55 protein-coding genes, 1 other RNA gene and 2 pseudogenes are annotated in these 56,768 nt (G+C 68.9%); 31 read left to right on the top strand and 27 right to left on the bottom strand.

Going from position 1 to position 56,768, the window contains the following annotated elements; translation table 11 throughout:
- Nucleotides 1-980: 980 nt before the first annotated feature.
- Both QH470_RS14320 and QH470_RS14325 read right to left on the bottom strand, forming a co-directional pair.
- Nucleotides 981-2,222 carry an acyl-CoA dehydrogenase family protein gene (locus tag QH470_RS14320; protein WP_280272840.1) on the bottom strand — a complete coding sequence of 414 codons (1,242 nt, stop codon included), beginning with the start codon at nt 2,220-2,222 and terminating at the stop codon, nt 981-983.
- 27 nt (nt 2,223-2,249) lie between these two features.
- On the bottom strand, nt 2,250-3,641 hold the full coding sequence (locus QH470_RS14325) for an acyl-CoA dehydrogenase family protein (protein ID WP_400179533.1): 1,392 nt from the start codon (nt 3,639-3,641) through the stop codon (nt 2,250-2,252).
- A gap of 145 nt (nt 3,642-3,786) precedes the next feature.
- Between QH470_RS14325 and QH470_RS14330 the strand changes: the two genes are divergently transcribed.
- On the top strand, nt 3,787-4,377 hold the full coding sequence (locus tag QH470_RS14330) for a class I SAM-dependent methyltransferase (protein WP_280272842.1): 591 nt from the start codon (nt 3,787-3,789) through the stop codon (nt 4,375-4,377).
- Nucleotides 4,378-4,404: 27 nt separating this feature from the next.
- Here the strand turns inward: QH470_RS14330 and hisN are convergent, their stop codons facing one another.
- The 3 genes from hisN to QH470_RS14345 form a co-directional block, all read right to left on the bottom strand.
- On the bottom strand, nt 4,405-5,190 hold the full coding sequence (gene hisN, locus QH470_RS14335; protein ID WP_280272843.1) for a histidinol-phosphatase: 786 nt from the start codon (nt 5,188-5,190) through the stop codon (nt 4,405-4,407).
- 54 nt (nt 5,191-5,244) lie between these two features.
- A complete protein-coding gene (locus tag QH470_RS14340) occupies nt 5,245-6,051 on the bottom strand; it encodes an SDR family oxidoreductase (RefSeq protein ID WP_280272844.1) in 807 nt (268 codons plus the stop codon).
- A gap of 344 nt (nt 6,052-6,395) precedes the next feature.
- Nucleotides 6,396-6,983 carry an NADPH-dependent FMN reductase gene (locus tag QH470_RS14345; protein ID WP_280272845.1) on the bottom strand — a complete coding sequence of 196 codons (588 nt, stop codon included), beginning with the start codon at nt 6,981-6,983 and terminating at the stop codon, nt 6,396-6,398.
- A gap of 332 nt (nt 6,984-7,315) precedes the next feature.
- Here QH470_RS14345 and QH470_RS14350 point away from each other — a divergent pair, with 332 nt between their 5' ends.
- The 14 genes from QH470_RS14350 to QH470_RS14410 all read left to right on the top strand — a co-directional run bounded on the left by QH470_RS14350 (nt 7,316) and on the right by QH470_RS14410 (nt 19,216).
- Nucleotides 7,316-8,173 carry a helix-turn-helix domain-containing protein gene (locus QH470_RS14350; protein ID WP_280272846.1) on the top strand — a complete coding sequence of 286 codons (858 nt, stop codon included), beginning with the start codon at nt 7,316-7,318 and terminating at the stop codon, nt 8,171-8,173.
- Nucleotides 8,174-8,288: 115 nt separating this feature from the next.
- Complete coding sequence (gene prfB / locus QH470_RS14355; protein WP_280272847.1) at nt 8,289-9,407, top strand: peptide chain release factor 2; 1,119 nt, start codon at nt 8,289-8,291, stop codon at nt 9,405-9,407.
- 144 nt (nt 9,408-9,551) lie between these two features.
- A complete protein-coding gene (locus QH470_RS14360) occupies nt 9,552-10,403 on the top strand; it encodes a mechanosensitive ion channel family protein (protein WP_280272848.1) in 852 nt (283 codons plus the stop codon).
- Nucleotides 10,390-10,548 carry an Rv3103c transmembrane domain-containing protein gene (locus QH470_RS38440; protein WP_483243868.1) on the top strand — a complete coding sequence of 53 codons (159 nt, stop codon included), beginning with the start codon at nt 10,390-10,392 and terminating at the stop codon, nt 10,546-10,548. The genes QH470_RS14360 and QH470_RS38440 overlap by 14 nt, the downstream gene beginning before the upstream one ends.
- A gap of 153 nt (nt 10,549-10,701) precedes the next feature.
- Nucleotides 10,702-11,391, top strand: a complete 690-nt coding sequence (gene ftsE / locus QH470_RS14365; protein WP_280272849.1) for a cell division ATP-binding protein FtsE — start codon at nt 10,702-10,704, stop codon at nt 11,389-11,391.
- Nucleotides 11,391-12,296, top strand: a complete 906-nt coding sequence (gene ftsX, locus QH470_RS14370; protein WP_280272850.1) for a permease-like cell division protein FtsX — start codon at nt 11,391-11,393, stop codon at nt 12,294-12,296. The genes ftsE and ftsX overlap by 1 nt, the downstream gene beginning before the upstream one ends.
- A gap of 76 nt (nt 12,297-12,372) precedes the next feature.
- Nucleotides 12,373-14,511, top strand: coding sequence for a DNA helicase RecQ (gene recQ, locus QH470_RS14375; protein ID WP_425302666.1), 2,139 nt, complete (start codon nt 12,373-12,375; stop codon nt 14,509-14,511).
- A gap of 67 nt (nt 14,512-14,578) precedes the next feature.
- On the top strand, nt 14,579-14,833 hold the full coding sequence (locus QH470_RS14380; RefSeq protein WP_280272851.1) for a WLR motif membrane protein: 255 nt from the start codon (nt 14,579-14,581) through the stop codon (nt 14,831-14,833).
- 91 nt (nt 14,834-14,924) lie between these two features.
- Nucleotides 14,925-15,170 carry a WLR motif membrane protein gene (locus QH470_RS14385; protein WP_280272852.1) on the top strand — a complete coding sequence of 82 codons (246 nt, stop codon included), beginning with the start codon at nt 14,925-14,927 and terminating at the stop codon, nt 15,168-15,170.
- Between the two features lie 304 nt (nt 15,171-15,474).
- Complete coding sequence (locus QH470_RS14390; protein WP_280272853.1) at nt 15,475-16,122, top strand: slipin family protein; 648 nt, start codon at nt 15,475-15,477, stop codon at nt 16,120-16,122.
- An 84-nt stretch (nt 16,123-16,206) separates the two neighbouring features.
- Complete coding sequence (gene smpB, locus QH470_RS14395) at nt 16,207-16,680, top strand: SsrA-binding protein SmpB (protein ID WP_187687280.1); 474 nt, start codon at nt 16,207-16,209, stop codon at nt 16,678-16,680.
- A gap of 111 nt (nt 16,681-16,791) precedes the next feature.
- Nucleotides 16,792-17,162: a transfer-messenger RNA gene (gene ssrA, locus QH470_RS14400) on the top strand.
- 243 nt (nt 17,163-17,405) lie between these two features.
- Entirely contained in the window at nt 17,406-18,371 is a 966-nt protein-coding gene (locus tag QH470_RS14405) for a helix-turn-helix transcriptional regulator (RefSeq protein ID WP_280272854.1), read from the top strand.
- Nucleotides 18,372-18,382: 11 nt separating this feature from the next.
- Nucleotides 18,383-19,216 carry a 2OG-Fe(II) oxygenase gene (locus tag QH470_RS14410; RefSeq protein WP_280272855.1) on the top strand — a complete coding sequence of 278 codons (834 nt, stop codon included), beginning with the start codon at nt 18,383-18,385 and terminating at the stop codon, nt 19,214-19,216.
- Here QH470_RS14410 and QH470_RS14415 read toward each other — a convergent pair.
- Both QH470_RS14415 and QH470_RS14420 read right to left on the bottom strand, forming a co-directional pair.
- Entirely contained in the window at nt 19,204-19,899 is a 696-nt protein-coding gene (locus QH470_RS14415; RefSeq protein ID WP_280272856.1) for a DUF899 domain-containing protein, read from the bottom strand. The two genes, QH470_RS14410 and QH470_RS14415, sit on opposite strands and share 13 nt — an antisense overlap.
- Before the next feature lie 101 nt (nt 19,900-20,000).
- Nucleotides 20,001-21,194, bottom strand: coding sequence for a DUF1444 domain-containing protein (locus QH470_RS14420; protein WP_280272857.1), 1,194 nt, complete (start codon nt 21,192-21,194; stop codon nt 20,001-20,003).
- A gap of 243 nt (nt 21,195-21,437) precedes the next feature.
- Between QH470_RS14420 and QH470_RS14425 the strand changes: the two genes are divergently transcribed.
- Together QH470_RS14425 and QH470_RS14430 are read left to right on the top strand one after the other, a co-directional pair.
- A complete protein-coding gene (locus QH470_RS14425; RefSeq protein WP_280272858.1) occupies nt 21,438-22,049 on the top strand; it encodes a TetR/AcrR family transcriptional regulator in 612 nt (203 codons plus the stop codon).
- A gap of 14 nt (nt 22,050-22,063) precedes the next feature.
- Nucleotides 22,064-23,662, top strand: a complete 1,599-nt coding sequence (locus QH470_RS14430) for an MDR family MFS transporter (protein WP_280272859.1) — start codon at nt 22,064-22,066, stop codon at nt 23,660-23,662.
- Nucleotides 23,663-23,673: 11 nt separating this feature from the next.
- Here QH470_RS14430 and QH470_RS14435 read toward each other — a convergent pair whose 3' ends face one another.
- The gene (locus QH470_RS14435) at nt 23,674-24,252 is read right to left on the bottom strand and encodes a TetR/AcrR family transcriptional regulator (RefSeq protein ID WP_280272860.1); all 579 of its coding nucleotides are present in this window, start codon (nt 24,250-24,252) and stop codon (nt 23,674-23,676) included.
- Between the two features lie 78 nt (nt 24,253-24,330).
- Here QH470_RS14435 and QH470_RS14440 point away from each other — a divergent pair, with 78 nt between their 5' ends.
- The gene (locus QH470_RS14440) at nt 24,331-24,789 is read left to right on the top strand and encodes a cupin domain-containing protein (RefSeq protein ID WP_280272861.1); all 459 of its coding nucleotides are present in this window, start codon (nt 24,331-24,333) and stop codon (nt 24,787-24,789) included.
- 54 nt (nt 24,790-24,843) lie between these two features.
- On the opposite strand, the gene QH470_RS14445 is transcribed toward QH470_RS14440, so the two are convergent.
- Both QH470_RS14445 and QH470_RS14450 read right to left on the bottom strand, forming a co-directional pair.
- Nucleotides 24,844-25,605, bottom strand: coding sequence for a 3-hydroxyacyl-CoA dehydrogenase (locus QH470_RS14445; protein WP_280272862.1), 762 nt, complete (start codon nt 25,603-25,605; stop codon nt 24,844-24,846).
- 273 nt (nt 25,606-25,878) lie between these two features.
- Nucleotides 25,879-26,310 (bottom strand): type II toxin-antitoxin system Rv0910 family toxin, encoded by a 432-nt coding sequence (locus QH470_RS14450; RefSeq protein WP_280272863.1) that lies wholly within the window; start codon nt 26,308-26,310, stop codon nt 25,879-25,881.
- A gap of 136 nt (nt 26,311-26,446) precedes the next feature.
- Between QH470_RS14450 and QH470_RS14455 the strand changes: the two are divergent.
- Nucleotides 26,447-27,454: pseudogene (locus QH470_RS14455) on the top strand (serine/threonine-protein kinase); the annotation flags it as partial.
- Nucleotides 27,455-27,652: 198 nt separating this feature from the next.
- On the opposite strand, the gene carB reads toward QH470_RS14455, so the two are convergent.
- Genes carB through pyrR form a run of 6 tightly spaced genes read right to left on the bottom strand, consistent with a single transcriptional unit; the run spans nt 27,653 to nt 35,478 of the window.
- Nucleotides 27,653-30,961, bottom strand: coding sequence for a carbamoyl-phosphate synthase large subunit (gene carB / locus QH470_RS14460; RefSeq protein ID WP_280272864.1), 3,309 nt, complete (start codon nt 30,959-30,961; stop codon nt 27,653-27,655).
- On the bottom strand, nt 30,961-32,058 hold the full coding sequence (gene carA, locus QH470_RS14465) for a glutamine-hydrolyzing carbamoyl-phosphate synthase small subunit (protein ID WP_280272905.1): 1,098 nt from the start codon (nt 32,056-32,058) through the stop codon (nt 30,961-30,963). The genes carB and carA overlap by 1 nt, the downstream gene beginning before the upstream one ends.
- Nucleotides 32,059-32,069: 11 nt before the next feature.
- On the bottom strand, nt 32,070-32,579 hold the full coding sequence (locus tag QH470_RS14470; RefSeq protein ID WP_280272865.1) for a PH-like domain-containing protein: 510 nt from the start codon (nt 32,577-32,579) through the stop codon (nt 32,070-32,072).
- The gene (locus tag QH470_RS14475) at nt 32,580-33,884 is read right to left on the bottom strand and encodes a dihydroorotase (protein WP_280272866.1); all 1,305 of its coding nucleotides are present in this window, start codon (nt 33,882-33,884) and stop codon (nt 32,580-32,582) included.
- On the bottom strand, nt 33,881-34,846 hold the full coding sequence (locus QH470_RS14480; RefSeq protein WP_280272867.1) for an aspartate carbamoyltransferase catalytic subunit: 966 nt from the start codon (nt 34,844-34,846) through the stop codon (nt 33,881-33,883). Before QH470_RS14480 ends, QH470_RS14475 begins: the two co-directional genes overlap by 4 nt.
- Nucleotides 34,843-35,478 carry a bifunctional pyr operon transcriptional regulator/uracil phosphoribosyltransferase PyrR gene (gene pyrR / locus QH470_RS14485; protein WP_280272868.1) on the bottom strand — a complete coding sequence of 212 codons (636 nt, stop codon included), beginning with the start codon at nt 35,476-35,478 and terminating at the stop codon, nt 34,843-34,845. Before pyrR ends, QH470_RS14480 begins: the two co-directional genes overlap by 4 nt.
- 243 nt (nt 35,479-35,721) lie before the next feature.
- On the opposite strand from pyrR, the gene QH470_RS14490 reads away from it, so the two are divergent.
- On the top strand, nt 35,722-36,597 hold the full coding sequence (locus QH470_RS14490; RefSeq protein WP_280272869.1) for an alpha/beta fold hydrolase: 876 nt from the start codon (nt 35,722-35,724) through the stop codon (nt 36,595-36,597).
- A gap of 31 nt (nt 36,598-36,628) precedes the next feature.
- Here QH470_RS14490 and QH470_RS14495 read toward each other — a convergent pair whose 3' ends face one another.
- On the bottom strand, nt 36,629-37,840 hold the full coding sequence (locus QH470_RS14495) for a pyridoxal phosphate-dependent aminotransferase (RefSeq protein ID WP_280272870.1): 1,212 nt from the start codon (nt 37,838-37,840) through the stop codon (nt 36,629-36,631).
- Nucleotides 37,841-37,932: 92 nt separating this feature from the next.
- On the opposite strand from QH470_RS14495, the gene QH470_RS14500 reads away from it, so the two are divergent.
- Nucleotides 37,933-38,517 carry a winged helix-turn-helix transcriptional regulator gene (locus QH470_RS14500; RefSeq protein WP_280272871.1) on the top strand — a complete coding sequence of 195 codons (585 nt, stop codon included), beginning with the start codon at nt 37,933-37,935 and terminating at the stop codon, nt 38,515-38,517.
- Between the two features lie 27 nt (nt 38,518-38,544).
- Here QH470_RS14500 and QH470_RS14505 read toward each other — a convergent pair whose 3' ends face one another.
- The 4 genes from QH470_RS14505 to ligA form a co-directional block, all read right to left on the bottom strand.
- Entirely contained in the window at nt 38,545-39,222 is a 678-nt protein-coding gene (locus QH470_RS14505; protein ID WP_280272872.1) for a hypothetical protein, read from the bottom strand.
- Nucleotides 39,223-39,354: 132 nt separating this feature from the next.
- Entirely contained in the window at nt 39,355-40,089 is a 735-nt protein-coding gene (locus tag QH470_RS14510) for an alpha/beta hydrolase family protein (protein ID WP_280272873.1), read from the bottom strand.
- 354 nt (nt 40,090-40,443) lie between these two features.
- A complete protein-coding gene (locus tag QH470_RS14515) occupies nt 40,444-41,223 on the bottom strand; it encodes a hypothetical protein (protein WP_280272874.1) in 780 nt (259 codons plus the stop codon).
- Nucleotides 41,224-41,305: 82 nt separating this feature from the next.
- Nucleotides 41,306-43,297 carry an NAD-dependent DNA ligase LigA gene (ligA, locus tag QH470_RS14520; RefSeq protein ID WP_280272875.1) on the bottom strand — a complete coding sequence of 664 codons (1,992 nt, stop codon included), beginning with the start codon at nt 43,295-43,297 and terminating at the stop codon, nt 41,306-41,308.
- 195 nt (nt 43,298-43,492) lie between these two features.
- Between ligA and QH470_RS14525 the strand changes: the two genes are divergently transcribed.
- The 3 genes from QH470_RS14525 (at nt 43,493) to QH470_RS14535 (ending at nt 46,174) form a co-directional block, all read left to right on the top strand.
- The gene (locus QH470_RS14525; protein ID WP_280272876.1) at nt 43,493-44,719 is read left to right on the top strand and encodes a glycosyltransferase; all 1,227 of its coding nucleotides are present in this window, start codon (nt 43,493-43,495) and stop codon (nt 44,717-44,719) included.
- 32 nt (nt 44,720-44,751) lie between these two features.
- On the top strand, nt 44,752-45,378 hold the full coding sequence (locus tag QH470_RS14530) for an alpha-ketoglutarate-dependent dioxygenase AlkB (RefSeq protein WP_280272877.1): 627 nt from the start codon (nt 44,752-44,754) through the stop codon (nt 45,376-45,378).
- Nucleotides 45,379-45,460: 82 nt separating this feature from the next.
- Nucleotides 45,461-46,174: an HD domain-containing protein gene (locus QH470_RS14535; RefSeq protein WP_280272878.1), complete on the top strand. Its 714-nt coding sequence runs from the start codon at nt 45,461-45,463 to the stop codon at nt 46,172-46,174.
- A gap of 16 nt (nt 46,175-46,190) precedes the next feature.
- Here the strand turns inward: QH470_RS14535 and QH470_RS14540 are convergent, their stop codons facing one another.
- Entirely contained in the window at nt 46,191-46,748 is a 558-nt protein-coding gene (locus QH470_RS14540) for a DUF4334 domain-containing protein (RefSeq protein ID WP_280272879.1), read from the bottom strand.
- Nucleotides 46,749-47,017: 269 nt separating this feature from the next.
- Here QH470_RS14540 and QH470_RS14545 point away from each other — a divergent pair, with 269 nt between their 5' ends.
- Nucleotides 47,018-48,157: a serpin family protein gene (locus QH470_RS14545; RefSeq protein ID WP_280272880.1), complete on the top strand. Its 1,140-nt coding sequence runs from the start codon at nt 47,018-47,020 to the stop codon at nt 48,155-48,157.
- 13 nt (nt 48,158-48,170) lie between these two features.
- Here the strand turns inward: QH470_RS14545 and QH470_RS14550 are convergent, their stop codons facing one another.
- From QH470_RS14550 to QH470_RS14565, 4 genes are read right to left on the bottom strand one after another with little or no spacing between them, the layout of a single operon-like run.
- Nucleotides 48,171-48,428, bottom strand: a complete 258-nt coding sequence (locus QH470_RS14550) for a YciI family protein (RefSeq protein WP_280272881.1) — start codon at nt 48,426-48,428, stop codon at nt 48,171-48,173.
- On the bottom strand, nt 48,428-48,934 hold the full coding sequence (gene nusB / locus QH470_RS14555; protein WP_280272882.1) for a transcription antitermination factor NusB: 507 nt from the start codon (nt 48,932-48,934) through the stop codon (nt 48,428-48,430). The genes QH470_RS14550 and nusB overlap by 1 nt, the downstream gene beginning before the upstream one ends.
- Nucleotides 48,935-48,944: 10 nt before the next feature.
- On the bottom strand, nt 48,945-49,508 hold the full coding sequence (efp, locus tag QH470_RS14560; RefSeq protein ID WP_280272883.1) for an elongation factor P: 564 nt from the start codon (nt 49,506-49,508) through the stop codon (nt 48,945-48,947).
- A 47-nt stretch (nt 49,509-49,555) separates the two neighbouring features.
- Nucleotides 49,556-50,677, bottom strand: coding sequence for a M24 family metallopeptidase (locus QH470_RS14565; RefSeq protein WP_280272884.1), 1,122 nt, complete (start codon nt 50,675-50,677; stop codon nt 49,556-49,558).
- 199 nt (nt 50,678-50,876) lie between these two features.
- Between QH470_RS14565 and QH470_RS14570 the strand changes: the two genes are divergently transcribed.
- The 6 genes and pseudogenes from QH470_RS14570 to QH470_RS14595 all read left to right on the top strand — a co-directional run bounded on the left by QH470_RS14570 (nt 50,877) and on the right by QH470_RS14595 (nt 56,227).
- The gene (locus QH470_RS14570) at nt 50,877-51,317 is read left to right on the top strand and encodes a prepilin peptidase (protein WP_280272885.1); all 441 of its coding nucleotides are present in this window, start codon (nt 50,877-50,879) and stop codon (nt 51,315-51,317) included.
- Between the two features lie 310 nt (nt 51,318-51,627).
- Nucleotides 51,628-52,833, top strand: a complete 1,206-nt coding sequence (aroC, locus tag QH470_RS14575) for a chorismate synthase (protein WP_280272906.1) — start codon at nt 51,628-51,630, stop codon at nt 52,831-52,833.
- Between the two features lie 2 nt (nt 52,834-52,835).
- Nucleotides 52,836-53,348 (top strand): annotated as a pseudogene (locus QH470_RS14580) (shikimate kinase); the annotation flags it as partial.
- Nucleotides 53,349-53,541: 193 nt separating this feature from the next.
- Nucleotides 53,542-53,673: a hypothetical protein gene (locus QH470_RS14585; protein ID WP_280272908.1), complete on the top strand. Its 132-nt coding sequence runs from the start codon at nt 53,542-53,544 to the stop codon at nt 53,671-53,673.
- Nucleotides 53,674-54,391: 718 nt separating this feature from the next.
- Nucleotides 54,392-55,528, top strand: coding sequence for a 3-dehydroquinate synthase (gene aroB, locus QH470_RS14590; protein WP_280272886.1), 1,137 nt, complete (start codon nt 54,392-54,394; stop codon nt 55,526-55,528).
- 360 nt (nt 55,529-55,888) lie between these two features.
- A complete protein-coding gene (locus tag QH470_RS14595; RefSeq protein WP_280272887.1) occupies nt 55,889-56,227 on the top strand; it encodes a hypothetical protein in 339 nt (112 codons plus the stop codon).
- Between the two features lies 1 nt (nt 56,228).
- On the opposite strand, the gene QH470_RS14600 is transcribed toward QH470_RS14595, so the two are convergent.
- Nucleotides 56,229-56,702, bottom strand: a complete 474-nt coding sequence (locus QH470_RS14600) for a B-4DMT family transporter (protein WP_280272888.1) — start codon at nt 56,700-56,702, stop codon at nt 56,229-56,231.
- Nucleotides 56,703-56,768 lie beyond the last annotated feature (66 nt).

The following is a 56,768-nucleotide window of genomic DNA, read 5'->3' on the forward strand; positions in this document are numbered from 1 at the left end:
ACAAGTGGATGAACTACTACAACACTATCCGGCGGCACTCCGCGATCGGGAACCAAAGCCCCGACGACTACGAGCGTTCACTTCGAACCACTGCCGCCTGAATCTGCAAGCCCCCTGTCCACCATTCGGGGTGAACCTCAGCGTACACCCCGCATTGCGGACGTTCGATCTCTATTGGCGCGGTGAGCTACTGGCGCGAAGGGGCGAGAACAGAGCAGCCGCTAAGGCAATCGCGTCAGATCCTCCGGAAAGCGACGAACTACCACCGGGCGGGTATTGGTACACCCCTGGGTTCCTGGCGGTGCAGAGAGGGCTGGTGCTGTCGTGCATGGGCCGCGTCGCAGACGGTGTGGAGGAAGCCACTCAGGGCCTCGCAGCGATGCCACCGGACCACCGGGGTACCGACTGGCTGAACGTCATGCTTCAGCAGATAGACCCAGAGCTGACCGACGCGTGAAACCGGATCCAGCAACTCGCCGTCGGCCAGTTCATAGCCGCTGGCTACCGGCCTATCGGCCGGTAGCGCTCAGCGCTAGCTATCGATTGGCTTCGCGTTCGGCCTACTAGTCACGATCACTTGTACTTGTGACTCCAAACCGGTTGCGCCGGTACATAATGCCTGGAGTCGGCGTTCGTCGCGGCAGGGGTTGGAACATCGCCGGCGTATCGAAGGCGTGCACGCGCTATGACACCTGTATGCCTCAACCCATGCTGGCGCGCGGGGGTCTCAATCAAGGAACTGGCGGATATCTCGGCGATGCCGATCCAGGCTTCACGCTCGAGGTCTACGCCCATCTCTTCGATCACAGTCACGAACGTCCGCGCTTGGCGGTGCAGGCTGCCTGGAAGGGCTGAGCTGTAGTGGACGACGGCCTGGCGGCGCCCTGAGAGCGAGTCATGATCGAAATAGTCCGAGCGGAGACGAGAAACCGGTGCGAGCCATGAAGCTGACCCGCACCGGTTTCTCGTTGTCCTACAACCTACTTCAGCTCAGCACTGCTCAACTCCAGCACCCGCCGCGCCACGATCAGCTGCTGGATTTGCTGGGTGCCCTCGAAGATGTCGAGGATTTTGGCGTCGCGGGCCCACTTTTCCAGTAGGAGGCGTTGGGAGTAGCCGACGTCGCCTGCTAGTTCGACTGCCTTGAGGGTGACGTCGGTGCCCATGCGGCCGGCCTTGGCCTTGGACATGGAGGCCTCGAGGGAGTTGGGCTTCTTGTTGTCGGCCATCCAGCCGGCACGCAGGGAGAGGAGGTAGGCGGCCTCCCAATCCGCTTCCAGGCGAAGGAATTCCGCGGCGGCGGCGGGCTGGCTGTTGGCGGGGCGGTCGTAGTCGATCTCGACGCCGGCCTCGGTGAGGATCTTGCGCAGTTCCTCGAGGGCGGCGCGGCCGACGCCGACGGCCATCGCGGCCACCAGCGGGCGGGTGTTGTCGAAGGTCTGCATGACCCCGGCAAAACCCTTCTCCACGTTGACTTCCGGGCTGCCGAGGATGTTGTCCTTCGGGATCCGGCAGTCCTCGAGCCGCAGCTCGGCGGTGTCGGAGGCCTTGATGCCCAGCTTGTGCTCGAGCCGGGCGACGGTGAGGCCCGGGGCATCCCGCGGCACCACGAACGACTTGATGGCGGCGCGGCCCTTGGACTTGTCGACCGACGCCCACACCACGATGTGGGTGGCGCGCGAGCCGGCGGTCACGAAGATCTTGGTGCCGTTGAGCACCCACTCGTCACCGTCGAGCACCGCCGTGGTGGTGACGGCTGCCGAGTCGGAACCGAACGACGGCTCGGTGATCGCCATGGCGGCCCACACCTTGCCGAACCGGTCCAGTTGCTCGTCGGTGGCGACCGCGGCGATGGCGGCGTTGCCGAGGCCCTGGTACGGGATCGACAGCATCAGACCGACATCGCCCCAGGACGTCTCCAGGGCGTTCATCAGCGCGGACATGTTGCCGCCGTTGGAGTTTCCGAGCAGCTCGGTGGCGTGGTTGTCGGACTTCTCCGCGCCCTCGGCCTTGCCCTTGCGGCCGCCGGTGGCTCCGGAGATGTCCTGCGTGCCGGAGTCGGCGAGGCCCTCCACCATGGCGGCCATGGTGTCCAGCTCGACCGGGTACTCGTGCTCGGCGAGGTCGTACTTGCGCGAGATCGGGCGGAAGATCTCCTGCGCGACCTGATGCGCCTGGTTGGCGCTGGCCCGCAGCTTCTTGGGGAGTTCGAGATTGATCATGATGGTCTCTCCGTTGCGGAAGTCGGGCTAGACGAGAACAACACCCTCGGCGATGCCGATGGCGCGCAGATCGCGGTACCAGCGCTCGACCGGGTGCTCCTTGGTGAAGCCGTGGCCGCCGAGCAGCTGCACGCCGTCCAGGCCGATCTGCATGCCCTTGTCGGTGGCCAGCTTCCGGGCCAGCGCCGCCTCGCGAGCAAACGACAGGCCCTGCTCCGCGCGTGACGCACCCCGCAGAGTCACGAGCCGCATGCCGTCCAGTTCGATCGCGATATTGGCGACCATGAACGCCACCGCCTGGCGATGCGCGATCGGCTCGCCGAACGCCTCGCGCTCCTTCACGTACGGGATCACGTAGTCCAGCACGGCCTGGCCGGTGCCGACCGCGAGCGACGCCCAGCCCAGGCGGGCCAGCCGCACCGCGTCGGCGTACTCCTCGGCGCGCTGGGCGGCGTCGCCGTCACCCAGGACCGCGTCGGTGGAGACGGCCACATTGTCCAGGATCAGCCGGCCCAGGCCCGCGGCGCGCAGACCCATGCTCGGGTCGGCCTCGATCACCACGCCCGGGGTGTCGGATTCCACGATGAACAGCGCCGGGCGGCCGTCCAGCTCGGCGGCGACGACGAACAGTTCGGCGTCACCGGCGGCCGGGACCAGGCTCTTCACGCCGTTGAGCCGGTAGCCGCTGGGCGAACGGGTGGCCTTGGTCTGCAGCGCGAACGGGTCGAACAGCGGCCGCGGCTCACTGATCACGACCGAGGCCTGCGGCACGTTCTCACCGGTGAAGGCGCCCAGGTAGGTCTTCTGCTGTGCGTCGGTGCCCCACTGCGACAGCGCGACCGCGACACCCGAGGGCGCCAGGATCGGCAGCGCCAGCCCCATGTCGCCGTGCGCGAGCGCCTCGGCCACCATCGAGTTGGTGACCGCGCCGCGCTCGGCGGCCGCGCCCTCCAGCTCCTCGGGCACATTGATCAGCGTGATGCCGAGTTCGGCGGCGCGCTCGAGCAGATCCTGCGGCGCCTTGGCGGCGCCGTCGGCCTCGTAGGCGGCCGGGCGCAGGATCTCCTCGGCGAACTCGCGCACCGTCTCGACGATCATCTTCTGCTCGTCGCTCGGGGTGAGGTCGAAGTAGTCCTTGGTGCGGGACTCGTTGGCGGGCAACCGCTTCGGCTGACCGCCGCCGGCCACCTTGTTGAACGCGCGAGTAGCCCGGCCCAGGGTGCGGAAGCCGGTCTTGGTGCCTTCGTAAGTGAGCCGGTTGATCGGCTCGCGCAGCTTGTACTTCTCGGCGAGCTCGGACCCGGTCAGGGTCGTCATGACCCGCATGGCCGCGCCCATCCAGTCGCGCTTCTGCGGATTCAGGCCCACGGCGGAATCCGGACGTCGCTTCGTTGCGGTGTCTCGAGTGCTCATAATCACCAGTCTTCTCGGGGTGGGTGGTGGGTGATCGGTCCCAGCATCTTACTGTCGAGTAAGGCTATCTTACTCCAGAGTAAGAAAGGAGTCGAGCGGCAGCACACACAGAGCGATCTCCGCCACAGCTCCGTGCCGATAGTGTCTGTTGATGGGCCAGTTTCATTTCGATCCCGATACCTACGACGACCTGATGGCCGCGGAGGTTCCCGACTACGCCCGGCTACAGGCCGCGGTGCGTGACGCGACGATCGGTGTCGGCCGGGTCGGGCGGGTGCTGGACCTGGGCACCGGCACCGGAGTCACGGCCCGCGGCGTGCTTCAGGTGCACACCGGAGCGACCCTCGTCGGCGTGGACGCGAGCGCGACGATGCTGGCCCACGCTCGCGCGGTGCTGCCGGTCCATGCCGAACTCCGGGTGGGCCGTCTGCAGGATCCGCTGCCGGCCGGCCCGTTCGAACTGGTCGTCTCGGCGCTGGCGGTGCACCACCTCGACGGTCCGGGCAAAGCCGACCTGTTCCGCCGCGTGGCCCGCGAACTCGTGCCCGGCGGCCGATTCGTCCTGGGCGACTTGGTGATTCCAGAAGACCCCGCCGACGCCGTCACGCCGGTCGACGGTACCTACGACACTCCCAGCACCGCCGCCGACCAATCACGCTGGCTGAGCGACGCGGGCTTCTCCGTCGAATCGGCCTGGGAGCACAAGGATCTCGCGGTCTTCGTGGGTGACCTGCCGAGCTGATCCGGGGGAGGGGGCGGTGCGACTCGGTCAGGGGCGGAGGCGGGTGAGAACTTCGTCGTGGAGGGCGCTGTTGGTGGCCACCGCGCTGCCGCCGTGCGGGCCGTCGGTGCCGTCGAGGGCGGTGAAGCGCCCCCCGGCCTCGCGGACGAGAACGTCCAGGGGCGCCAGATCCCACAGGGACACTTCGGGTTCGGTGGCGATGTCGACCGCGCCCTCGGCGAGCAGGCAGTAACTGAAGAAGTCGCCGTAACCGCGGGTCCGCCACACCGCGTCGGTGAGATCGATGAGCCGATCGCGCAGGCCGAGATCGCGCCAGCCGGAAAGGCTGGAGATGGCCAGGCTGGCGGCGCCCAGTTCGCGGACCGCCGACACCGCGATCGCCTTCGCCGGACCGGACTCGAAACTGGTCCAGGCTCCGGAACCGGTTGCGGCCCACCACCTTCGAGACAGTGCGGGCGCGCTCACCACACCTACCACCGGTACGCCGTCGACGAGCAGCGCGATCAGTGACGCCCACACCGGAACCCCGCGCACGAAGTTCTTGGTGCCGTCGATCGGATCGAGCACCCACTGCCGTCCGGTGAATTCGGCATCGCCGCCGAATTCCTCGCCCAGCACGGCGTCGCCGGGACGTTCGCGTTCGAGTTCGGTGCGCAGTGCGCGCTCCACCGCCAGATCCGCGTCCGATACCGGTGTCAGGTCCGGCTTGCTGTCGACCTTCAGATCCAAGGCACCGAAGCGGGCGCGGGTGATCGCGTCGGCCGCGTCGGCCAGGCGCAGGGCGAGCTCGAGGTCCGCGGAATGGTCGGTCACGCGGCACACGTTAGCCGGTGCCCGGCCGGGCTCGAGCCTGCGGCCCGACGGCCGTTACCGCGGAATCTGCCAGACCGCGGGCCAGTCCTTGCCGCGGAAGGCGGCGTCGATGCCGCCGTCGCAGAACAACACCGAGCCCACGAAGAACCCGGCCTTGTCCGAGGTCAGGAATCCCACCAGCGCCGCGATCTCCTCCGGTCGCCCGGCGCGGCCGATCGGTGTCGCCGCGAGGAAGCCCTTCATGCCCTCGCCGATGAGAGCGTCGTCGGCGCCCTCCTGGGTCATCGGGGTATCGATGATCCCCGGTGCGATGGCGTTGAGCCGGATGCCGTCCTTGATGTATTCGGCCGACCGGGTGCGGGCATACCAGGCCAGCGCCGCCTTGGTGGCCGGATACGCCTGGATGGCGCCCCACTCGCCGAAGGATTCGGCGAGACCGCGGGCCCGCTGCTCGTCTCCGGCCAGGCAGGCGTCGGCGAGTTCGACCGGCCAACCCGGTTGTGTCGTAGTGGAATTGGACGACACCAGCACCACCGACGCGTTCCCGGCCGCGCGCAGCAACGGACGCACGCCCTCCAGGAGTTCGATGGCGCCGAAGTAGTTGACCGACACCACGAGCCCGCCCGGTCGGCCGGTCGCCGCGGCCACTCCGGCGAAGGGCAGGAAGCCGTCGAGTCGCCCATCGCTGAGCCGCGTGATCTCCGTGACAGCGTGCGCGCGCCCGGCGCCGGTCCCGAGGTCGGCCGTCACCTCGGCATCGCGCAGATCCACGCCGATCACCCGATGCCCGGCCTCGCCGAGATGCGCACTCACCGCCGCCCCGATTCCCGACGCGCTCCCGGTCACCGCGAACGTGCTCATCCACCCTCCTCATCGACGGCCGAACCGCCATCAGATCACGCCGTACCGAACCATGCGACACCGTGTCCGGTCAGTGGGTGCCACGCTTGCGCGCGTCCGGTCAGCGGGTGCCACGCTTGCGCCGACGGTGCCGCGGCGGTAGCTCATCGCGTTGCGTGCTCAGAGCTTCGCGGCGCGGTACGGCGGCCCGGTGCAATCGGCAGCCGTGCGGCATCACCTGCTCGGGCCGGGTGTCACGGTTGCGTCATCGAGTGACGCCCCCTGATACCGAATGCCCTCGGACGGTGGTGCAGAGGTACCGCTCTTGCGTTCGGCGGACGCCGCGGGAGCCGGTGCCGGACCCATCAGGCGGCGACGCGGGCGGCGGCCAATGCGCTTGCCCACCAGCGCAATTGGTCGAGCATGGCGGTGGCGGCCTCGGCCGGGCCCTCGGGCTCGGTCAGATTGCCCTGGGCGTCGAACAGAAGGTAGTAGCGGGGGAAGGACACGTAGTCGCGGACGGTGTGGGCATTGAGTTCGTTGAACACCGAGCGCAGGTGCTCGATGGCGAGCAGGCCGCCGGTGAGGCCGCTGTAGCCGACGAAACCGATCGCCTTGCGGTCCCACTGGGTGAAGTGCCAGTCGATGGCGGTCTTCAGCGACGCCGGGTAGCTGCGGTTGATGTCCGGAGTCACGATCACGACGGCGTCGGCCCGCTCGAGACTGTCGGTGAGCGCGGCCATCCCGGCCGGGCGGACCGGATTCGGTTCCATCCTCGGCGAGGTCGCGGGCAGCGCGAGCGGCAATTCCGCCTCGGCGAGATCCACCACGTCGACCTCGAATCCGCCGTGCTCGCGGGCCTGCTCGGCGAACCAGTTCGCGACCACGGGTCCGAACCGCCCGTCGCGAACGCTGGCGATGATCACGGCGAGGCGGGGGGTGTTGCTGGACATTCGAGTCTCCTTCACAGGCGTTTGTCGTATCGCTTGCCACGACTCTGCTGTCCGGCGCGACGATCAGGGAGCCCGCTGTGAGGGTGGTAGTGAGAGGGATACCCTGCGCGCCGCCTCCGCTGTTAGCGTCGAGAAGGCGGGGGAGAGCGGTGAGCGCGCCGCTGACCCGGGAGGAGCGAGGTGCGGTATGCGGGCGAACAGGGAACGCGACAGTGGGCGGAGACGCCCCGGCGCGCGAATCACGCTCGGCCGGCGCGGCGACCGCATCCGGCCGAGGCATGCGAACCTTCCGCAACCCGGACCTCACGAACGACAGGCGGGAGTGATGGGCTGTGAGTGACAACGAACTCGGCTTGTTCCTGCGCACCCGGCGCGAGGCCGTCACGCCCGCCGAGGCCGGCCTCCCGGCCGGTGCGCGGCGGCGCACCCCCGGACTGCGCCGTGCCGAACTGGCCACGCTGGCCGGGGTCAGCGTCGAATATCTGATCCGCCTGGAACAGGGCCGCGATCGCCGCCCGTCCTCGGCGGTGCTCTCGGCGCTCGCCGATGCGCTGCGTATGACACCCAGTCAGCGCGTGCATATGTATCGGCTGGTCAAGGGCGCGGATCCGGGTTTCCACTGCCTGGGTGGCGCTACGCCGAACCGGGTGGTGCGCCCGGGTGTGCAGGCCGTGCTGGACCAGCTCGAGCCCGCTCCCGCCGCCGTGCTCAACCGGCTCGGCGAGGTGCTGGCCTGCACGGACGGGTACCACCAGGTCATGGGTCCGATCGGGCTGCTCGACGGCGGGCTCCCGGCCAGTATCCCGCGCTATCTGTTCACCGACGAGCGGGCTCGCACGGCCTATCCGGATTGGGAGCACTGGGCCGACAAGGCGGTCGCGAACCTCAAAGAGGGCCCCTACCAATCGGATTCGCAGGCCACCGCCTTGATCGAGGAGCTGACCGTCACCGTGGGCGCGGAATTCACCGGCCGCATGGAGCGGATTCCGGGTTTCGCCGGCGCCAACGGCATCGCGCGGCTGAATCACCCGGAAGCGGGATCGCTGCGCTTCGCCTACGAACGTCTCGACCTGTCCGCCGACGACGACCAGCACATCCTGATCAGCCTCCCCGCCGACGCCGCCACCGCCGACGCCCTCGACATGCTGATCGGCCGTCGCCCCGGCGGCCTGCGTGCGGTCTCGGGCTGAGCGTCCCGCCGCCGCGCCGTACCGCTCGGCGCGTGGCTTGCCGCACCTCTCGCCACCTCGCCGCTGACCTCGGCGTATTTCGCGCCGCAGAGCGCGACCGGTAGATTGAACGACCGTGCATCCTGACGTTTCCGCTGATCTCGCCGAACTCGACGCCACGCTGAAGACCGTCGAGTCGGTGCTCGACGTCGACGAGCTGCGTCGCCGGATCGACGAACTCGAACAGCAGGCCGCCGACCCGGACCTGTGGAACGACCAGGAGCACGCACAGCGGGTCACCAGCGAACTGTCGCACTCCCAGGGCGAACTGCGGCGCGTCACCGAACTGCGCCAGCGCCTGGAAGACCTGCCGGTGCTCTACGAACTCGCCGAGGGCGAGGAGGGCGAGGCCCGCACCGCCGCCCTGGCCGACGCCGACGCCGAACGCGCCGCCCTGCACACCGACGTGGAGGCGATGGAGGTCCGCACGCTGCTGTCGGGCGAATACGACAAGCGCGAGGCGCTGGTCAACATCCGCTCCGGCGCCGGCGGCGTCGATGCGGCCGACTGGGCCCAGATGCTGATGCGCATGTACGTGCGCTGGGCGGAGCGGCACAAGTATCCGGTCGAGATCTACGACACCTCCTACGCCGAAGAGGCCGGCATCAAGAGCTCCACCTTCGCGGTGAAGGTGCCCTACGCCTACGGCACGCTCTCGGTCGAGATGGGCACGCACCGTCTGGTGCGCATCAGCCCGTTCGACAACCAGGGCCGTCGCCAGACCTCGTTCGCCGAGGTCGAGGTGCTGCCCGTGGTCGAGACCACCGACCACATCGATATCCCGGAAGGCGATATCCGCGTCGACGTCTACCGCTCCTCGGGTCCCGGCGGCCAGAGCGTCAACACCACCGACTCCGCGGTGCGCATCACCCACATCCCGACCGGCATCGTGGTCACCTGCCAGAACGAGAAATCGCAACTGCAGAACAAGATCTCGGCGATGCGCGTCCTGCAGGCCAAACTGCTGGAGCGCAAGCGGCTGGAGGAGCGCGCGGAGATGGACGCGCTCAAGACCACCGAGGGCGCGTCGTGGGGCAACCAGATGCGCTCCTACGTTCTGCACCCCTACCAGATGGTGAAGGATCTGCGCACCAACTACGAGGTGAACAATCCCAGCTCGGTGCTCGACGGCGATATCGACGGATTCATCGAGGAAGGAATCCGCTGGCGGATGCGTCAGGTTGGTGAACAGTAATCCCGGAATTGCGGTGTACCTCGCTATTACGGCGCAATCACGACGTTTCGGGCAGCGCGAGCGCCGTAGTAGCCTGTCTGACGTGTATTTCGGTGGCAGCGTGATTCGTGGTGGTTTCCGGTTCACGCCGGGAAGGACGGTCCGATGAGCACGGATCTCGCCGCCGGCTCGGACATCACGAGCTGGCTGCGCAGCAGCGGGCTGGAGATCGTGCTGCTCATCATCGGCGCGATGCTGTTCAGCCGGTTCGCGACGTTCGTCCGGGACCGGATCACCCGGCGCATCGACGCGGGATTCCAGAGCAGCGACTCGCTGGTCCGCTCGGAGGCGGCCAAGCACCGGCACGCGCTGGCGCAGGTCGTCACCTGGGTGGTGCTGTCCATCGGCTATTTCCTCGTGGCTCTGCAAGTGTTGCGGCGCTTGGGATTCGAACTCAGCGGGCTGGTGGCGCCCGCGGCGGTGCTCGGCGCCGCACTGGGTTTCGGCGCCCAGCGCATCGTGCAGGACCTGCTGGCCGGCTTCTTTCTGATCACCGAGCGGCAGTACGGGTTCGGCGATGTGGTGAGCATCGCGGTCACCGGGCAGACGATGCCCGCCGACGGTACGGTCGAGGACGTCACGTTGCGCATCACCACCTTGCGCAATGTCGACGGCGAGGTGATCACGGTGCCCAACGGCCAGATCGTGAAAGTGACCAACCTGTCGAAGGATTGGGCGCGCGCGGCGATCGATGTGCCGGTGCCGGCCACCGCCGACATCACCAGGGTCAACGAGATCCTGCACGAGGTGGGCGCCAAGGCGTTCCAGGATCGGCGGCTCAAGACGCTACTGCTGGACGAGCCGACGGTGATGGGCCTCGAGGATCTCACGGTCGATCAGATGAACATCCGAATGGTTGCCAGGACCTTGCCGGGCAAGCAATTCGAAGTCGGGCGCGAACTGCGGGTGCGGGTGGCCGCGGCGCTGCGCCGGGAGGGTATGAGTGAAACCGCGTAGGTCCACGGCGATCCTCATCACCGTCTGGGTCGCCACGTTCGTTCTGTACGTTTTCGTCAAGCCGGCTACCCCGGAGCATTCCGGCTTCACGCCGATCGCGAATACGATTCCGAAATCGGTCATTTCGACACCAGCGGACAAGTGACGCGAATGTGACAGCGATCGCTAGGCCGGTATCGGCCGTGCCTGCTGACGGCGTATTTCGGCCCTCGGGGTGGTCATGCGGCGTGGCGCCGCCGGGCGAGTCGCAAAATGCCCCGGGCGAATGCCCGTTCTTCGCTGGCTACACTGGCTGCTCGTGATAACCCTGCGGAACGTCACCAAGTCCTTCCCGACCTCCACGAGGCCGGCGTTGGACAATGTCTCCGTCGAGATCGACAAGGGCGAGTTCGTCTTCATCATCGGACCATCCGGTTCGGGCAAGTCGACGTTCATGCAGCTGTTGCTCAAGGACGAGAAACCGACGTCCGGCGAGGTGCACGTGGCCGACTTCCGGGTGGACCGGTTGCCCGGGCGCCGGGTGCCCAAGTTGCGCCAGCGCATCGGGTGCGTGTTCCAGGACTTCCGGCTGCTGCAGCAGAAGACGGTGGAGCAGAACGTGGCCTTCGCGCTCGAGGTGATCGGCAAGAATCGCAAGTTCATCCAGCGCGCGGTGCCGGAGGCGCTGGATCTGGTGGGCTTGTCGGGCAAGGCCGACCGGCTGCCCAGCGAGCTGTCCGGCGGTGAGCAGCAGCGGGTCGCGATCGCGCGGGCGTTCGTGAACCGGCCGCTGGTGCTGCTGGCCGACGAGCCCACCGGCAACCTCGACCCGGACACCAGTCAGGACATCATGATGTTGCTGGAACGGATCAACCGCGTCGGCACCACGGTGCTGATGGCGACCCACGACAACCACATCGTCGACGCGATGCGCCGGCGCGTGGTGGAGCTGGACCGAGGGAGACTGGTGCGCGACGAGGCGACCGGTGTGTACGGGGTGGGCCGCTAATGCGCGCGAGCTTCCTGTTCGGCGAGGTCTTCAACGGCCTGCGCCGCAACGTCACCATGACCATCGCGATGATCCTCACCACCGCGGTGTCGCTGACCATGCTCGGCGGCGGCCTGCTCGCGGTGCGGATGGCCGACAAGACCGAGCAGTACTTCCTGGACCGGCTCGAGGTGCGGCTGTACCTGACCGACCAGGTCTCCGCCGGCGACCGGGACTGCTCGCAGGACCCGTGCAAGACGCTGATGGCGGATCTGAAGCAGACCTCGGGCGTGGTGTCGGTGCAGTTCCTCAGCCGCGACGACGCCATTCGCGAGGCCAAGGAGAAGACCTTCAAGGACCAGCCGGAGCTGGCGGCCTACGTCAGCGAGTCGCCGCTGCCGGCCTCGCTGCGGGTGAAGATGGCGGACGCGGGCGAGTACCCCCGCATCTTCCAGGACTTCCAGGGCCGCGAGGGCGTCGGTTTCGTCCGCAACGACAAGGACATCGTGGACCGGCTGGTCAGCCTGTTCGACGGGCTGCGCAACGCGGCGTTCGGCCTGGCGGTGCTGCAGGCGCTGGCGGCGCTGCTGCTGATCGCGAACATGGTGCAGATCGCGGCATTCACCCGCCGCACCGAGGTCGGCATCATGCGGCTGGTCGGCGCCACCCGCTGGTACACACAGTTGCCGTTCCTGATGGAGGCGGTGGCGGCCGCGCTGGCCGGTTCGGTGCTGGCGGTGGTCGGCCTGCTCATCTCCCGCCCGCTGGTCATCGACCGCGCTCTCGGAGATCTGTTCGCCTCCAAGGTGTTTCCGCGCATCACCGGTGACGACATCGCCATCGTGACCATGACGATCGTTCCGGTGGGCATCGTGTTCGCGGCGCTCACGGCGTACGGCACCCTGCGGTACTACGTGCGGGAGTAGCGGCGCACCACACGTAGGGGGTGCGGGAGTTCGAATGGGGGTCGCGCTGTCGGCGGAGATCCGTAGGATGGCGTGGGTGAGTTCCCCGGAGACGCTCGAGACGGTGGTCGACCAGCCCGGTGCGGGCACGAATTCCGATGCGGCGCACGAGGTTCTGCGCCGCGTGTTCGGGTACGAGAGCTTCCGGGGGCTACAGGCCGAGATCGTCGGACAGGTGGTCTCCGGCGGTGACGCGCTCGTCCTGATGCCCACCGGTGGCGGCAAATCGCTGTGCTATCAGATCCCGGCGCTGGTGCGGCCCGGTGTCGGCGTGGTGATCTCGCCGCTGATCGCGCTGATGCAGGACCAGGTCGACGCGCTCACCGCGCTCGGGGTCCGGGCCGGGTTCCTCAACTCGACCCAATTCCCCGACCAGCGGCGCGCGATGGAGGCGCAATTCGTCGCCGGTGAACTGGATGTGCTGTACCTCGCGCCCGAGCGGCTGCGCATCGACTCGACCCTGCAACTGCTGGACCGGGCGAAGGTGTCGGTGTTCGCCATCGACGAGGCGCACTGCGTCTCGCAGTGGGGCCACGATTTCCGGCCCGATTATCTGTCGCTGTCGGTCCTGCACGAGCGCTGGCCCGATGTGCCTCGCATCGCACTGACCGCGACCGCCACCGAGGCCACCCGCAAGGAGATCGCCGAGCGTCTCGATCTCACCGCCGCGAAGCATTTCGTCGCCGGATTCGACCGGCCCAACATCCAGTACCGCATCGAGCCGAAGAACCGGCCCGATCAGCAGCTGCTGAGCTTCATCAGCAGCGAGTATCCGGGCGAGGCGGGCATCGTCTACTGCCTGTCGCGCAATTCGGTGGAGAAGACCGCGGAGTTCCTCAGCCGCAACGGTGTCGAGGCGCTGCCGTATCACGCCGGGCTGGACGCGCGCATCCGCGCCGCGAACCAGGCGCGGTTCCTGCGCGAGGACGGTCTGGTCATGGTCGCCACCATCGCCTTCGGCATGGGCATCGACAAGCCCGACGTGCGTTTCGTCGCCCACCTCGATCTACCCAAGTCGGTCGAGGGTTACTACCAGGAGACGGGCCGCGCGGGGCGCGACGGACTGCCCTCTACCGCGTGGATGGTCTACGGCCTCAACGACGTGGTGCAGCAGCGCAAGCTGATCGACAACTCCGAGGGCGACGCCGCGCATCGCCGTCAGCTGCAACTGCACCTGGACGCCATGCTCGCGCTGTGCGAGACGGTGCAGTGCCGCCGCACCCAGCTGCTGGCGTACTTCGGCCAGCGCGGCGAGCCGTGCGGCAACTGCGACACCTGCCTGAATCCACCGGAGTCCTGGGACGGCACCGTCGCCGCGCAGAAGGTGCTCTCCACGGTGCTGCGGCTCAAGCGGGAGCGGGGGCAGAGTTTCGGCGCGGGCCACATCGCCGACATCCTGGTCGGCAAGTCCAACCCGAAGGTATTGCAGCACAACCACAACGAACTCAAGACCTTCGGCGTCGGTTCCGAGCTGCGCGACACCGAATGGCGCGGGGTGATCCGGCAGCTGCTCGCGCAGGCGCTGTTGGCCGTGCACGGCGAGTACGGTGTGCTCACTCTCACCGAGCCCAGCAACGAGGTGTTGTTCTCCGGGCACAAGGTGCTGTTGCGCCGCGAGCCGGAGCGGGTGAAGGCCGCGAAAGCCCCGCGCGCCAAGACATCCCGCATGGCCGCCGCCGACCTGCCGCCGGGCGACGCCGACCTGTTCGAGCGGCTGCGGGCCTGGCGCGCGGCGGTCGCCAAGGAGCAGGGCGTCCCGGCCTACGTCGTCTTCCACGATGCGACGCTGCGTGAGATCGCCGCGCGCAAACCGGCCGACCTCGCCGGACTCGGCGCGATCAGCGGCATCGGCGAGAACAAGCGGGCCAAGTACGGCGAGGGCGTGCTCGAGGTGGTGGCGGGCGATTCGGCGTCACCAGGTACCGCGAAGGCGGCGGAGTCTCCTGCCGATCGCGCGGTACCGGCCGCTGGTTCACCGACGAGCACACGGTCCCGTGCCCGCGGCGCTTCGTCGCAACGAACGTCGCCGGCGGGAGCGTCGGCCGACCGGCAGAATCCGCAGCCCGTGCGGGATCGCGAATCGCAGCCCGCGCAGGAGCACGAACCGCCGCCCGAGTGGGATCCCGAGCCGCCGTCGGACTGGGATTTCGAACCCCCGCCCGACGAAAGATTCTGAGCGCCGAGGCAACGCCTCGACCCGGGTCCGCGTTTATCCCGGCCCCGGATCTGGGTACCGTTCCGGTATGGCACTCGGTGACGACGACGCGGTCCACGGGGATGGTGTTTCCCCCAGTCGAAGTGCCTTCGCACCTTCGGAGAACACCGTCCGGATCGCGCCGTCGCAGCCGCAGGTGAGCGGGACCGCCTTGGCGGCCACGCCGCGGTGGCGTCGATTCCGGCGCCAGGCGCTGGGCCGCCCACGGGTCTCGACCATGGTGCTGGTGTCGGTGTGGTTCGCCGTGCTGGTCCTCTATTTGCAGGTCCGGCCGGGAGGATAGGGAGGTGCCGCCGGTGCCTGAGACACACCGACCGACATACCGACTGCCCGAAACGCTCGCGTTGCGCGGGCCGGCCGGATAACGTGCCGCCATGACGCACGACCAGGGTGGTGGCGATCGCTCCGATCAGTCCTCCGATTCCGGCTCGGGCTCCGGTTCCGGCGATGCGCCCGACGCCGCTCGGCCACAGGTCGGCCGAATCGCGGAAGGCACCGTCGAGACCGGTTGGCTGCGCCCGCACGCCCGCCGGGCGCTGGGCCGTCCGCGCGTATCCACGATCATCCTGATCGCGCTGTGGATCGCGGTGTTCATTCTCTACCTCCAGGTCCACACGTAGCGCGCGACGGAAATTCGCTCGCGCCGCGGAGTCCGGTTCTCTACCGTTGATCTCGGCCGCAACAAGGGGCGCACCGGAATCTCCGATCCGCGTCCCCCGTGTCGGTGCGGCCACGCCATTCAGGTTGGCGCAGACATCAAGTCTGTTGGGGTTCGATTCCTCTACCAGCGGTGCGTCCTGTCCGGTCGCATGCGGTGCCGCGGCCCTGCGGGCACTCCGTCACGACGGAGCGCGCCCCCGCCGCGTGCCGTGTCCGGGCAGGTCGTATCCGCGTGAATGTTCATGCGGGGGAAGGAGTTTCGTGATGTTCACGACCGTGATGGAGTGGCAGCGCACGCTGCTGTACCGCGACGGCAAGCTCGAGAAGGTGCTCGAGCCGGGCCGGCACCGCTACGACCAGCGCCGGTGCACGCTGGTCGCGGTCGACATGCGCCCGCGCCAGCTGCAGGTGTCGGGACAGGAACTCCTCACCCGCGACGGTTTGTCGCTGCGCGTCAGCTTCGCGGTGAACTGGGTGGTCACCGATCCGCTCGCGTTCACCACGGGCGCGCAGTACTCGGAGTCGGTGCTGTACGCGGCGGTCCAGGAGGCCGCGCGGGACAAGGTCGCCGCGCACACCCTCGACGAGCTGATCGCCGACCGCGGTCTGCTGGCGGGCGCCGACGAGGTGGCCGCGGCGGTCGCCGACCTCGGCATCCGGGTCTCGAGCGTGCGGGCCCGCGACCTGATGCTGCCGGGCGAACTGCGCAAGGCGGCGCTGGAGATCGTGCTCGCCAAGGAGCGCGGCCGGGCCGACCTGGAGCGCGCTCGCGCCGAGGCGGCCGCGCTGCGCTCGCTCGCCAACACCGCGCGCCTGCTGGAGGAGAACCCGTCGCTGCTGCGGCTGCGGACCCTTCAGGTCGCGTCGACCCCCGGCACCCAGGTGGTGCTCGACCCGCGGGAGCGGAGCTGAACACCGGATCGGGCGATGTCGTGCGTGCGCCGTGAGCGAACGCGCGGAATATTCGATTGCCCGCGGCCATTACTGTCTAACGCTATGAAGGAGCAGGGGCGAAAGGTGATCGCCACGAACCGCAAGGCGCGGCACAACTACACGATCCTGGAGACGTTCGAGGCCGGGGTCGCGCTGGTCGGTACCGAGGTGAAGAGCCTGCGTGAGGGTAAGGCGTCGCTGGTCGACGCCTATGCCACCATCGACGACGGCGAAGTGTGGCTGCGCGGTCTGCACATCCCCGAGTACGGGCACGGCACCTGGACCAACCATGCCCCGCGCCGCACTCGCAAGCTACTGCTGCACCGCCGCGAGATCGACAAACTCACCGGCAAGACCAAGGAGAGTTCGCAGACCTTGGTGCCGCTGTCGATGTACTTCTCCGACGGCAAGGTGAAGGTGGAGCTGGCGCTGGCCAAGGGCAAACAGGACTACGACAAGCGCCAGGACCTGGCCCGGCGCACCGCCGAGCGGGAGGTGACTCGCGAGCTGGGCAGGCGCATCAAGGGCATGCGGTGACCCGACCGCCCCGTCCGGTGGTGCGGATGGGGCGGGAATGTACGAGTGAGCGGCAATGTTATGATAGAGAGCCCGGCCACCAGCCGGGAAATCTGGATCGATGATCGAGACGGGGCTGAACGGTTTCGACTGCGTACGTCGATTCAGGGGAAGCGTGTCGGTGCAGGCAGGAGACCACCGTAAGCGTCGCTGTAACCCTATAAGCGCCGATTCTCATCAGCGCGACTACGCTCTCGCTGCCTAAGCAGTAGAGCGTGTCTGTCAGCCCGGGTTCGCCCTCGACCCGGTCACTGGCATCAGCTAGAGGGCTCTACCGTCCGCCTCGGTCGCGGAGGCGGACGGGACATCGCACAGCGACTGGGATCGTCATCTCGGCTTGTTCGCGTGACCGAGAGATCCGAGCAGAGACATAGCGAACTGCACACGGAGAAGCCCTGAAGAAGCGGCGGAGGACCCGGGTTCGATTCCCGGCAGCTCCACAAAGGCGAGCAGTCGCAGGTTGTCGGCCTGCGACTGCTCGCTTTTTCGTCGATGAGTTCGGGCCGGCCGGCGGACGTCCATCACTCCCCTCCTGTGGTGATGGACGTCGAGGGCGGTGTCACTTCCCTCCGCGCGGCCGTGGTACCGCTGCGTAGCGGCGGAAATGACGTTATGTGGTGCGGCCCAGCTGTTTTTATGGAAATCTGCACGATCGAGTATGAAAAAGTGCACGGTTGCGAGGTGACGTGAACGATCTTGATGTTGAGCTCGCGGGCTTCTCTTCCGAGGACACCGACCAGGACGAACGCCCGGGCGCGTGGCGAGGGTTCGTCACCGGTCTCCAAGGGGAGTTCAACTTCCACTTCCCCCGGCAAGAGGCGTTCACCGCGTCGAGCCGGGTCCAGCGCCAAGGCGCCCGAGTGATCGGCGAGTTCACCTCCACCCGCATGCGGTACGACCGGACCGCTCGTAACGCGGCGGCCGATGGAGATCCCAGCCTCAGGCTGGTACTACCGCTGCATGGTCATATCGGACTGAGCGCGGATGGCGAAACCGTGGACCTGGCGCCCGGCGAAGTCGGGGCCTTTCGCATGGACTTCGCAATGACCATGGAATACAACACCGGAATGGTCGGCATTATGGCGACTGTTCCCGATGGAGTACTGCCGCGGCGCCTCGCGGGCAAGGTGCCGCCGAACCTCGGGCAGCGGCCCATGGCCGCCATGCTCGCTTCCCATATACAGCAGTTGAACGCGCTGCGAGAGAGCATGACGTCTCTGCAGTTCATGCAGGGTACGGACTTGATGTATCAGATGCTCCGTTACGCCCTTGCCGAGGAGGAAGCGGACGCACGGGACGATTTGCTTCCGATTGCGATGAGAGCCCGGCGGTACGCTCGGGCATACTCGGATGATTCTGATTACTCTGTGCACTCGCTGGCCGCCGACTGTCATTGCTCTCTTCGGCAGCTGCACAAATCCCTCGGTGATATCGGACCGGGCGAGCTGCTGCGCACCATCAGGCTGGAAAAGGCATGGGACAGGTTGCGGGATCCGCTCTACAGGAATGTTCACGAGGTTGCCATGGCATCGGGCTTCAAGCACCTCATCACCTTTCATCAGGCGTTTCTCGGTCACTTCGGTATCACGCCGGGAAAAGTACGTGAAAATTATTCCCACCGGTGGAGATCCGGCACGGGCGTCGATGCATAGACTCAGGCCATATGGCGGTGTCGATGGATGCTTCGTGGCGGAACTGGCTGCAGCTGAATCTCGCGCGGGGGTGTTCCGTCGAGTCGGTGATCGAATCGATGGTCAGCGGTGGTTTCGACAAGGATGTGGCGTCCGCGGCGGTGCGGTCTTGTCTGGCGGGAGAGATTCCGGGTTCCTCGGGTTACCGGTACGACACGTGTCCGGTGTCGGCCGATCGGGTTGTTCATGCGCACGATCGCGCTATTCATTCGGTGGTGCGGCTGGAGCGTCCGCAGCTGATCCTGTTCGATGATGTGCTTTCCGCCGAGGAATGTGACGAGGTGATGGAGCTGTCGAAAGACAAACTGCGGCGGTCCACGATCATCGATTCCGACACCGGGCGTGCGGAGGTGATCAAGAATCGATCCAGCGAGGGTACCTTTTTCAAGCTGTGCGAGAACCCGTTGATCGAGCGGTTGGATCGGCGGATCTCGGCGTTGATGAATTGGCCGATGGAAAACGGTGAGGGTCTGCAGATCCTTCGATATGGAGTAGGCGGCGAATACCGTGCCCATTTCGACTACTTCCCGCCCGACCAGCCCGGCCACGTCTCCCATATCGCTCGCGGAGGCCAGCGCACGGCGACCCTCGTCGTCTATCTGAACGACGTGGAGAGCGGTGGTGAGACCGTCTTCACCGACGCCGGTGTCTCGGTTTCTCCCCGCAAGGGCCGTGCGGTCTATTTCCGATACTTCAACGATCTCGGGCAGCTCGACCCGGCGACGAAACATGCCGGGGCGCCGGTTCTCGCGGGCGAGAAATGGATCATGACCAAATGGATGCGTCGCTACAGCTACTCCGGTTGAGAGTCGCCGTAGGCGGCGGCTATTTCCTGTGAGCTGCTCCAGCGGGAGTAGGCGGGGGATTGGGGCCAGCCGGCCGGGGAGTCCTGCCATTCTTCCTGGCGGCCGTAGGGGAGGAGGTCTATGAGGGCGAAGGAGTGGCTCAGTTGTTCGGTGCCGCGGCCGTCGGTGTGCCAGGTGCGGTAGACGGTGTCGCGGTCGCGGAGAAACACATTGACGGCGAAGCCCGCGCCGGGTGGGGCGCCGACGTCGGTGCCGAAGGGGCTGTTCGCGGTGGAATACCACGGCATTTTGTTGCCTACCCGGCGCTTGTAGGCGAGGGCCTCGTCGATCGGGCCCTGGGTGACGACGACGAAACGGGCGTCGTAGTTGTTCAGGAACTCGAGCCGGGTGAATTGTGAGGTGAAGCCCGTGCAGCCGCCGCACTGCCATTTCTCGCCGGGGAACCACATGTGGTTGTAGACGATCAACTGTGATCTGCCGTCGAAGACGTCGGCCAACCGGACCGGGCCCGTCTCACCCTCCAGGGTGTATTCGGGCATTTCGACCATCGGCAGGCGGCGGCGCTGGGCGGCGATCGCGTCGAGTTCGCGGGTGGCGGCCTTTTCGCGTTTGCGCAGGGTGTCGAGTTCGCGCTGCCAGGCATCGGCGTCGACAACCGGCGGCAGTGCTCGGGTCGTGCTCATGGGTCCTCCTCTTCGCACATACTGCAAGGTGTAGGTGTAGACCCGGTGAGTCCACCGAATTCATCGGTGGCTCTTTGCGCCGCCACACGACAAGGAGCCGTTCACAATCCGACGGCCGCCGCCCGCAGTTTGGACATGACATCGGCGGTCGGCCATTTCCGGGCTTCGTAGCGGGGCGGGGCCATGCCGGGTACCGGGGTGAGGCCGGCGATGTCGGCGGCATCCGTGAAGGAGACCTCGAACAGGTGCACCGGCTCGTCGTGCCGGTCGACGCCGTAGATGCTGAGGTAATCCGCTTCGGGCAGCAGCCATTCCACGCCCTCGCCCCACACCGCGACCGTGCACGGGCCGTCGTCGCCGTCGACATAGCTCAGCGCTCCGACGTAGGCGGGGTCGAGATCGTAAGGGCCGTAGTCGAAGTCGCGCTCGTAGGTCTCGTTCAGCCAATGCGTCTGCAAGCCGTATTCGGTGACGGCCAGGCCGCAGCGGGCGCGGATCGCGGCGGGCAACTGCGGGTGCGGTCCCCCGTGATCGAACGGGACGATCCGATCGTGCTCGTCGAGGGTGTAGCCCTGCGGTGAAAGTGGCCGTGTCGCATCGCCGTAATGCTCCTCGACCATCTCGAAGACCTGGCCGAGGATTTCCGGATCGTCGGGCGCGACGATGAGCGTGTCGTAGTCGGGCATGAACGCGACCGGGCGATGTTCGGCCGTGCGATGGGTCGCCAGCCAGCCGGACAGCAGCGGCCAGGAGGCGACGTAGGCGTCGCCGTCGTCGACATAACGGACGAAAACTCCGGGCTCCTGCACCGGTGGAGTGATCTTCGCGAGATTCTCGTGCGCGGCCGCGAACAGCTCGTCGGGCGTGATTCCCCACTCCCGCAGGGTCGCTTCGAGAATGATCGAGCGGGCCGCGGGCTGATCGTAGGCGACCATCTCTCGCACGAACGGGAAAGCCGGGCGCGATACGGGGCGCATGTCCGGGGGTGCGTCGAGCCCGAAGGTGATGGGCCGCAGGATCGGCCGTAGTTGCGACCGCGCGTCGGGCCAGCCCGGGAGTTCGCCGGTGCTGTCGCGCAGCACGGTCACGAAGCGGACGATCGCCTCGTCGCGTTCCTGATCCGACAGCCCGCGGCTGTCCTGGAACAGATTGCCGAGATACAGCTGGGTGTCGTCGCTGAGTTGGATGGCGAATTCCGCCGGGTCGTACTGCGCGTGCGGATCGCCGAGATCGCTGATCTGCCGCAGCACGACCTGCGCGAACCTGTCGAACTCGTCATCGTCGAGAGAATTCACGGGGCGAGCCTAGCGGGGGTCCGGCAAGCGATGCACCGCAAGACTTTTCGCCCGTGGAAAGGGTCGTGCCGGTGCCGGAATTCGATCCGTAAACGCCGTGAAATCCTTTGTGCGGGAGAAGGATAAAGGCATTCTCGCGATGGACGGGTTGCCGACCGGCGCACAGCGCATCTCCGGCCCCGTGGCCCACCTCACACCAACTTGCAGTTTCTGAAAATTTTCAGTTTGTGCTAAATTTTTGGGGTGTCCGAGGGGAAGACCGCGGTGGGGCTGCGGGAGCAGAAGAAGCGGCAGACGCGGCTGGCCTTGTGCGTGGCGGCGCGGCGGCTGACGCTGGAGCGGGGGTTGGATGCCACCACCGCCGAGGATGTGGCGAAGGCGGTGGGGGTCTCGCCTCGGACGTTCTTCAACTATTACGAGACCAAGTTGGATGCGGTGGTCGGTCCGGTGGGGGAGATCGGCACGCCGGATACGCGCGAGCAGTTCGTCGCCGGTGGTCCTACGGGAGTGCTGATCGACGATCTCACGTGGCTGTACGCCTCCGGTTACGAGCCCGACAGTGAAGTGCGGGAAAGTGTTTCGCTGGTGGCGGAGATCATCAAGCAGGAGTCCCGGGTGCTGGCGGCGTTCGTGGCCGCCGGCGCGCGGTACGAGGAAGCGGTCGGGGAACTGCTCTCGGCGCGGAGGGGGGCGGATGTCTCGACCGAATTCGCGGCGCTCACAGCGCATCTCATGTCGGCGCTGAGCACCAGGGCGGCAATGTCGCTGGCCGACAACCCGGATCGCTCGCTGGCCGAAGCTCTGCACGATCAATGTGACCTCGCGGCCCGCTTGTTCGACAGCGGGCGACAGTAGAAGGAGACCGAACGATGACCACGACGGCCGACGCGTCGCCGCCCCCTATCGTCCTGACCCAGAAGCGGGTCTGGCTCATATTCTCCGCGTTGATCGCGGGCATGTTCCTGGCCAGCCTCGACCAGACCATCGTGGGCACCGCCATGCCGACCATCGTCGGCCAGCTCGGCGGTGTCTCCGAAATGGCTTGGACGGCAACGTCCTACCTGCTCGCCACCACGATCGTGATGCCGATCTACGGCAAGTTCGGCGACCTGTTCGGGCGTCGCTGGCTGTTCCTGTTCGCGATCGGGGTGTTCACCGCGGCGTCGGTCGGTGCGGCGCTGTCCACCGGATTCTGGGAATTCATCGTCTTCCGCGGCTTGCAGGGCGTCGGCGGTGGCGGACTGATGATCCTGGCGCAGGCCATCATCGCCGATGTGGTGCCCGCGAAGGATCGCGGCAAGTACATGGCGCCGATGGGAGCGGTCTTCGGCCTCACCTCGGTCGCCGGTCCGCTGCTCGGCGGGCTGTTCGCCGACCATCTCGGTTGGCAGTGGTGTTTCTGGATCAATGTGCCGGTCGGTCTCGCCGCCATGGCAATCGCCTTCCGCTACTTGAGCATTCCGAGTCATCGCCCGAAGACCAAGCCGGACTACCTCGGTGTCGTGCTGATGTCGTCGGCGACGGCGCTGCTGATCCTGATCACCGACTGGGGCGGCAAGCGGCACGCCTGGGACTCGCCGACGATCCTGTCGATGATCGCCGCGCTGGTGATCGTGGTGGCGGCGTTCATCGCGGTGGAGGCGCGCGCGGAGGAGCCGATGCTGCCGCTGTGGTTGTTCCGCAATCGCAGCTTCGTGCTGACCTCGGCGATCGGCCTGGTGGTCGGCCTGGTGATGTTCGCGGCGCTGGCGTTCCTGCCGACCTACCTCCAGATGGCCACCGGCGCTTCGGCTTCCGTGTCCGGCCTGCTGCTGATCCCGATGATGGTCGGCATGATGGCGACGCTGACCACCTCCATGGCCGCCATCACCCGCACCGGGCGCTACCGGATCTATCCGCCGGTGGGTGCGCTGATCATGGTCGTCGGCATGCTGTGGATGACGCGGCTGAACGCGGACACCTCGATGTGGGTGGTCGGCGCGATGCTGTTCGTGATGGGCGCCGGGCTGGGCCTGATCATGCAGGTCATCGTGCTCGTGGTGCAGAATGCGGTGCAGCCCAATCAGATCGGTACGGCGACCAGCGCCAACAACTACTTCCGGGAGATGGGCGGTGCGATCGGCGTCGCGGTCTTCGGGTCGATCTTCACGCACCGGCTCACCGAGGGACTCACCGACGTGTTCCGCGAGCACTACCAGGAGGCGGCGCAGTCCGGCCTGCAGCCGGGAGCGCTGGTGCCCTCGGCGGTCAAGAACCTGCCGGAGGGCTTGCATGATGCGATCGTCGGCGCCTACGTCGATGCGCTGGTGCCGGGGTTCTGGTATCTGATTCCCGGTGCGGCCCTGGCCTTCCTGCTCGCGCTGTTCATACCGCACCTCACACTGTCCGACGAGGCCGGGATGGTCGCGCGCGGCGAAGCGGTGCTGGAGGAGGACGAGCAGAACAAGGCGCTCACCACTGAGCACTGAGTCGCACCGCATCACACGGGTCGGGCCCGCAGTCCGTCGAGGGCGAGTTCGACCAGCCGTCGCCAGTCGCCGCTGCCGGTGCGCACGGTCGCCGAGATCGCGCCGACCAGAAGGTAGACGTCGGCCGCCGAACAGTCGTCGCGTAATGTGCCCGCCTCGCGGTCCCGGCGGACGATGTCGTCGATGACCGCCTCGAGCCGCGTGCGCGTGGCTCCGCGCGGAGCGCTGCCGGGTGCGCGGCGAGCCGACTCGATGGCCGCGGACAGGCCGTGGTCGCCGGACAGCACCTCGCCGACGTGGTCGAGGTAGCGGACCAGCCCCTGCCCGGCGGGAGCGCGCTCGAGGCACTCGGTGCGGGCGAAGGACTCGATCTCGTCGAAACGCTGCTCGGCGGCCGCATCGATCAGCTCGGCGAGCGTGGGGAAGTGGCGGTAGACGGTACCGATACCGACCCCGGCCGCACGGGCGACCTCCGGCAGCTGCACCTGGGAACCCCGCTCCGCGAACAACATTCGCGCCGTCTCCAGAATGCGATCGCGGTTACGGGCCGCGTCGGCGCGCGGCCTGCGGGGGACTTCCGGTCTTGACACTCGCCCTTCCTCCCGGTCTAGACTTGAAACGGAATAGGATTCCGATTCCGTTTATTTTCATCGAGAGGTTAGCACGCGATGTCTCACGATCGATTCCTCTGCCTGGCCCGCGGCGACACCCGCCCCGGCCGGGTGGCGCTGCCGCCCGCGTTCGCGGTGAAGGCCACAACCGAGGACACCGAAGGGAGGTTCTCGCTGTTGGAGGTGTCCTTGGCGAGGGATATCCCACGGCACACCCACCACGTCGCCGACGAGGCGATCTACGTGCTGGACGGGGAACTCGGCGTCGACTTCGACGATCGGTCGTTCACTGCCGTCGCAGGTACGTTCGTGCTACTGCCGCACGGGATTCCGCACGCGTTGCGGTGTGTATCCGATCCGCCGCCGCGGGTGTTGCAGATCTCGTCGCCGGGCGGATGGGAGTGCTATCTGCAGGATCTGTTCGAGGCGGGGCCCGGGGTGCTGACCGACGGCGTCCTGGATCCGGTGAAGATCAACCCGATCGCCGCTCGCTACGACATCCGGTACGAGGAATAGCCCGAAGGCCCGGCGTGGGCCGGGCCTTCGACGTTGTGCCGGAGCGGTTTTCGCTCAGCGGGGCGCCATGCGGATGGCGCCGTCGAGACGAATGGTTTCGCCGTTGAGCATCGGGTTCTCGACGATGTGGCGGGCGAGGGCGGCGTACTCGGTGGGGTTGCCGAGCCGGGACGGGTGCGGGACCTGGGCGCCGAGGGATTCGATCGCCTCGTCGGGCAGGGTCGCGAACAGCGGGGTGTGGAACAGGCCGGGAGCGATGGTGTTCACGCGGATTTTCAGGCTCGACAGATCCCGCGCGATCGGCAGTGTCATGCCGACGATGCCGCCCTTGGAGGCGGAGTAGGCGGCCTGGCCGATCTGGCCGTCGAACGCGGCGACCGAGGCGGTGTTGATGATGACGCCGCGCTCCTCGCCGACCGGCTCGGTGGCCGAAATACGTTCGGCGGCAAGACGGATGACGTTGAAGGTGCCGATCAGGTTGACGTTGACGACCTTGGTGAAGTCGGCCAGCGGGAAGGCGCCCTTCTTGCTCACGGTCTTGATCGCATTGCCGATGCCGGCGCAGTTCACGGCGATCCGCAGTTCGCCGAGGCCCTGGGCGGCGTCGAGGGCGGCGGTGACCTGCTCCTCGTCGGTGACGTCGGCGGCGGCGAACACCACGCTCTCGCCGAGTTCCTTCGCGATGGCCTCGCCGTCGGAGGACGGCAGGTCGATGATGACCACCTTGGCGCCTTGGCCGTGCAGTTCTCGCACGGTCGCCAGGCCCAGCCCGGAGGCGCCGCCGGTCACCACCGCGACGGCGTTGTTGATCTGCATGAGACCTTCCCTTCTGTCTGCGTCCGCGCCAGATTAACCGGCAGCGCGCCGCTAAGTAAATAGCGATTCGCACCTGTCCGACGTAGATCGCACGTCTGGTAGACCATCGACGGTGCATCAACTGCGCAGGTGTGCGGACAAATATGACAGTCGTCAAGACGCGCGCCGGTGTGCTGATGTTCTGTCGAGTTCGCTTCTCTGTCCGATATCCCTCAACTGAAACATGTTACAGTTTCGGCGGGATCTCGCCAAACGCCGGCTGATTCGGTGGGCTCAGGCGTACAACTCGACGAAGCGCGCGAGCGAACGGTCGATGTCGCCCTTCAGCGCGCGGGCCACCCCCGCGCCGATCGGGCCGAACAGCGGTCGCCCGCCCAGCTCGATGTCGACGGTGACCTCCGACCCGTCGCCCTTCGGCGCCACCCGCAGCTCCAACCCGAACTTGGAGCCGCCCTTCCCGGAACCGCTGAGCACCAGCCGCTTCGGCGGTTCGGCCGTGCGCACGGTCCATCGCACGCGATTGCGCAGACCCTTCACCGACGCGATGCCGACCAGTTCGGTGCCGGGGGTCAGCTCCTCCGGAACACTGCCCCGCCACGCCTCGTGCATGAGCAACCACTGATCCAGCTCGCGCAGATCGGCCGCATGCGCCCACGCCCGATCGGGCGAGATCGGGACGTCGACCGATACCTTCAGATTAGCCACCCGTGCATGCTAACGATTCCGGCCGACCACGGCGTTCGCCCAGGCCACCGGGGCAGACAGAAAACAAAGGGCTACCGAATCGGCGCGGCCGGAATATCCTCGTGAGTAACCGGTCGAAAGTTGTCTCGAGGTCGCCGTGGCGTATCACGATCCACTCTCCACGCAACGCGACCCCGTCTCGGGATACGCGGCGGAGCTGGATGCCGCCGGTTTCCCCGGGGCCGGCGAGATCGGCAGCGGCGGCTTCGGCGTTGTCTACCGGTGTTTTCAACCGGCGCTGGAACGCACGGTGGCGGTCAAGGTGCTCACCGCGGACCTGGAATCGGAGAACTTGGAACGGTTCGTCCGCGAACAGCTGGCGATGGGCAAGGTGTCCGGTCATCCGCACATCGTGAGCGTTTTCGAGGTGGGGTCCACCGCGACGGGGCGGCCGTTCATCGTGATGCAGTATCAGCCGCACGGATCGCTGGACGCGCGGATTCAGGACTACGGGCCGCTCGAATGGCAGAACACGCTGCACGTGGGGGTGAAGATCGCGGGGGCGCTGGAGACCGCGCACCGGCTCGGCATGCTGCACCGGGACGTCAAGCCGGGCAACATCCTGCTCGACGAGTACGGCGAACCGCAACTGGCGGATTTCGGAATCGCCCGGCTCGCAGGCGGTTTCGTGACCACGGCGGGTAGCGTGACCGGCTCGCCCGCCTTCACTGCGCCGGAGGTGTTGCAGGGACACACGCCCGACGCCACCGCCGATGTGTACGGGCTGGCGGCCACCCTGTTCTGTGCCGCCACCGGGCACGCGGTGTTCGAGAGGCGTAGCGGCGAGCAGTTGGTGGCGCAATTCCTGCGCATCACCAAGCAGCCGACGCCTGATCTCGGCGCGGCCGGGCTGCCGCCGGATCTGACCGCGGTCATCGAGCGTTCCATGTCACGCGAGCGTCACGAAAGGCCTTCTACAGCTGAGGAATTCGGTCTCCTGCTGCGAGATGTGCAAGAGCGGCACGGCCTTCCGCCGGACGAACTCCCGATTCCGCTGCCGCCCGCGGAACCCGCGGGGCACCGGTCGGGCACGGTACTCACCGGTTCCGGACGCCGGCACACATCGCAACTGAACACCGCGCGCACGCCCACCCCGCCGGTGGCGGGGGGGGGGGGGGGGGGGGGCGGGGCCCCCGGGGGGGGCTTACCCCCCCCCCCTCCCCCCGGGCCGGCCCCCCCCCGCGGGGGGGGGGGCCCACCACGGCGCCGTCGATCGCGCGGCGCCGCGGCTTCACTCGTCCAGCGCCTACCGGTCGCGGTCCCGCGCCAAACCCGATGGTTCCCACCGTTATGTCTCCTTCAGTCAGCCCCGAAGTACGGCGTGCAGCTCTTGCAGCGAGCGCACCCCGATACCGCCGTTGATCGTTGCCTCGATACCCTGCACGGCCGCGGCCGCACCCTGCACCGTCGTAATACACGGAATGCTCACACCCACCGCTGCGCTGCGGATCTCGTATCCGTCGACGCGCGGCCCCGAATTGCCGTACGGGGTATTGAACACGATGTCGATCTCACCATCCTTGATGTGGTCGACGATCGTCGGCTCGTCCGACGGCCCCGGCTCGGAGTGCTTGCGCACCGGCTCGCACGGAATGCCGTTGCGCCGCAACATCTCCGCCGTGCCGTCCGTGGCGAGGATGCGGAAACCGAGGTCGTGCAGCCGCTTCACCGGGAACACCATCGCCCGCTTGTCGCGGTTGGCGATGGAGACGAACACGGTGCCCGAGACCGGCAGCGACCCGTAGGCCGCGGCCTGGCTCTTGGCGAAGGCGGTGCCGAAGTCGGCGTCGATGCCCATCACCTCGCCGGTGGACTTCATCTCCGGCGACAGCAGGGAGTCGATGCCGGTGCCGTCCGGGCGGCGGAACCGGTGGAACGGCAGCACCGCCTCCTTCACCGCGACCGGCGCGTCCAGCGGCGCGTGGCCGCCGTCGCCCTCGGCGGGCAGCATGCCCTCCTTGCGCAGCTCGGCGATGGTGGCGCCGAGCATGATCCGCGCCGCGGCCTTGGCCAGCGGCACCGCCGTGGCCTTGGAGACGAACGGAACCGTCCGGCTCGCACGGGGATTGGCCTCGAGCACGTACAGCACGTCGTCCTTGAGGGCGTACTGCACGTTGAGCAGGCCGCGCACGCCGATGCCCTTGGCCAGGGCCGTGGTGGAGCGGCGGACAGCCTCGATGTCGCTGCGGCCCAGGGTGATCGGCGGCAGCGCGCACGCCGAGTCGCCGGAGTGGATACCGGCCTCCTCGATGTGCTCCATCACGCCGCCCAGGTAGACCTCGTCGCCGTCGCACAGCGCGTCGACGTCGATCTCGATGGCGTCCTCCAGGAACCGATCGACCAGCACCGGGTGCTCCGGGCTCAGCTCGGTGGCACGGGAGATGTAGCCCTCCAGCGAGGTCTCGTCGTAGACGATCTCCATGCCGCGCCCGCCGAGCACGTAGGACGGGCGGACCAGCACCGGGTAACCGATCCCGGCGGCGATCTCCTTCGCCTGCGCGAAGGTGGTGGCCGTGCCGTACTTCGGCGCGGGCAGCCCGGCCGCGACCAGCACGTCACCGAACTCGCCGCGATCCTCGGCCAGGTCGATGGCCGCCGCGGAGGTGCCGACCACGGGCACGCCGGCGTCGGTCAGCCGCTGTGCCAGGCCGAGCGGCGTCTGGCCGCCCAGCTGCACGATCACGCCCGCGACCGTGCCGGACTCGCGTTCGGCGTGGTACACCTCGAGCACGTCCTCGAAGGTGAGCGGCTCGAAGTAGAGGCGGTCGGCGGTGTCGTAGTCGGTGGAGACGGTCTCCGGGTTGCAGTTGACCATCACCGTCTCGTACCCGGCCTCGGACAGGGTCTGGGCGGCGTGCACGCACGAGTAGTCGAACTCGATGCCCTGGCCGATGCGGTTCGGGCCGGAGCCGAGGATGATCACCTTGTCGCGTTCGGGCTGCGGCGCCACCTCGGACTCCGCCGCCGGGTCCAGCTCGTAGGCGGAGTAGTGGTACGGCGTCTTGGCCTCGAACTCCGCGGCGCAGGTGTCGACGGTCTTGTACACCGGGCGCACGCCGAGGCGGTGGCGCAGCTCCCGGACGCCGGTCTCACCGGCCAGTTCCGGGCGCAGGGCGGCGAGCTGGCGGTCGGACAGCCCGTAGTGCTTCGCCCGGCGCAGCAGCCGCTCGTCGAGGACCGGGGCGGCGAGAATGTCGATGCGCAGATCCACCAGGGCCGCGACCTCGGCGACGAACCACGGGTCGATCCCGGAGGCGGCGGCGACGTCCTCGATGCTCGCGCCCAGCCGCAGCGCCCGCTCGACCTGATAGATACGGCCCTCGGTGGGGGTCCGCAGATCTTCGAGAATCGCCGCGGGATCGGTCCATTCGCCGTCGGGCAGGGTCCAGAAGCCGGTGGCCTTGGTCTCCAGCGAGCGCAGCACCTTGCCCAGCGCCTCGGCGAAGTTGCGGCCCAGGCTCATCGCCTCGCCGACCGACTTCATGGTGGTGGTCAGCGTCGGATCGGCGCCGGGGAACTTCTCGAACGCGAACCGCGGCGCCTTGACGACCACGTAGTCGAGCGTGGGCTCGAAGCAGGCCGGGGTCTCCTTGGTGATGTCGTTGACGATCTCGTCGAGGGTGTAGCCGATGGCCAGCTTGGCGGCGATCTTGGCGATCGGGAAACCGGTCGCCTTGGAGGCCAGCGCCGATGACCGCGACACACGCGGGTTCATCTCGATGACGATCAGGCGGCCGTCGCTCGGGTCGATGGCGAACTGGATGTTGCAGCCGCCGGTGTCGACGCCGACCTCACGCAGAATAGCGATGCCGAGATCGCGCATCTTCTGGTATTCGCGGTCGGTGAGGGTCATCGCGGGCGCGACGGTCATCGAATCGCCGGTGTGCACGCCCATCGGGTCGACGTTCTCGATCGAACAGACCACCACGACATTGTCGCGGCCGTCGCGCATCAGCTCGAGCTCGAATTCCTTCCAGCCCAGGATGGATTCCTCGATGAGCACATTGGCCGTCGGGGACGCGGCGAGGCCGCCGCCGGCGATGCGGTCGAGGTCCGCGTCGTTGTAGGCCATGCCCGAGCCCAGCCCGCCCATGGTGAACGACGGCCGCACCACCACCGGAAAGCCCAGTTCCGCAACGGTTTCGCGGACCTCGTCCATGGTGTAGCAGACCTTGGAGCGCGCGGACTCGCCGCCCACCTTGGCGACGATGTCCTTGAACTTCTGCCGATCCTCACCGCGCTGGATGGCCTCGAAGTCGGCGCCGATCAGTTCCACGCCGTACTTCTCCAGCACCCCGCGCTCGTGCAGCGCGACGGCGGTGTTCAGCGCGGTCTGGCCGCCGAGCGTCGCCAGAATCGCGTCGGGCCGCTCCTTCTCGATGACCTTCTCGACGAATTCCGGCGTGATGGGCTCCACGTAGGTGGAGTCGGCGAACTCCGGGTCGGTCATGATGGTGGCCGGGTTGGAGTTGACCAGCGAGACCCGCAGGCCGTCGGCCCGCAGCACCCGGCACGCCTGGGTGCCCGAGTAGTCGAACTCGCAGGCCTGGCCGATCACGATCGGGCCCGAGCCGATCACCAGGATGTGGCGTAGATCCTCGCGGCGGGGCATCAGGCTCCTTCCATGAGACCGGCGAAACGGTCGAAGAGATAAGCGGCATCATGGGGCCCGGCGGCGGCTTCCGGGTGGTACTGCACGGAGAAGGCGCGGCCGTCCACCAGCCGCACACCCTCGACGGTGCCGTCGTTGGCGCAGGTGTGGCTGACCTCCGCGGCGCCGAACGGAGTGTCGAACCGCTCCCCGGCCTCGCCCTCCAGCGCGAACCCGTGGTTCTGCGCGGTGATGGAGATCTGCCCGGTGGCGTGGTCGACGACCGGCACGTTGATGCCGCGGTGGCCGAATTTCATCTTGTAGGTGCCCAGGCCCAGCGCGCGGCCCAGGATCTGGTTACCGAAGCAGATGCCGAACAACGGAATGCCTTCGCCCAGAACGGCTTTGGTGAGTTCCACGGCACCGTCCTGCGTGGCGGGGTCGCCGGGACCGTTGGACAGGAACACCCCATCCGCCTTCAGGTCCCTGATCCGGTCGAGCGTGACGCTCGACGGCGCCACGTGCACGCGCATCCCGCGCTCGGCGAACATGCGCGGCGTGTTGGTCTTGATCCCGAGGTCGACCGCGACCACGGTGAACCGGTGCTCGCCGGTGGGCTCGATCGTGTAGACGTCGTCGGTGCTGACCTCGCCGGCCAGGTCCGCGCCGAGCATCGAGGGCTGGCCGGTGACACGGCCCAGCAACTCGTCGACCGAGGCGTCGGCGGCCGGGCCGGAGAAGATGCCCGCCTTCATCGAGCCGCGGGTGCGCAGGTGACGGACCAGCGCGCGGGTGTCGATGCCCGCGATGCCGACCACGTTCTGGCGGCGCAGCTCCTCGGGCAGCGTGGTGGTGGCGCGCCAGTTGGACACCCGGCGCGACGGGTCGCGCACGGCGTACCCGGCCACCCAGATCCGCTTCGACTCGTCGTCCTCGTCGTTCCAGCCGGTGTTGCCGATCTGCGGTGCCGTCGCCACCACGATCTGCCGGTGGTAGCTCGGGTCGGTCAGCGTCTCCTGGTACCCCGTCATCGCGGTGCAGAACACCGCCTCGCCCAGCGTCTCGCCCTCGGCGCCGAAGGCCGAGCCGCGGAACACCCGGCCGTCCTCCAGCACCATCACCGCGTTGCTCACGTGTTCTCGTCTCCCGTCATCGTGCCGGTCGCGCCCTTCGTCCAGGCCGGATACACCGTCTTGTCGTCACCGCGGAACCCGGTGTCCACCTCGGTCCCGGTAGGCAGTGTCCAGCGAATTACCAGCACACCATCTTCCGTCATCACCTTGCCCGCGTGCCCGCGTTCGGTGCGAACCGCCGTGACGGATTCCTGCGGAATCCAGATCGCGGCCGCGCCGTCGCGCTCGAGCAGGATGCCCCGCTCGAACCGGGTCAGCTCCGCCGTGGCGCGGAAGCCCAGGTCGCCGACCGTGATCCGCTGGATCCAACTCGGCGCCAGGGTGCTGCCGAGGTAGAGACCCGTCGTGGGCTCCAGCAGTTGCGCCCCGAGGTCGGCGGGCACCGCGGGCAGTTCCCCGATCGAGGACGCCTGCCGCCGCGCCTTCCCCTGCCACGCCCGGTACATCAGCCACAGGCACAGCAGGAACAGCGCCAGAAACGCCAGCACCCACAGCGTTCGCTCCATCTAGGGTCTCCCCACCGCTTTGCCGTCGCGGGCGGTGATCCGGCCGCGCAGGAACGTCGCCGTCACCCGCGCGGGCAGGGTCATCGCCTCGTACGGCGTGTTCTTGGAAATGCTCGCGAGCTCCGTTGCCCGCACCGTCCACGAGGTGTCCGGGTCGACCAGCACCAGGTTTGCCGGTTCGCCGACCGCGAGCGGCCGGCCCTGATCGTCGAGGCCCGCGATCCGCGCGGGATTCTCGCTCAGCACGCGGGCGATGCCGCGCCAGTCCAGCAGGCCGGGCTCGAGCATCGTCTCGACCACGATCGACAGCGCGGTCTCCAGGCCGAGCATGCCGGGCCGGGCCGCGGCGAATTCGCAGCACTTGTCCTGCTCGGCGTGCGGGGCGTGGTCGGTGGCGACACAGTCGATCACGCCGTCGGCCAGCGCCTGCCGCAGCGCGGCCGCGTCGGACGCCTCGCGCAGCGGCGGATTCACCCGGTTCACCGCGTCGTAGGTCTCCAGTCGGGAGTCGTCCAGCAGCAGATGATGCGGGGTGACCTCGGCGGTGATCGAAATGCCTTGGCCCTTGGCCCATTTCAGCAACTCGACGGTGCCCGCGGTGGAGGCGTGGCAGATGTGCACGCGCGCGCCGGCGTCGCGGGCCAGCAGCGCGTCGCGGGCCACGATCGACTCCTCCGCGGCGCGCGGCCAGCCGGCCAGGCCGAGCCGGGCGGCGGTCGGGCCCTCGTGCGCCACCGCGCCGTCGGTCAGCCGCGGCTCCTCCGCGTGCTGGGCGATGAGCACGCCCAGGGAGTTGGCGTATTCCAGGGCGCGGCGCATGATCAGCGGGTCGTAGACGCAGTGGCCGTCGTCGGAGAAGATCCGGACGCCGGCCGCCCCCGCGGCCATGGTGCCCATCTCGGCCAGTTGCTTGCCGCGCAGGCCGACCGTGACCGCGCCGACCGGATACACGTCGACCAGGCCGATCTCCTGTCCGCGCCGCCACACGTGATCGGTGACCACGACGCTGTCGGCGACCGGGCTGGTGTTGGCCATCGCGAATACGGCGGTGTAGCCGCCCAACGCGGCGGCGGCGGATCCGGACTCGATGGTCTCGGTGTCCTCGCGGCCGGGCTCGCGCAGATGCGTGTGCAGGTCCACGAAGCCCGGCAGCAGGAACTGGCCGGTGCCGTCGATGGTCTCGGCGTCGACCACGCCCAGATCCGTCCCGATCTCCCGGATCTCGCCGTCGGCCAGCAGCACGTCCACCGGATCGCCCGCACCGTAGAGGCGCACGTTCTTGATCAGCACGTCGCTCCCGCTCACGCCACCGCCTCCCCTGCTCCGATCAGCAGGCGGAACAGCACCGCCATCCGCATATGCACTCCGTTGGTAACCTGTTGCAGCACAGCGGCTTTCGGTGAGTCCGCCACCGATGCCGCGATTTCCATGCCGCGCAGCATCGGTCCCGGGTGCAACACCACCGCATGGTCGTCGAGCAGTGCCATCCGCCGCTCGTTCAGTCCGTAGTTGATCGAGTACTCGCGTGCCGAGGGGAAGAATCCGCCGTTCATCCGTTCCGCCTGCACGCGAAGCATCATCACCGCGTCCGCGCCGGGCAGTTCGGCGTCCAGCGCATGCGAGACCCGTACCGGCCACCCGTCCACGCCGACGGGTAGCAGCGTGCGCGGCGCAACCAGCACCACGTCGGCACCGAGGATGCTCAGCAGGAACGCGTTCGAACGCGCGACCCGGCTGTGCAGGATGTCGCCCACGATCACGACACGCTTACCCTCCAGGGTACCGAGCCGCTGCCGCAGGGTCAGCGCATCCAGCAACGCCTGTGTGGGATGTTCGTGCATGCCGTCCCCGGCGTTGACCACCGCGGGCCCGGGACCGGCGAAACCGCCTGCGCCCGCGTTCATCTCACCGAACCAGCGGGCGATCTGATGGGCCGCGCCGGAGGCCGGGTGCCGCACGATCAGCGCGTCGGCGCCCGCGGCGTGCAGGGTGAGCGCGGTGTCGCGCAGCGATTCGCCCTTGGACACCGACGAACTCGACGCGCTCACGTTGATCACGTCGGCGCTCATCCACTTCCCCGCCACCTCGAACGACACCCGGGTGCGGGTGGAGTTCTCGAAGAAGACCGTCATCACGGTGCGCCCGCGCAGCGTCGGCAGCTTGCGCACCTCGCGGCCGAGCAGCGCCTGCTCGAAACGCTGGGCGTCGTCCAGCAGTTCGGTGGCCGCGGCCCGGTCCAGGTCGGTGACCGACAGCAGATGCCTCACTGCCCCGCCCCCTGATGCAGGTACACGCCGTCGTGGCCGTCGTGTTCGGTCAACAGCACGGAGATGTCCTCACTGCGGGAGGTGGGCACGTTCTTCCCGACGTAGTCGGCACGGATGGGCAGTTCGCGATGGCCGCGGTCGATCAGCACCGCCAGCTGCACCGCGCGCGGGCGGCCGAGATCGCGCAGGCCGTCGAGGGCCGATCGCACGCTGCGGCCGGAGAACAGGACGTCGTCGACGAGCACCACCAGCGTGTCCTCGATGCCGCCCTCGGGCACCGAGGTGCGCTCCAGTGGCCGGTGCGGCCGGTTGCGCAGGTCGTCGCGATAAAGGGTGATGTCCAGCGAACCCAGCGCCGGGCGCACGCCGGAGAATTCCTCGATCCGGTCGGTGAGCCGCGCGGCGAGAGTGGTTCCGCGAGTGGGGATTCCGATCAGCACCACCCGTGGCACATCGGGGTCCGCGGAGTCGAGGGCGGTCTTCTCGATGATCTGGTGGGCCATGCGCGCGATGGTCCGGCCCACATCCCGCGCCGACAGCAGCTCGCGCCCGGCGCGAACCCATTCGGGATCGTGCCGCTGCGAATACTCGGCAGCGTTCGACCTGGCCGCGCTGTCTTCGGGCACAGGCATGCCGACCTCCTTCCCCGCCTCGCAGGACGGTCCGTTAAAGGATGTCTTTCGAGCAGTGAGCCTAGCAGCGCACCCGCAAACGCCGGTCATCGGGGGTGCCGCTGTGAGCGCCACCACCTGCGCAGATGCCCGCGCATGGCGGTTCGCTCCACGCGCGGGAGTGGCGGCGGCGCGTCCGGCGAACACGGGGACAATCGTTCATACGGTGTATATCGGAACTGGAACCTGTGTCATGCTCGTGAGGTGAGCAACGATGCCGACTTCACCGAACCGCGCCGCCTCACCTTCCGCGGTGAGGGCGGAATCCGGCTGGCGGGCGACAGCTGGGGCCCGGACGACGGCCCCCTCGCGGTGTTCCTGCACGGCGGCGGGCAGACCCGCCACTCCTGGAAGGACTCCGGCGCGGCGCTGGCGAAGGTCGGGCTGCGCGCGGTGCTGCTGGACGCGCGCGGGCACGGCGAGAGCGACTGGGCGCCCGACGGCGACTACTCCCGCGAGGCCATGACGGCCGACCTGCTCGGCATCCTCGCCGAACTCGGCCGGCCCGCGATTCTGGTGGGCGCCAGCATGGGCGGGCTGACCAGCCTGCTGGCCACCGCCCGGCCGGGCAGCGAACGGATCGCCGGGCTGGTCCTGGTGGACGTGGTGCCGCGCCCGGAACACAAAGGGGTGGAACGGGTTCTGAAGTTCCTGAGCGGACACCCCGAGGGCTTCGCGACCCTCGACGAGGCGGCCGACGCCGTGGCCGAGTACCTGCCGCACCGCACCCGCCCGCGCACCACCGACGGCCTGCGCCGCAATCTCCGGCAGCGCGCGGACGGCCGCTGGTACTGGCACTGGGATCCGGCGATGATGTCCGGCCGCGGCGAGGACATCGAACTGCACACCTCGGTGCTCGAGGACGCGGCCCGGCAGCTGACGATGCCCGTGCTGCTGGTGCGCGGACGGCTCTCGGATGTGGTCAGCGAGCAAGGAGTGGCCGAGTTCCGGCGCCTGGTCCCGCATCTCGAGTACGTCGAGATCCGCGGCGCCGCCCATACCGCCGCCAGCGACGTGAACGATCAATTCACCGACGCCGTCGTCGATTTCGTGCGTGCCCACCAGCCCGGCGGCACCTGACCGCGGCGAATTCGGCTGCGCCGCACCGTGATTACTGCCGATAGGTGGCGAGGAAGCGGCCGATGCGCTCGATGATCGCCTCGAGTTCGTCGGCGTGCGGGAGCGTCACGATCCGGAAGTGGTCCGGGCGCGCCCAGCTGAATCCGGTGCCCTGCACGATGTGCAGCTTCTCCTGCAGCAGCAGGTCCAGCACGAAACGCTCGTCGTCGTGGATCGGATACATGTCGAGGTCGATGCGGGGGAAGGCGTAGAGCGCGCCCTTGGGCCGCACGCACGACACACCGGGAATGCTGTTGAGCGCCTCCCACGCGCGGTCGCGCTGCTCGCGCAGCCGGCCGCCGGGCAGAGTCAGGTCGTAGATGCTCTGATGGCCGCCCAGCGCCGCCTGAATCGCCTGTTGCGCAGGCACATTCGCGCACAGCCGGAGACCGGCGAGCATGGTCAGTCCCTCCAGATAGCTCTGCGCGTGCTGGGTCGGGCCCGAGACCACCAGCCAGCCGGAGCGAAATCCCGCGCAGCGGTAGGTCTTCGACAGGCCGGAGAACGTCAGGCACAGCAGGTCGGGCGCGAGCGCGGCGGTGGATACGTGCTCGAGGTCGTCGTACAGGACCTTGTCGTAGATCTCGTCGGAGAACACCACCAGGTGATGGCGGCGGGCGACCTCGAGCACCTGCCGCAGCACCTCGGGCGGGTACACCGCGCCGGTGGGATTGTTCGGGTTGATGACGACGATCGCGCGGGTGCGGTCGGTGATCTTCGCCTCGATGTCGGCGATGTCCGGGTACCAGTCCGCGGACTCGTCGCACACGTAGTGCACGGGGCGACCGCCGTTGAGAGTCGTCGCGGCGGTCCACAGCGGGAAATCCGGTGCGGGAACGAGGACTTCGTCTCCGGTCTCGAGGAGCGCCGTCATGGCCATCATGATCAGCTCGGAGACGCCGTTGCCGAGGAACACCTCCTCGACATCGACATCGGCCACGCCGAGGGTCTGGTAGTACTGCACCACCGCGCGCCGCGCCGACAGCAGACCCTTGGACGTGCAGTAGCCGCTGGACGCCGGCAGGTTGCGGACGATGTCCTGCAGGATCTCCGCGGGCGCCTCGAAACCGAACAGCAACGGGTTGCCGGTATTGAGCTTCACCACGTGGTGCCCCTCGGCCTCCAGCCGCGCCGCCTGCTCGGCCACCGGTCCGCGGATTTCGTACGAGACCCCCGACAGCTTGCTCGACTGCTTGACCTGCATGAACATCCCTTCTCGCAACGACTTCCGCACACTCTACTTGGAATCTCCAAGTATGCACTTGGTTTTTCCAAGCAGATGGCTAGAGTGGGATCGTGCCACGCCGAAGCTACGACCACTACTGCGCCGCGAGCCGAGCCCTGGATGTGGTGGGCGATCGCTGGAGCCTGCTGGTGGTCCGGGAACTGTGCCCGGGTCCGCGCCGCTACAGCGACCTGTTCGCCGATCTGCCCGGGATCAGCACCGATGTCCTCGCCGCCCGGCTCAAGGACCTCGAACGCGACGGCATTCTGACCCGCCAGCGCGTCGGACCGCGCGCGACGACCGCGGTCTACGAACTGACGCCCGCCGGTGCGGCGCTGCGGCCGGTGCTGGAGGCGCTGTCGGACTGGGGCACCGGGCTGCTCGGCGCACGCCGTCCCACCGACGCCGTGCGCGCGCACTGGTTCGCGCTGCCGATCGGCCGTGCCGTCGCCCAGCGCCTCACCGCCGGTACCGTCACCGTGCACATCGGCGAGACCGTGTTCCATCTCGTCGTCGACGACACCGGGATCACGCACCGCGACGGACCGGCCGCCGCACCCGATCTGGAATTGCGCCTGGACCTGGCGACCGCCACCGCCGTCGCCACGGGGTCGCGGTCGCTGGCGGAGGCGGCGCCGGAGGTCTCGTGGCCGTGAGTCACCGCGCGGGCGGCGCGATCGGGATCAGTCGCCGATCGCGTCGGTGCGCGTGTCCGGCCAGCTCACCGGCGAGGGACCGAACATGTTGTGCGCGTTGGTGATCACGCTGCGGGCCAGCGCGCGATTGCCGGTCGCGCCGATCACCGCGCCGAGTCCGACGGGCAGCGTCTTGCCGAACAGAAGCACACCGCGCTTGGCGATGAACTGCACGATGAAGCGCCGCGCCAGGGAGTTGTCGATGGAACGCACCACCGGCAGCTTGTCGGCGACCGCGCTCGCCCAGTCCTTGGCCGACTCACCGGCGCGCTTGCCCAGCAGTTCCGCGCCGCTCTCCCCGACGACGACTCCCACGACCAGCGCGCGCCGCTGCCGCGGCGACATCGACTCGAGGCCGTACAGCGCGCCCGTCGACAACGCGTAGAACGCCGAGGCCTCCAGGAAGAACGCCGATTCGACACCGCTGACCGCCAAGCCGATCAGCGTGCCGACGCCGGGGACCACGGCGCTGAGGCCCGCCGCCGTGCCGCTGGCCGTCACCAGCAGCAGGTAGCGCGACTCGAGGCCGCGCGCCAGATCTTCGGGCGAACGGCTCGGGTCACGGCGGCGCAGCCGTTCCACGTACCGCGTCGCCAGTGGCGCCTGCACTCCGGTACCACCGCGGAGCACCAGTTCGACCGATTTCTGTAACGCGCGCTCGAACATCCGGGAAACCCCTCTCGTCGGCTGGCCCGAGGATACGAGGAAGGGATACCCCGTATCGTGCACCGACACGGGTTCGCGGCACTCGGGGCCGGTTCGGGTACCGATGGCCCAGCTGCGGCAGGAGCCCCCGGGCTACCGGGGTGCCTCGGACTTAGGCTCGGCGGCAAGGTGTTTCGTGACGCTCGAGATGGCGGTGAGCACCGGTGGGCAGGAATCCAGCGCGGGAACGAAGGCGTCGAATCCGTGTTCCCCGTCGGGCACGTCGATCACCTCGACAGCCGCACCGGCCGCGGCGGCGCGGGCCTGGAAGCGGTCCACGGTGGCCTGGAATTCGGGTCGTTCCCGGCCGACGCGGGTGAGCACGATCGGACGACCGGGACGCACCAGGTCGCACGGCGCGGGGGTGTTCGACCCCGGATTCTGGTCTGCCAGCACGGGATACGTCAGCGCCACGCAGCGCAGCCACGGCGGCGATTCGGCCAGCCAGCCGCCGGTGAGCATGCCGCCGCCGGAGAAGGCCCAGATCGCCAGCCGGTCCCGGTCGGAGGCGGGCGCCTCGCGGATTCGATGCACCACGCCCTCGAGCCAGTGGGCGGTGGCCGTGAAGTCGGCGTTCGGCGGCCAGACCGTGCCCGGCGGCCACCCGTCGAGACCCTGATACCGCACGCCCACGACCGCCGCCGCCACTCCCGATCCGGCCATCAGGGTGGCATACCCGGCGAACAGCGGCGATTCCCGCGGCTGCATCCCGGCCGGCGCGGGCCCGTGCACGAGCACCACCGTCGGCAACGGTCCTGTCGCGGTCCCCGGTCGATAGAGATCGAACTCATCCTGCCGCCGCACCTCGACGGCCGCTGCTTCTGCCATGCCCTCAGTCTGCCTCGAGCCCCCTGGCCTCGAACCCCCGATGCCACAAGCAGTTTCGGCGTCCGAGTCGTCAGCAGCCGCGAACGTCGTGCGCCTACGGGCTGCCGCACCCGCACCGCTGCCCCCGCCCGCCGTCCGGCGGTGCTGGCCGACCAACCGGTGGCTCCGCCGGTCGGGCGGCACGGCCGGTCGCTCGGCACCGCCAGTCGGTGAGCGCCACCAGTTGGTCGCACTGGCGGTCGGCCAGCACCGCCGGTCGTGCAGCGCGGCCGGTCGTGCAGCGCGGCCGGTCGGGAACCGCAATGCGTCGGTACTCCGCTTTGGGAGCGGACGGTGGTGGGGGGCCGGTCGCGCCTAGGTCATTGGCGGGGAGGCGAATTTGTCGGCGACTTCGCGGGCGCGGCGGGCGGATTCGCGGGCGTGGTCGGCGATGTGGGTGGCCTCGGCGGCGTCTTCGGGGTAGCGGGCGGCGATGTCGTCGTACAGGCGGGCTGTCTCGTCCTCGGCGGTGGCGAGTTTGCGGGCCGCCGCGGCCAGGTCTTGCCGCAAGGCGTGCGGCCACTCCGGCGGTGTGCCGGTGGTGTGCGGGGTGGTCATATGGTCCATGCGGCGGCGGCTGTCGTCGACGGCACGCTCGATTTCGTTCTGTTCCCGTACTTCCCGGGCCGCGACGCGGTTCAGCGACACTTCGCCCCGGTCCAGGCGGGCGGCGCTGGTGGCCAGCTGGGCGCGAGCGCGGTCGATCAGCTCACGGCTCCGCGTGTCCGGGGGTTCCGCGGACCAGCCGACATTGTGGGCGCGCTCGTCCAGGGACTGCTGCCGGGCGTCCAACCGCTGTTCGCGCGCGTCGGCGGCGTCCTCGCGCAGGTTCGCGGTCTCCTCGCGGGCGTCCGCCGCGAACTCGCGCCGGTCGGCCAGCTCGTCGCGACGGTCGGCGTCGGCCTGCCGGCAGTCCGCTGTCTCCTCGCGGGCCGCCGCCTCGGCCTCACGCTCGCCCACCGCGGCCTCGCGCTCGGCGAGCGCGTGTTCCCAGCCTTCGAACCGCCGCGCGGGCCGGGAGGTGTTCTCGGCGGGCGAGTCGCTCTGGCTCGGCTCGGCCGATCCCGAGGGAGGCCGGTGCTGTTCAGCTGCCACACCTCAATCGTCCTCCCTCGCACGGCCGGGCGCATCGAACAACCAGCTGCCGACCGGTCGGTTGGTACCGGCAGGCCCCGGGCTAGACGACTTTGGCGTCGATCAGCAGAGTCCAGATCTCGCCCTGATCGACGACCTCGACACCGAGTTTCTCCGCCTTGGTCAGCTTGCTTTCGCCGACTCCCGCGCCGGTGATCAGCATGTCGGTGCTCGCCGAGACAGAGGACGCCGCCGTCGCGCCCGCCTTCTCGCACAGGCGCTGGAACGTCGGGCGGGCGACCTTCTCACCCGAGCGCGGGTCGCTGATCGCGCCCGTGATCACTACCGTCTTACCCGCGAGCGGCGCACCGGCCGCGACGACCGGCGGCAGGTCCTCCTCGCGCACGTCCAGGGAGACGCCCGCCTCGCGCAACCGCCGCAGTTCGGGGCGCAGGCGCGTGAGATGTTCGACCAGGGACGCGGCCACCTTCGGGCCGATGTCCTCCACGGCCACCAGCCGTTCCTCGCCCGCGTCGGCCACCTCCTCGAGCGAGCCGAATCCCGCGCGGGCCAGGCGGGCGGCGGTGCCGTCGGAGGCCATCGGAATCGCCAGGCCGATCAGCGCGCGGCGCAGGCCCACTCCGCGGCTGCCATCGATCGATTCGATCATGCGGGCGGCCGAGATTTCGCCGATGCGGTCGAACTCGAGCAGACGCTCCTTGGTCAGCGTGTAGAAGTCCGAAGGGCGTTCCAGTAGACCCGCCTCGGCCAGGCGTTCGATCCACACCTGCCCGATGGCGTCGATATCCGCTGCCGCCCGCGACGCCCAGTGGATCAGTCTCCGCACCGTCTGGGCGGGACAGGAAACGTTGGTACAGAACAACTCTCGACTGTTGCCCTGCTCGGTGACCGGCTGCGCGCACGACGGGCAGGCGGTGGGCGGCACGATCTCGCGCTCCTCGCCGGTGCGACGGGAGGCGTCGAGCACTCCGGCCACGAACGGGATGACATCGCCCGCGCGGCGCACCAGCACGGTGTCACCGATCTTGATGTCGCGGGCCCGGATCACTTCCTGGTTGGCCAGCGTGGCCCTCGTGACCGTCGTGCCGCCCACGAACACCGGCTCGAGCCAGGCGACCGGGACGACCTTGCCCGTCTTGCCCACATCCCAGACCACGTCGGCCAGCAATGTGGTCTTCTCCTCGGCGGCGAACTTGAACGCCAGCGCGCCGCGCGGCGAGTTCGACCGGGTCCCCGCCGCGGCGTAGGCATCGCGGTCGGCCAGTCGCAGTACCGCGCCGTCGAGGTCGTAGTCCAGCGCGTTGCGCCCCTGCTCGATCGCGGTGATCGCCGCCTGGGCCTGTTCGGCGTCGGCGCAGTGCCGCATCTGCGCACCGGCGATCCCCAGCGCCGCCAGCCCCTCCTCGAGATCGACCGCGGCGCTCCCGGCCGAGGTGTCGAGGTCGAAGCCGAAGAACCGCAGTCGCCGTTCGGCGACCGTGGCCGGGTCCTTCGCCCGCAGCGTGCCGGCCGCGGCGTTGCGCGGGTTGATCAGCGGCTTGTCCGGATGAGCGGTGTTGTAGGCGGCGAAGGTCGATCGCAGCATCACCGCCTCGCCCCGCACCTCCACCCGCGCCGGGACGTCGATCCGCTCGGGCACACCGTCGACCAGCGCGCGGACCAGCATGGTCACGTCGTCGCCGGTGGTGCCGTCGCCGCGGGTCACCGCCCGCGTCAGCCGCCCGTCCTCGTAGACCAGGGCCAGGGACAATCCGTCGAGCTTAGGCATCACGACCACCGACTGGCCGGGAAAGCGGTCGAAGAACGCCGCGACCTGCTCCGGCTTGGTCGCCTTCTCCAGCGACAACATCGGGCGCGAGTGCCGGATCGGGGCGTGCAGCACCGCCGGCGCGCCGACCTGCTCCAGCGGATTCGGGTCCGGCGCCAGCTCCGGGTGCGACTCGATCAGGCCGCGCAGCTCGTCCTCGATGGCGTCGTACTCGGCGTCGGCCACCAGCGGCGAGCCCTGATAGTAGGCCTCGCGCAGCGCCACGATGCGGTCCGCGAGTTCCTCGATACGTTCCCCAGCTTCCACAGCCGTTGACGCTACCGAAACCCACTGACATCCAGCACAAACGGCACTCCGCGGAGCGTCGATCCGCGCATCCGCGGGCCGGTTCTCCTGTCACTTTCAGCATATAGCGGGCAGGGGGGCTTGCGGCAAGGCACCGGTGGTGCCCCAGAATGGCCCGGCCGGAAGCCCTGACCTGCGAAAATGGGAGTTGCGAAAGTGCGTGTGCTGTTGACGACGTGGGGGTCGCGCGGGGACGTCGAACCGCTGGCGGGGCTCGCGGTGGCGTTGCGGGAACTGGGCGCGGAGGCGCGGGTGTGCGCGCCGCCGGACGAGGAGTTCGCGAGCTTGCTCGAGCGGGCCGGTGTGCCGTTGGTGCCACTAGGCCCGCCGGTGCATTCGATCGTCGCCAACCCGGCGCCGCCGACGGCGCAGGACGCGTTCCGGCTCGCTCCCGCCCTGGTCGCGGCCCGGTTCGAGACGCTCACCGTGGCGGCCGAGGGCTGTGACGCGCTGCTGGTGACCGGCCTGATGCCGGCGGGTGCCCGGGACGTCGCCGAGAAACTCGGCATCCACTACGTGCTCGCGTGCTTCCACCTGCTCGGGTTGCCGTCACGGGATTTCCCGCCGGGGCGACGCCCGGGCACGCCGTCCCCGCAGGACGAGACCGACAATCGCGTGCTGTGGGAACAGGACGCCCAGCGGGTGAACGCCCTGTACGGCGAGGCGCTCAACAGCCACCGGGCGGAGATCGGCCTGCCGCCGGTCGACAACGTCCGCGACCACGTTCTCACCGACCGGCCCTGGCTCGCGGCGGATGCGACGCTGTGCCCGTCGCAGGGCCGGACGGACCTCGATGTCGTGCAGACCGGGGCCTGGATCCTGCCCGACGATCGGCCGCTCCCGGACGAGCTGACCGCGTTCCTGGACGCGGGCGCGCCACCGGTGTACGTGGGGTTCGGCAGCATGGCGGCGTATGTCCCGAAGGACATCGCCCGGGTGGCGATCGAGGCGGTCCGCGCCCAGGGTCGCCGCGTCGTCCTCGCCCGCGGCTGGGCCGACCTCGCTCCGGTCGACGATGCCGACGACTGCTTCGCCGTCGGCGAGGTCAACCAGCAGGCGCTGTTCGGCAGGATGGCCGCCGTCAGGCATCCCGGCGGCGCGGGCCCCCCCCGGGCGGCGGCGCGCGCCGGCGCGCCCCAGGTGGTCGTACCCCGGATCGCGGACCAGCCGTCCTGGGCCGCACGCGTCGCGGAGCTGGGAATCGGTGCGGCACACCACAACTCGGCACCGACCGTCGAATCCCTGTCCGCCGCACTCGGCACGGCACTCACCCCCGAAACCCGAACGCGGGCCCGGACCGTGGCGGAAACGGTCCGGACCGACGGGGCATCGGTAGCCGCCGAATTGCTCCTCGAGGAAGCCGCCCGCAACCGCCGCGCTTGAACATATGTTCGATAGTACGTAGATTCGAACGCATGTCTACACCGCTGCAGGGTTCGCTACTGGACGGATTCGGGGAGACCGACCTCGGGTCGCTGCACGGGCTGCGTCGCACGATGCTGGGTCAGGGAGCCTGGGTCGATGTGCTGCCGGGCTGGCTGCGCGGGGCCGACGAGCTGTTCCAGGCACTCGTTACCCGGGTGCCCTGGCGGGCCGACCGGCGCCAGATGTACGACCGGGTGGTGGACGTCCCGCGGCTGCTGCGCTTCTACGGCGAGTCCGAGACGCTGCCCGACCCGGTCCTGGACCGCGCCCGCGACGCGCTGAGCGCCCACTACCTCGGCGAACTCGGCGAGCCGTTCCGCACCGCGGGGCTGTGCTACTACCGCGACGGCGACGACAGCGTCGCCTGGCACGGCGATACGTCCGGGCGCGGCGCGACACACGACACGATGGTGGCCATCGTGTCGGTCGGCGCGGCGCGAGCGCTGCAGCTGCGCCCGCGCGGAGGCGGCGCGAGCGTGCGCTACCAGCTCGGCCACGGCGATCTCATCGTGATGGGCGGGTCCTGCCAGCGCACGTGGGAGCATGCGGTACCCAAGACCCGGCGCCCGGTGGGGCCGCGCATCAGCATCCAATTCCGGCCGCGCGGCGTGCGGTAGCCACCCGGAGTTCAACTGGCGTCCGCCGCGGCGCAAGGGATCGATAAGTGTATCCGTCGGACCAGCCCGATACATTGGCTTCATGAATACTGTTGGGGCGGGAATCCTCTCGGTGATGCCGCTGCACACGATCTCCGATGTGCACGGGGAGGTCGGGCTGCGCCGGCGCATGGAACTCGAGACCGAGAAACTGCCGGAGCCCGAACGGGTTACGGCGGCCCTGCGCCTGGCCTCGGACCTGCACCGGGACGACCGATACGGCCGCGAGCCCTACGTCAGTCACCTGCTGCGCGTGGCGATTCGCATCGTCAGTCACTACGAGGTCCGCGACACCGACGTGGTGATTGCCGGCCTGCTGCACGACGCGGTCGAGGACCACGGGCGCGAATTGGCCGGCGCCCGAACGGGTTCGGTGCCCGACGCCGCGCTCACCGCGATCGCCGAGGATTTCGGCGCCCGGGTGGCGACGCTGGTCGCCGCCGTCACCAACCCGCCGTTCGATCCGGCGATGGACCGGCACACGCAATACCGCGAGCACGTCTCCAGCAGTCTGGCCCGCAATCCCTGGGCGCGGGTGGTGAAGATTTCCGACTTCACCGACAACGGCGTCGGCATCCTGTACGCCACCGGTCCCGTCATGCACAAGCTGGCCACCAAGTACCGCCCGCTGACCGCGGTCTACCGCGAGCTGGTGACGCGCGCCGACACGCCCCTGGCCGACCACGTGAAGGACCACATTCTCGACCAGCTGGACCGCGCCGACGAGAGATTCGACGCCATCCTCGACCGCGGCTGACCGCGCCCGGCTCGGGTCAGGGGTGGTCGCGGCGCAGCACGAAGAAGTACGGGTCGGTCATGCCGCGAAGATCCATCACGCCCAGCAGGGTCTCGTCGTCGACCAGGCGGAAGACGTCGATGATCGGCAGGTCGTCGTAGATCATCGCGGCGCTGACCTTGCCGCGGAACTCCAGGTCGCGCAGGCGGGCGCGCGGCGTCGGCGTACGCAGCACCGGACGCAGCACGGGCAGTAGCCGGCGCACCGCGCGGATTCCGGCCAGGGGCACCCGGCCTACCAGCCCCAGCGGGACCCGGCGCGGGTCGACCGGGAACAGCGCACCCGCCGCGGTCGCGAACACCAACGGCTGCACATCGTCGGGGCCGTCGAATTGCTTTCCGTACCAACCGGATTCGACCAGAGCACCCGCCCACGGATGCCCGGTGTCCAGTTCGTCCCCCCGCCAGCGACCGGTCGTGACCTCGTCCACTCGGACCGTCGGCAGGCTGTCGTACAGCTCCCAGGCCTGTCCGGGCGTGCAGCCGCCCCGGCTCAGCTCGCGCAACCGCACCGCGGGCGTGTCGACGTCTGCCATCCCGTCCTCCTCGACCTCGAGAGCAATAGATGCTTCCGGCCTCACACTATCTCAGGCCGCTCGGGCGGAGCGCCGTGACCGAGGCCACGTCCGGAACCACTGGACCTCGAGTGCGCTCGAGGGACCAGCATTACCGGCACGAGCGGTCGATCCGCTCGGCAACCCGGGCTCCGAGGTCCGGGCGCGCGCCCCCGCCGGCCCACGTACACCCACGGCGGGGGCGCACTCGTCTTCGGCTCACCCTCGCGCTCCGCGACTAGGCTGGCCGTGTGCAGACCAGCCTTCTCCCGCACGTGGCCGCCGCCAACGACCTCACCCGCCGCTGGTGCGACGCGGCGGGCACCGGTGATTTCGTGCTCTCCGGATGTGGCGTGTGGCCGCTACTCGGCGTGCTGGCGACGGCGGCGAACGAGCCGGCCCGCGCGGAACTGGCCGCGGCCGTGGGACTTTCGGCCGAGGACGCACAGGAATCGGCACTCCGGCTGCTCGCGGAACTGACCGCGGCGGAGACCGTCTCGGGTGCGCTCGGGGTCTGGGTTCGCCAGGATGTCGAATTGCGGGAGCAGTGGGCGCGGTCGCTACCCGAGGGCGTCGTCGGCAAGCTCACCGGGCAATCGGCGCTCGATGCCTGGGCCGACCGGCACACCGGCGGGCTGATCGACCGGTTCCCGCTCTCGATCAATGCCGATACGCTGCTCGTTCTCGCCACCGCGATCGTCGCTCGCACGTCGTGGCTGCAGCCGTTCCACGACGATGTGCTGGAACCGGCGACCGGACCATGGCGGGGGCACCGCGGTCCGGGGCTGTCCCGATACTCGCGCGAACTCGGCGACGTCGTCCTGCTCGACGCGACCGAACCGGTGACGCGCGTCGTGGTGCGCGGGATCCGAGACCTGGACGTGCACCTGCTGCTGGGCGAGGGCACACCCGGGGAGATTCTGGGCGCCGGGCTCGGTGCGCTGGACGGGTCGGTGGCGGTGCGGACCCACCTACCGGTCGGCACCTCGGGGCCGGGCCTGACGGTGCGGGAAACCCGCGCGGTGGCGGATACGCTGCGAATTCAGGTGCCGCCGTTCCTGATCCGTTCCGGTCACAATCTGCTCGCACGGAGCGAGCTGTTCGGACTGGGCGCCGCGTCCGACAGAAGCCAGGACCGCTTTCCGGCCATCTCCGACACGCCGCTCTACCTCGCGGACGCCGCGCAGGACGCGCTCGCCAGGTTCACCCGCGAGGGATTCGAGGCCGCCGCCGTGACCGCTGTCGCCCTGGCCCGGGCCGCCGCCGCGCCACGCCCGCGCCGCGTTCTCGAGATCACGGCGACCTTCGACCGGCCGTTCGGGTTCCTCGCGGTGCATCGGCCGACCGGACTGGTGATCGTCGCGGGATGGGTCGCGCAGCCGCCGCTGTGACGACCGGGATCGCTCAGCCGGTGATATTCCATTCGTAGACGGTCAGCTCGGATGCGCCCGTCGTGTGAATGGGGTCGGTGTGGACCAATTCCCGTGCCGCATCGAGACTTTCGGCGAGGAGCACATAGGCGCCACCCGAGCCGTCGGTGAAGCCGCCGCTGCAGTCCAGCTGCCCGGCGGCACGGAGTCCGGCCAGCCAGTCGCGGTGCGGGTCCGCGACGGCGTCGTCCCAGCGGGCGGTGCGCATGGCCAGTACGAGGTACTTGCGCACTAGGCGTCGCCGTCCGGCCGGGACCGGGTCGCCGCCGCGGCGGCGCGGACCTGCGGCGCCACCTGGACCACCTGCCCGAGCACGCCGTTGACGAAGCTCGGCGAATCGTCGGTGGACAGTTCCTTGGCGAGTTCCACGGCCTCGTCCACGGCCACCACCGGCGGCACATCGGTGGCGTGGAACAACTCCCACACCGCCACTCGCAGGATGGCGCGGTCCACGGCGGGCAGCCGTTCCAGCGTCCAGTCCTGCAGGTAGGACTCGATGGTGCCGTCCACCCGGTCGAGATCATCGGCGACGCCCTCGACCAAGGTGCCCGTGTACGGGTTCACCGGTGCGACCGACTCGTCGCCCACGGCCAGCTGCGCGCGCTCGGCGAGCAGATCGGCCGGGTCGATGTCGCGGGCCTCGGCCTCGAACAGCAGGTCCACCGCCCGGCGGCGAGCCTTGTGCCGGGCGCCCAGCTTCTTGTACGAGGACTTCCGGTCTCCGGCCTGATCGGTCACAGTCACCAGGCTAGGCGTTCACGCGGCCGAGGTAGCCACCGTCGCGGGTATCGATCTTCAGCTTGTCGCCGGTGTTGACGAACAGCGGCACCTGCACCTCGGCGCCGGTCTCCACGGTGGCGGGCTTGGTGCCGGCGCTGGACCGGTCGCCCTGCAGGCCCGGTTCGGTGTGGGTGACCGAGAGTTCGACGGTGACCGGGAGTTCCACGTAGAGCACCTCGCCGTCGTGCATGGCGACCTGCACCGGCATGTTCTCCAGCAGGAACTTGGCGCTGTTGCCGAGGGTCTGCTCGCCGATCTGGATCTGGTCGTAGGTGTCGCCGTCCATGAAGATGTAGTCCGACCCGTCGTGGTACAGGTAGGTCATATCGCGCCGGTCGACGGTGGCGACCTCGACCTTCACACCGGCGTTCCAGGTCTTGTCGACCACCTTGCCGGACACGACGTTCTTCAGCTTCGTCCGCACGAACGCCGGCCCCTTGCCCGGCTTGACATGCTGGAATTCGACGATCTGCTGCAGATTGCCGTCGATTTTCAGCACGAGGCCGTTCTTGAAGTCGCTGGTGTCCGCCACTGTCCTCGGATCTCCTTGTTTGTTCGAACGCAGTCGGTCGACCGTGATCAGTCGACCACGGTCAGGTCTTTGGTGGTCAGGGTGAGCAGTTCGGGACGCCCCTCGCGAACCACGAGCGTATCCTCGATCCGGACACCGCCGCGGCCGGGGAAGTACACACCTGGCTCGACGGTCACCGCCATGCCTTCGAGCAGTGTACCCGTGCCGGTTTTGGCGATTCCGGGTGCTTCGTGGATCTGCAGGCCGACGCCGTGGCCCAATCCGTGCACGAAAAGCTCGCCGTGGCCCGCGTCCTCGATCACCGTGCGGGCGGCGCAGTCCACCTCGCCGCATCCGGTCCCCGGTTTCAGCGCCTCTCGCCCGGCGCGCTGAGATGCCCGCACCAGCTCGTATACCTCGCGCTGCCAGTCGGCCGGTTCGCCGAGCACCAGGGTGCGGGTCATGTCGGAGTGGTAGCCGCCGACCACCGCGCCGAAATCGAACTTCACGAAATCGCCCGCCGCGAGCACCGCATCGGTCGGGCGGTGGTGTGGCACGGCCGAATTCGCGCCGGCGGCGACGATCGTCTCGAACGATACGGCCGCGGCGCCGTGCTCGAACATCAGCCATTCCAGCTCGCGCGCCACCTGCCGCTCGGTGCGGCCCGGGCGCAGGCCGCCGCGCTCGAGCAGGCTCGCCAGCGCGGAATCGGCGGCGGCGCAGGCCGCGCGCAGTTGCTCGACCTCGTAGTCGTCCTTCACCATGCGCAGCTGCTCGACCAGGCCACGGGTCGGCACCAGCTGCAATCCGGTGCCCTGTTCGACGAACGCGTGATGCTGGTCGACGGTCACGACATGGCTTTCGAAGCCGACCCGGCCGGTCTGCCACTCCCCCGCGATCTCGATTGTGCGGCGGGCGCTGGCGCGGGCGATCTCGGCCCGCAGGTCCGGCACCTGCTCGCCGACCTGGGTGGCGTAGCGGCCGTCGGTGCAGATCACGGTGCGGTCCTCGGCGCCGTCCCAGGAGTCGACCAGCAGTGCGGCATTGGATCCGGTGAAGCCCGTGAGGTACCTGATGTTGATCAGGTCGGTCACCAGGAGGGCGTCGACGCCGTTCTCCACCAACAGGTTCCGCAACGCGGCCCGGCGAGCCGCGTGGTCGGGGCGCCTCGCGTCGTGATCAGCAGACATGATTCCCACGCTACCGCTGCCGGTGCGCGCGTTCCCCGCTTACCCACGGGCCGGTCATCGGCGGACAATCGGGCGGTACCTGGGCGAACGGGCCGCGGGACCGGGGATGGGGTGCACCGGTTGTTCACATGCGTTGGGGTTATCCACATTTCGCGTTCGGCCATTCCGCTCGCTCGCCGTCCGGGCAACGATGGTCGGTATGACAGCCATCGCCTTCGTAGTCCTCGCCACGTGGTGCGCGGCGCTGAGTGTCGTGGATCTGCGCGAGCGGCGGCTGCCGAATCCCTTGACCGGCCTCGGCGCTGCGGCGGTCCTCGGCTATGCGCTGGCGACCGACCAGCTGCGCGCCGCCGTCACGGGCGCCCTGCTGCTGACCGTCCCGTACCTGGCGGTACATCTCGTCGCGCCCGCTGCCTTCGGAGCGGGTGACGTGAAGCTGGCTCTGGGTCTCGGAGCAGCCGCGGCCTGTGGCGGCGGGCAGGCGTGGAGCTGGGCCGCCGTGGCAGCGCCGCTGCTCACCGCACTCGCCGGCGTCGTGACCTACTTGCATCATCGAATTCGCGGCTCGCCCTGGAATCGTGCTCTCCCCCACGGCCCTTCGATGTGCGTATCGACCCTGCTCGCCCTCGTCCTCACGTGAATCAGCGCCGGGCACACACACCACCCGCGCTACGAATTCGACCTTGGCGCGCCACAGCGGTGCACTCCGGACGGCCATGGCGAATCGGGGTTGCCCGGAATGAGCTGTGTGTAGTCGCCAGGGGCAGGGCCGTGGATTCCAACGGTCCGGACAGTGCCGATCGGGGGTGGCCTAGGGGCTTTTCGGAGATGGCGGAGAGCGCGCATTATCGGAGGTAGTCACCTCGGCTCGGGTGTGGCGTGCGGCCACCGGCGCGGCCGGTGCGGGCCGGATGTCCGGGTAACGGTGCTGACGTGGAAAGATGGACGGCGTGTTGCGCTGGATTACTGCTGGTGAGTCTCATGGTCCCGCTCTCGTCGCGATCCTCGAGGGGATGGTGGCCGGGGTGGAGGTGACCTCCGCCGATATTGCCGCGCAACTGGCGCGTCGCCGGCTCGGGTACGGGCGCGGGGCGCGGATGAAGTTCGAGGCCGACAAGGTCACCGTGATCGGCGGTGTCCGGCACGGGCGCACCATGGGCGGACCGGTCGCGATCGAGATCGCGAATTCCGAATGGCCCAAGTGGACGCAGGTCATGTCCGCCGATCCGGTGGACGAGGCGGAACTGGCCGAACTGGCCCGCAACGCCCCGCTCACCCGGCCGCGCCCCGGCCACGCCGACTACTCCGGCATGCTCAAGTACGGCTTCGACGACGCACGCAATGTGCTGGAGCGCGCCAGCGCCCGCGAGACCGCCGCCCGGGTTGCCGCCGGCACCGTGGCGCGCCAGTTCCTGCGCCAGGCCCTCGGCGTGGAGGTCGTCTCGCACGTGGTGTCGATCGGCACCGCCCGGGCCACGGCCGGTCTGGTGCCGACGGCCGCCGACCTCGCCGCCGTCGACGAGAGCCCGGTGCGCGCCTTCGACAAGGACGCGGAGGCGGCGATGATCGCCGAGATCGAGGCCGCCAAGAAGGACGGTGACACGCTCGGCGGCGTCGTGGAGGTGGTCGTGGACGGCCTGCCGGTCGGGCTGGGCTCGTTCATCAGCGGCGCGGACCGGCTGGACGCGCGCCTGGCCGCGGCGCTGATGGGGATTCAGGCCATCAAGGGCGTCGAGGTCGGCGACGGGTTCGAGACCGCGCGCCGCCGCGGCAGCCAGGCTCACGACGAGATGCGGCCCGGCCCGGATGGCGTGCTGCGTTCGACCAACCGCGCGGGCGGGCTCGAGGGCGGCATGACCAACGGCGAGCCGCTGCGCGTGCGCGCCGCGATGAAGCCGATCTCGACCGTGCCGCGCGCGCTGTCCACCGTGGACATGACCACCGGCGACGAGGCCGTCGCCATCCATCAGCGCTCGGACGTGTGCGCGGTGCCCGCCGCCGGTGTGGTCGCCGAGGCCATGGTCGCGCTGGTCGTGGCCCAGGCGGCGCTGGAGAAGTTCGGCGGCGACTCGCTGCCCGAGACCGTCGACAACATCACCAGCTACCTGAAGCGGATCAGCGCGCGCCCGCATGTCCCGGGCGCCGTCCCCTCGTGATCGTGCAGACCGATCCGCGCCACCCGTGTGTGGTGCTGATCGGCCCGCCCGGTGCCGGGAAGTCGACGATCGGCCGCAAGCTCGCGCGTGAACTGGGCGTCGAACTGTACGACACGGACGCCGGTATCGAGGACGAGACCGGGCGCACCATCCCGGAGATCTTCGCCGCCGACGGCGAGCCGGAATTCCGGCGCATCGAGGAACGCGTGGTACGCCGGGCGGTGCTCGAGCACAAGGGCGTGGTGTCGCTCGGCGGCGGCGCGGTGCTGTCGGACGCGACCCGCGAGTTGCTGCGCGATCGCACCGTGGTGTACCTGGAAATCAGTATCGCCGAAGGACTTCGACGCACGGGCGCCAATTCCAACCGGCCCCTGCTGGCCGGTGACGATCCGGGGGCCACGTACCGCAAGCTCATGCGTGAACGCCGCCCCCTGTACCGCGAGGTGTCCAATGTCCGGGTCCGCACCGACGGCCGCAGCCCCGGCCGCGTGGTCCGCAACATCCTGGCCAAGCTCGGCCTGGAACCAGCCGAACCCACGCCACCCCCAACCCACCCCACCGAAACCCCCAGCCCCTCCCGCCGCTCCCGCTCCCGCCGCCGCCGACGCAACCGCTCCGCCACCGCAAGTGCCACAGGTGCCACGGTCGCCGCAGGTACGGTAGCTGCAACAGTCGACGCAGGTGGTGTAGTCAGCACAGGTAGTGCAGGTGGCACACGCGCCGCAGATGGCGCAGTCGGCACGGGCGCCGCGGGTGCTGCGGTCGGCACAGGTGCCGCAGGTGGCGCAGGTGGCGCAGGTGGCGCTGATCGTACGCAGTCCGGCTCCACACCACTTCTAAGCACCACGGATTCATCGAAAGGCGGCACGCCGGATCCGAATTCCACAGCGTCCCAGTCGGATTCGCCCGCGGGAGCGCCGACCGGAGCGAAGCGGCGGTCTCGCCGTTCGCGCCGAGGTGGTCGACGCCGCTCCCGTGGCGGTGGCACCGAGACGACGGCAATGTCGAGGACCACCTCGAGTGAGAGCATCGAGGGTTCCCGACACCCCGCGACCGAGACTCAATTGCCCGGCGCACCAGACACCCCCCAACCCGCCACAGCCACCCGAGGCGAACACCCGTCACGCCGCAGACGCAGCGCCCGCCGCAGCTCCGGCGCACCCGGCGCCCTCCCGAAACCCATTGCGTCACAGCAGCACCCAATGCCGCGCGGAGAAGACCCGCACGCACCCGAACCAAGCGGCACCAGCGCCCCTGCGCCGTCCCCGACCCGGGACTCGTCCCCGACCTCGAGCGCAGCAGCACCCTCCACCACGTCCACCGCAAAAGCCGGCGGCACAACCGCTGCCACAGAGCGAGGTATAACCGCCGACCGCAGCGCACCCGCCGAGGAGGGCGCCACTGCGGACGGGGCCGCGGCTGGTGGCCGCTCGGTCGCGGAGAGTTTTCACCCGGGCGGGCGCGGGCGGCGCTCGGCGAGCCGTGCGGCCGGACCGCCCGGCGAGTAACCCTGTGTCAGCGAGAAACCATGAGTAGCAAGAGAATCGGAGCAGCAAGTATGACCGAGCCCACTCGCATCGAGGTGCGCACCGCCGACCCGTACCCGGTCATCATCGGGCGCGGACTGCTGGGCGAGCTGGTCGAGCAGGTGGCCGCGCAGCCCGGCGTGCGGACGGTCGCGATCTTCCATCAGCCGCCGCTGACCGAGACTGCGGAGGCGGTGCGGCAGGCGCTCGCCGAAGCCGATCTCGGCGCGGGCGGGGAGAGGATCGACGCGCACCGCATCGAGATCCCGGATGCCGAGGCGGGCAAGGACCTGCCGGTGGCCGGGTTCTGCTGGGAGGTCCTCGGCCGCATCGGCCTGACCCGGCGCGACGTCGTGATCAGCCTCGGCGGCGGCGCGGCGACCGACCTGTCCGGTTTCGTGGCCGCGACCTGGATGCGCGGAGTGAAGGTGGTGCACGTGCCGACCACGCTGCTGGCGATGGTCGACGCGGCCGTCGGCGGCAAGACCGGCATCAATACCGAGGCCGGTAAGAACCTGGTCGGCAGCTTCCACGAGCCGACCGCGGTGCTGGTGGACCTGGTGACCCTGGAAACCGTGCCGCGCAACGAGATCGTGGCCGGGATGGCCGAGATCATCAAGGCCGGTTTCATCGCCGATCCGGTGATTCTGGACCTCATCGAGCGCGACCCGCAGGCCGCGCTCGACCCGACCGGTGATGTGCTGCCGGAACTGGTGCGCCGCGCCATTCAGGTCAAGGCCGACGTGGTGGCGGCCGACCTGAAGGAGGCCAGCCTGCGCGAGATCCTCAACTACGGCCACACCCTCGGCCACGCGATCGAGCGCCGCGAGCGCTACCGCTGGCGGCACGGCGCGGCGGTGTCGGTGGGCCTGGTCTTCGCTGCGGAACTGGGCCGTCTGGCGGGCCGTCTCGACGATGCCACCGCCGAGCGCCACCGCAGCGTCCTGGACAGCGTCGGCCTGCCCACCACCTACGACGCCGACGCCCTGCCGCATCTACTGGAAACCATGCAGACCGACAAGAAGACCCGTTCCGGCGTCCTGCGTTTCGTCGTCCTCGACGGCCTGGCCAAACCGGGCCGCCTGGAAGGCCCGGACCCCAGCCTGCTCGCCGCGGCCTACGCCACCATCGCCCGCGACGAAGCCCCGAGCGGCGGCATCCTGCTGTAATCCACCAGGTAGCGGCCAGGAGCCACCCACGGCGTGCTCGACGCTCAGGCATCCTGCTGAAACACCCACCGGTTACGCCAGGAGCCACCCACGGCGCGCTTGACACTGAGGGCATCCTGCTGAGCCGCGGAAAGGCGTCCACCCGGTGCCCCAGAGGGCACCCACGCCGATGGTTGGCGCTCAGGCATCCTGCTGAAGCCGCGGAAGGCACCGACCGGGTGCCCGGTGAGCCACCCACGCCGATGGTCGGCACTCAGACATCCTGCTGAAGCCGCGGAAGGTACTCACCGGTTGCCCGAGGAGCCACTCTCGGCGATGCTTGGCGCTGACGAGTTCGCCACGGCCGCATCAGGAGTCAGCATGCCGGTCCTCCCCGCGCGCATAATCGCCGTTCCGGTCAGCCTGTGGCTGCTCGCCGCGCTCGCGGTCGACGCCGACTATCGGGCCGACAATATCTTCGCGCTGCCGGACGCGGCGTTCTCACTGGTGCTGCTGATATCGGCGGTGCTCCCGGCGCGCCGCGCGGTGCCAGGGCTGACCGCCGGGTTCTTCTTCGGATCCGGGGTGGTCACGGTCGCGGCCGTGGACCGCTTCACCCGCGACGAACCGGCGCAGGGAATTCTCGACCTCGTGATCGCCGCGATCTATCTCGGCGTCGCGGCGCGGTTGCTGACCCACGCTCCGGCGCGAGCGGCCTGACCTACAGCGCGGACGCGGCGTTCGGCGGCGGCGCGGGCTCGGCCTTCTTCGTTTCCCGGCCGACCAGGAAGCGGCCGAGGGCGACCCCGACCATGCCGGGCACGAAGATCAGCAGGATGATGAACGACGCTCCGGCGGTGATCTCGAACCCCAGGCCGTTGTCGCCGAGATCGAACTTCGGCAGGTAGTCCAGCACCCAGGCCACCACACCGCCGCCCAGGCCCCCGGCGATGCCCGCCTTCAGCCAGCGCATGGTGAGGTCGGCGCCGCCGCGGTCGGGATCCGGGTTCGCGCGGCGGTCGCCGCGGCCGTCGAGCAGTCCCCACGCGACCACGATCGCGATCAGCACGATCAGGCACAGGATCCGCATCCACGAGCCGTGCGTCGGCCAATAGATCATCCCGAAACCGAGCACGGTCCGAAGCACCACGGTCAGCACCCCGAGCGCCACGGCGCGCAACACCCACGCATTCATGTCGATCACCTTAACCTGCCGGGCGGTCCCGAAAAACAGTAACCGGTTACAGAAACCGAGGACGGG

The organism is Nocardia wallacei, from assembly GCF_029868745.1.
GTDB lineage: Bacteria > Actinomycetota > Actinomycetes > Mycobacteriales > Mycobacteriaceae > Nocardia > Nocardia wallacei_B.

What these genes read in the sequence shown, in the direction of transcription:
- QH470_RS14320 (WP_280272840.1), bottom strand. Translation starts at nt 2,222, where the DNA reads ATGATCAATCTCGAACTCCCCAAGAAGCTGCGGGCCAGCGCCAACCAG.
- QH470_RS14330 (WP_280272842.1), top strand. Translation starts at nt 3,787, where the DNA reads ATGGGCCAGTTTCATTTCGATCCCGATACCTACGACGACCTGATGGCC.
- QH470_RS14340 (WP_280272844.1), bottom strand. Translation starts at nt 6,051, where the DNA reads ATGAGCACGTTCGCGGTGACCGGGAGCGCGTCGGGAATCGGGGCGGCG.
- QH470_RS14345 (WP_280272845.1), bottom strand. Translation starts at nt 6,983, where the DNA reads ATGTCCAGCAACACCCCCCGCCTCGCCGTGATCATCGCCAGCGTTCGC.
- QH470_RS14360 (WP_280272848.1), top strand. Translation starts at nt 9,552, where the DNA reads ATGAGCACGGATCTCGCCGCCGGCTCGGACATCACGAGCTGGCTGCGC.
- ftsX (WP_280272850.1), top strand. Translation starts at nt 11,391, where the DNA reads ATGCGCGCGAGCTTCCTGTTCGGCGAGGTCTTCAACGGCCTGCGCCGC.
- QH470_RS14380 (WP_280272851.1), top strand. Translation starts at nt 14,579, where the DNA reads ATGGCACTCGGTGACGACGACGCGGTCCACGGGGATGGTGTTTCCCCC.
- QH470_RS14385 (WP_280272852.1), top strand. Translation starts at nt 14,925, where the DNA reads ATGACGCACGACCAGGGTGGTGGCGATCGCTCCGATCAGTCCTCCGAT.
- QH470_RS14390 (WP_280272853.1), top strand. Translation starts at nt 15,475, where the DNA reads ATGTTCACGACCGTGATGGAGTGGCAGCGCACGCTGCTGTACCGCGAC.
- smpB (WP_187687280.1), top strand. Translation starts at nt 16,207, where the DNA reads ATGAAGGAGCAGGGGCGAAAGGTGATCGCCACGAACCGCAAGGCGCGG.
- QH470_RS14410 (WP_280272855.1), top strand. Translation starts at nt 18,383, where the DNA reads ATGGCGGTGTCGATGGATGCTTCGTGGCGGAACTGGCTGCAGCTGAAT.
- QH470_RS14415 (WP_280272856.1), bottom strand. Translation starts at nt 19,899, where the DNA reads ATGAGCACGACCCGAGCACTGCCGCCGGTTGTCGACGCCGATGCCTGG.
- QH470_RS14430 (WP_280272859.1), top strand. Translation starts at nt 22,064, where the DNA reads ATGACCACGACGGCCGACGCGTCGCCGCCCCCTATCGTCCTGACCCAG.
- QH470_RS14440 (WP_280272861.1), top strand. Translation starts at nt 24,331, where the DNA reads ATGTCTCACGATCGATTCCTCTGCCTGGCCCGCGGCGACACCCGCCCC.
- QH470_RS14445 (WP_280272862.1), bottom strand. Translation starts at nt 25,605, where the DNA reads ATGCAGATCAACAACGCCGTCGCGGTGGTGACCGGCGGCGCCTCCGGG.
- carB (WP_280272864.1), bottom strand. Translation starts at nt 30,961, where the DNA reads ATGCCCCGCCGCGAGGATCTACGCCACATCCTGGTGATCGGCTCGGGC.
- carA (WP_280272905.1), bottom strand. Translation starts at nt 32,058, where the DNA reads ATGGTGCTGGAGGACGGCCGGGTGTTCCGCGGCTCGGCCTTCGGCGCC.
- QH470_RS14470 (WP_280272865.1), bottom strand. Translation starts at nt 32,579, where the DNA reads ATGGAGCGAACGCTGTGGGTGCTGGCGTTTCTGGCGCTGTTCCTGCTG.
- pyrR (WP_280272868.1), bottom strand. Translation starts at nt 35,478, where the DNA reads ATGCCTGTGCCCGAAGACAGCGCGGCCAGGTCGAACGCTGCCGAGTAT.
- QH470_RS14495 (WP_280272870.1), bottom strand. Translation starts at nt 37,840, where the DNA reads ATGCAGGTCAAGCAGTCGAGCAAGCTGTCGGGGGTCTCGTACGAAATC.
- QH470_RS14505 (WP_280272872.1), bottom strand. Translation starts at nt 39,222, where the DNA reads ATGTTCGAGCGCGCGTTACAGAAATCGGTCGAACTGGTGCTCCGCGGT.
- QH470_RS14510 (WP_280272873.1), bottom strand. Translation starts at nt 40,089, where the DNA reads ATGGCAGAAGCAGCGGCCGTCGAGGTGCGGCGGCAGGATGAGTTCGAT.
- QH470_RS14530 (WP_280272877.1), top strand. Translation starts at nt 44,752, where the DNA reads ATGTCTACACCGCTGCAGGGTTCGCTACTGGACGGATTCGGGGAGACC.
- QH470_RS14535 (WP_280272878.1), top strand. Translation starts at nt 45,461, where the DNA reads ATGAATACTGTTGGGGCGGGAATCCTCTCGGTGATGCCGCTGCACACG.
- QH470_RS14540 (WP_280272879.1), bottom strand. Translation starts at nt 46,748, where the DNA reads ATGGCAGACGTCGACACGCCCGCGGTGCGGTTGCGCGAGCTGAGCCGG.
- QH470_RS14565 (WP_280272884.1), bottom strand. Translation starts at nt 50,677, where the DNA reads ATGTCTGCTGATCACGACGCGAGGCGCCCCGACCACGCGGCTCGCCGG.
- QH470_RS14570 (WP_280272885.1), top strand. Translation starts at nt 50,877, where the DNA reads ATGACAGCCATCGCCTTCGTAGTCCTCGCCACGTGGTGCGCGGCGCTG.
- aroB (WP_280272886.1), top strand. Translation starts at nt 54,392, where the DNA reads ATGACCGAGCCCACTCGCATCGAGGTGCGCACCGCCGACCCGTACCCG.
- QH470_RS14595 (WP_280272887.1), top strand. Translation starts at nt 55,889, where the DNA reads ATGCCGGTCCTCCCCGCGCGCATAATCGCCGTTCCGGTCAGCCTGTGG.
- QH470_RS14600 (WP_280272888.1), bottom strand. Translation starts at nt 56,702, where the DNA reads ATGAATGCGTGGGTGTTGCGCGCCGTGGCGCTCGGGGTGCTGACCGTG.